Annotated in this window: 51 protein-coding genes and 2 tRNA genes (1 of these 53 cut by a window edge); 20 read left to right on the plus strand and 33 right to left on the minus strand. The window is 67.1% G+C overall.

Annotated features, from left to right (window positions below; translation table 11 throughout):
- Positions 1 to 115 precede the first annotated feature (115 nt).
- Together V3B46_RS06610 and V3B46_RS06615 are read right to left on the minus strand one after the other, a co-directional pair.
- Positions 116 to 2,137: an esterase/lipase family protein gene (locus tag V3B46_RS06610; RefSeq protein WP_329891446.1), complete on the minus strand. Its 2,022-nt coding sequence runs from the start codon at positions 2,135 to 2,137 to the stop codon at positions 116 to 118.
- On the minus strand, positions 2,137 to 3,111 hold the full coding sequence (locus tag V3B46_RS06615; RefSeq protein WP_262229111.1) for an Lnb N-terminal periplasmic domain-containing protein: 975 nt from the start codon (positions 3,109 to 3,111) through the stop codon (positions 2,137 to 2,139). The genes V3B46_RS06610 and V3B46_RS06615 overlap by 1 nt, the downstream gene beginning before the upstream one ends.
- 171 nt (positions 3,112 to 3,282) lie before the next feature.
- Here V3B46_RS06615 and V3B46_RS06620 point away from each other — a divergent pair, with 171 nt between their 5' ends.
- The gene (locus V3B46_RS06620) at positions 3,283 to 3,687 is read left to right on the plus strand and encodes a GFA family protein (protein WP_154262555.1); all 405 of its coding nucleotides are present in this window, start codon (positions 3,283 to 3,285) and stop codon (positions 3,685 to 3,687) included.
- 267 nt (positions 3,688 to 3,954) lie between these two features.
- Here the strand turns inward: V3B46_RS06620 and V3B46_RS06625 are convergent, their stop codons facing one another.
- The gene (locus V3B46_RS06625) at positions 3,955 to 7,056 is read right to left on the minus strand and encodes an efflux RND transporter permease subunit (protein ID WP_329891447.1); all 3,102 of its coding nucleotides are present in this window, start codon (positions 7,054 to 7,056) and stop codon (positions 3,955 to 3,957) included.
- Positions 7,057 to 7,060: 4 nt separating this feature from the next.
- Positions 7,061 to 8,239, minus strand: coding sequence for an efflux RND transporter periplasmic adaptor subunit (locus V3B46_RS06630; RefSeq protein WP_154262553.1), 1,179 nt, complete (start codon positions 8,237 to 8,239; stop codon positions 7,061 to 7,063).
- Between the two features lie 152 nt (positions 8,240 to 8,391).
- On the opposite strand from V3B46_RS06630, the gene V3B46_RS06635 reads away from it, so the two are divergent.
- The 3 genes from V3B46_RS06635 to V3B46_RS06645 all read left to right on the plus strand — a co-directional run bounded on the left by V3B46_RS06635 (position 8,392) and on the right by V3B46_RS06645 (position 12,628).
- Positions 8,392 to 9,075, plus strand: a complete 684-nt coding sequence (locus tag V3B46_RS06635) for a response regulator transcription factor (protein ID WP_329891448.1) — start codon at positions 8,392 to 8,394, stop codon at positions 9,073 to 9,075.
- A complete protein-coding gene (locus V3B46_RS06640; RefSeq protein WP_329891449.1) occupies positions 9,053 to 10,438 on the plus strand; it encodes a sensor histidine kinase in 1,386 nt (461 codons plus the stop codon). Before V3B46_RS06635 ends, V3B46_RS06640 begins: the two co-directional genes overlap by 23 nt.
- Positions 10,439 to 10,537: 99 nt before the next feature.
- A complete protein-coding gene (locus tag V3B46_RS06645; RefSeq protein ID WP_329891450.1) occupies positions 10,538 to 12,628 on the plus strand; it encodes a TonB-dependent siderophore receptor in 2,091 nt (696 codons plus the stop codon).
- Here V3B46_RS06645 and V3B46_RS06650 read toward each other — a convergent pair.
- A complete protein-coding gene (locus V3B46_RS06650) occupies positions 12,612 to 14,129 on the minus strand; it encodes an MFS transporter (RefSeq protein WP_154352059.1) in 1,518 nt (505 codons plus the stop codon). The two genes, V3B46_RS06645 and V3B46_RS06650, sit on opposite strands and share 17 nt — an antisense overlap.
- A 107-nt stretch (positions 14,130 to 14,236) precedes the next feature.
- Here V3B46_RS06650 and V3B46_RS06655 point away from each other — a divergent pair, with 107 nt between their 5' ends.
- Entirely contained in the window at positions 14,237 to 15,136 is a 900-nt protein-coding gene (locus V3B46_RS06655; RefSeq protein ID WP_329891451.1) for a LysR family transcriptional regulator, read from the plus strand.
- Positions 15,137 to 15,149: 13 nt separating this feature from the next.
- On the opposite strand, the gene V3B46_RS06660 is transcribed toward V3B46_RS06655, so the two are convergent.
- The 3 genes from V3B46_RS06660 to V3B46_RS06670 all read right to left on the minus strand — a co-directional run bounded on the left by V3B46_RS06660 (position 15,150) and on the right by V3B46_RS06670 (position 17,972).
- On the minus strand, positions 15,150 to 16,028 hold the full coding sequence (locus V3B46_RS06660) for a LysR family transcriptional regulator (protein ID WP_329891452.1): 879 nt from the start codon (positions 16,026 to 16,028) through the stop codon (positions 15,150 to 15,152).
- A 38-nt stretch (positions 16,029 to 16,066) separates the two neighbouring features.
- Positions 16,067 to 16,948: an SDR family oxidoreductase gene (locus V3B46_RS06665; protein ID WP_329891453.1), complete on the minus strand. Its 882-nt coding sequence runs from the start codon at positions 16,946 to 16,948 to the stop codon at positions 16,067 to 16,069.
- A gap of 160 nt (positions 16,949 to 17,108) precedes the next feature.
- A complete protein-coding gene (locus V3B46_RS06670; protein ID WP_329891454.1) occupies positions 17,109 to 17,972 on the minus strand; it encodes a DMT family transporter in 864 nt (287 codons plus the stop codon).
- Positions 17,973 to 18,105: 133 nt separating this feature from the next.
- On the opposite strand from V3B46_RS06670, the gene V3B46_RS06675 reads away from it, so the two are divergent.
- Positions 18,106 to 19,485: an aminotransferase-like domain-containing protein gene (locus V3B46_RS06675; protein ID WP_329891455.1), complete on the plus strand. Its 1,380-nt coding sequence runs from the start codon at positions 18,106 to 18,108 to the stop codon at positions 19,483 to 19,485.
- Here the strand turns inward: V3B46_RS06675 and V3B46_RS06680 are convergent.
- Positions 19,424 to 20,383, minus strand: a complete 960-nt coding sequence (locus V3B46_RS06680; RefSeq protein ID WP_329891456.1) for a LysR substrate-binding domain-containing protein — start codon at positions 20,381 to 20,383, stop codon at positions 19,424 to 19,426. The two genes, V3B46_RS06675 and V3B46_RS06680, sit on opposite strands and share 62 nt — an antisense overlap.
- A gap of 100 nt (positions 20,384 to 20,483) precedes the next feature.
- On the opposite strand from V3B46_RS06680, the gene V3B46_RS06685 reads away from it, so the two are divergent.
- Together V3B46_RS06685 and V3B46_RS06690 are read left to right on the plus strand one after the other, a co-directional pair.
- A complete protein-coding gene (locus V3B46_RS06685) occupies positions 20,484 to 21,182 on the plus strand; it encodes a glutathione S-transferase family protein (protein ID WP_329891457.1) in 699 nt (232 codons plus the stop codon).
- A gap of 87 nt (positions 21,183 to 21,269) precedes the next feature.
- Complete coding sequence (locus V3B46_RS06690; RefSeq protein WP_329891489.1) at positions 21,270 to 21,944, plus strand: class I SAM-dependent methyltransferase; 675 nt, start codon at positions 21,270 to 21,272, stop codon at positions 21,942 to 21,944.
- Positions 21,945 to 21,947: 3 nt separating this feature from the next.
- Here the strand turns inward: V3B46_RS06690 and smqnr are convergent, their stop codons facing one another.
- Positions 21,948 to 22,595, minus strand: a complete 648-nt coding sequence (smqnr, locus tag V3B46_RS06695; RefSeq protein ID WP_154262537.1) for a SmQnr family pentapeptide repeat protein — start codon at positions 22,593 to 22,595, stop codon at positions 21,948 to 21,950.
- A 159-nt stretch (positions 22,596 to 22,754) separates the two neighbouring features.
- Between smqnr and V3B46_RS06700 the strand changes: the two genes are divergently transcribed.
- Positions 22,755 to 23,531, plus strand: a complete 777-nt coding sequence (locus V3B46_RS06700; RefSeq protein WP_121504027.1) for a DeoR/GlpR family DNA-binding transcription regulator — start codon at positions 22,755 to 22,757, stop codon at positions 23,529 to 23,531.
- Between the two features lie 11 nt (positions 23,532 to 23,542).
- Positions 23,543 to 24,676 carry an MFS transporter gene (locus tag V3B46_RS06705; protein WP_329891458.1) on the plus strand — a complete coding sequence of 378 codons (1,134 nt, stop codon included), beginning with the start codon at positions 23,543 to 23,545 and terminating at the stop codon, positions 24,674 to 24,676.
- A gap of 9 nt (positions 24,677 to 24,685) precedes the next feature.
- Here the strand turns inward: V3B46_RS06705 and V3B46_RS06710 are convergent, their stop codons facing one another.
- The 4 genes from V3B46_RS06710 to V3B46_RS06725 form a co-directional block, all read right to left on the minus strand.
- Positions 24,686 to 26,191, minus strand: coding sequence for a PepSY domain-containing protein (locus V3B46_RS06710; RefSeq protein WP_329891459.1), 1,506 nt, complete (start codon positions 26,189 to 26,191; stop codon positions 24,686 to 24,688).
- A gap of 11 nt (positions 26,192 to 26,202) precedes the next feature.
- Positions 26,203 to 28,341 carry a TonB-dependent receptor gene (locus V3B46_RS06715; RefSeq protein ID WP_329891460.1) on the minus strand — a complete coding sequence of 713 codons (2,139 nt, stop codon included), beginning with the start codon at positions 28,339 to 28,341 and terminating at the stop codon, positions 26,203 to 26,205.
- Between the two features lie 129 nt (positions 28,342 to 28,470).
- Complete coding sequence (locus V3B46_RS06720; protein WP_154264910.1) at positions 28,471 to 28,866, minus strand: DUF2946 family protein; 396 nt, start codon at positions 28,864 to 28,866, stop codon at positions 28,471 to 28,473.
- A gap of 191 nt (positions 28,867 to 29,057) precedes the next feature.
- A complete protein-coding gene (locus tag V3B46_RS06725; RefSeq protein ID WP_154262533.1) occupies positions 29,058 to 29,438 on the minus strand; it encodes a tautomerase family protein in 381 nt (126 codons plus the stop codon).
- Between the two features lie 566 nt (positions 29,439 to 30,004).
- On the opposite strand from V3B46_RS06725, the gene V3B46_RS06730 reads away from it, so the two are divergent.
- Together V3B46_RS06730 and V3B46_RS06735 are read left to right on the plus strand one after the other, a co-directional pair.
- Complete coding sequence (locus V3B46_RS06730) at positions 30,005 to 30,412, plus strand: hypothetical protein (protein ID WP_329891461.1); 408 nt, start codon at positions 30,005 to 30,007, stop codon at positions 30,410 to 30,412.
- 52 nt (positions 30,413 to 30,464) lie between these two features.
- On the plus strand, positions 30,465 to 31,028 hold the full coding sequence (locus V3B46_RS06735) for a hypothetical protein (protein ID WP_154262531.1): 564 nt from the start codon (positions 30,465 to 30,467) through the stop codon (positions 31,026 to 31,028).
- Between the two features lie 84 nt (positions 31,029 to 31,112).
- Here V3B46_RS06735 and V3B46_RS06740 read toward each other — a convergent pair.
- The 14 genes from V3B46_RS06740 to V3B46_RS06805 all read right to left on the minus strand — a co-directional run bounded on the left by V3B46_RS06740 (position 31,113) and on the right by V3B46_RS06805 (position 42,508).
- Positions 31,113 to 31,187 (minus strand) — tRNA-Val (locus tag V3B46_RS06740).
- Between the two features lie 117 nt (positions 31,188 to 31,304).
- Positions 31,305 to 31,658 (minus strand): PilZ domain-containing protein, encoded by a 354-nt coding sequence (locus tag V3B46_RS06745; RefSeq protein ID WP_004146965.1) that lies wholly within the window; start codon positions 31,656 to 31,658, stop codon positions 31,305 to 31,307.
- Positions 31,655 to 32,611 (minus strand): DNA polymerase III subunit delta', encoded by a 957-nt coding sequence (locus V3B46_RS06750; RefSeq protein WP_054171118.1) that lies wholly within the window; start codon positions 32,609 to 32,611, stop codon positions 31,655 to 31,657. The genes V3B46_RS06745 and V3B46_RS06750 overlap by 4 nt, the downstream gene beginning before the upstream one ends.
- Positions 32,608 to 33,273, minus strand: a complete 666-nt coding sequence (gene tmk / locus V3B46_RS06755) for a dTMP kinase (RefSeq protein ID WP_049400648.1) — start codon at positions 33,271 to 33,273, stop codon at positions 32,608 to 32,610. The genes V3B46_RS06750 and tmk overlap by 4 nt, the downstream gene beginning before the upstream one ends.
- Positions 33,270 to 34,331 carry an endolytic transglycosylase MltG gene (gene mltG / locus V3B46_RS06760; protein WP_329891462.1) on the minus strand — a complete coding sequence of 354 codons (1,062 nt, stop codon included), beginning with the start codon at positions 34,329 to 34,331 and terminating at the stop codon, positions 33,270 to 33,272. Before mltG ends, tmk begins: the two co-directional genes overlap by 4 nt.
- 144 nt (positions 34,332 to 34,475) lie before the next feature.
- Complete coding sequence (locus V3B46_RS06765) at positions 34,476 to 35,840, minus strand: aminodeoxychorismate synthase component I (RefSeq protein ID WP_154262525.1); 1,365 nt, start codon at positions 35,838 to 35,840, stop codon at positions 34,476 to 34,478.
- Between the two features lie 191 nt (positions 35,841 to 36,031).
- Positions 36,032 to 37,294 (minus strand): beta-ketoacyl-ACP synthase II, encoded by a 1,263-nt coding sequence (gene fabF / locus V3B46_RS06770; RefSeq protein ID WP_329891463.1) that lies wholly within the window; start codon positions 37,292 to 37,294, stop codon positions 36,032 to 36,034.
- 143 nt (positions 37,295 to 37,437) lie between these two features.
- Positions 37,438 to 37,677, minus strand: coding sequence for an acyl carrier protein (gene acpP, locus V3B46_RS06775; protein WP_005415509.1), 240 nt, complete (start codon positions 37,675 to 37,677; stop codon positions 37,438 to 37,440).
- A 152-nt stretch (positions 37,678 to 37,829) separates the two neighbouring features.
- Entirely contained in the window at positions 37,830 to 38,573 is a 744-nt protein-coding gene (fabG, locus tag V3B46_RS06780) for a 3-oxoacyl-ACP reductase FabG (protein WP_004146899.1), read from the minus strand.
- Between the two features lie 82 nt (positions 38,574 to 38,655).
- A complete protein-coding gene (fabD, locus tag V3B46_RS06785; protein ID WP_329891464.1) occupies positions 38,656 to 39,600 on the minus strand; it encodes an ACP S-malonyltransferase in 945 nt (314 codons plus the stop codon).
- Positions 39,601 to 39,767: 167 nt separating this feature from the next.
- Positions 39,768 to 40,550, minus strand: coding sequence for a BUD32 family EKC/KEOPS complex subunit (locus V3B46_RS06790; protein WP_032127765.1), 783 nt, complete (start codon positions 40,548 to 40,550; stop codon positions 39,768 to 39,770).
- 77 nt (positions 40,551 to 40,627) lie between these two features.
- On the minus strand, positions 40,628 to 41,605 hold the full coding sequence (locus V3B46_RS06795; protein WP_329891465.1) for a beta-ketoacyl-ACP synthase III: 978 nt from the start codon (positions 41,603 to 41,605) through the stop codon (positions 40,628 to 40,630).
- Between the two features lie 91 nt (positions 41,606 to 41,696).
- Positions 41,697 to 41,891 carry a 50S ribosomal protein L32 gene (gene rpmF, locus V3B46_RS06800; protein WP_004154640.1) on the minus strand — a complete coding sequence of 65 codons (195 nt, stop codon included), beginning with the start codon at positions 41,889 to 41,891 and terminating at the stop codon, positions 41,697 to 41,699.
- A gap of 107 nt (positions 41,892 to 41,998) precedes the next feature.
- Positions 41,999 to 42,508: a YceD family protein gene (locus tag V3B46_RS06805; RefSeq protein WP_032127767.1), complete on the minus strand. Its 510-nt coding sequence runs from the start codon at positions 42,506 to 42,508 to the stop codon at positions 41,999 to 42,001.
- A gap of 113 nt (positions 42,509 to 42,621) precedes the next feature.
- On the opposite strand from V3B46_RS06805, the gene V3B46_RS06810 reads away from it, so the two are divergent.
- Entirely contained in the window at positions 42,622 to 43,191 is a 570-nt protein-coding gene (locus tag V3B46_RS06810) for a Maf family protein (protein ID WP_329891466.1), read from the plus strand.
- Positions 43,192 to 43,289: 98 nt separating this feature from the next.
- On the opposite strand, the gene V3B46_RS06815 is transcribed toward V3B46_RS06810, so the two are convergent.
- A complete protein-coding gene (locus tag V3B46_RS06815) occupies positions 43,290 to 45,125 on the minus strand; it encodes a glycosyltransferase family 39 protein (protein ID WP_329891467.1) in 1,836 nt (611 codons plus the stop codon).
- A 42-nt stretch (positions 45,126 to 45,167) separates the two neighbouring features.
- Between V3B46_RS06815 and V3B46_RS06820 the strand changes: the two genes are divergently transcribed.
- The 4 genes from V3B46_RS06820 to V3B46_RS06835 are packed head-to-tail and all read left to right on the plus strand — an operon-like array spanning position 45,168 to position 49,534.
- Entirely contained in the window at positions 45,168 to 46,121 is a 954-nt protein-coding gene (locus tag V3B46_RS06820; RefSeq protein ID WP_043398214.1) for an AAA family ATPase, read from the plus strand.
- 23 nt (positions 46,122 to 46,144) lie between these two features.
- A complete protein-coding gene (locus V3B46_RS06825) occupies positions 46,145 to 47,068 on the plus strand; it encodes a DUF58 domain-containing protein (protein WP_329891490.1) in 924 nt (307 codons plus the stop codon).
- Positions 47,061 to 49,010: a transglutaminase TgpA family protein gene (locus V3B46_RS06830; RefSeq protein WP_154262517.1), complete on the plus strand. Its 1,950-nt coding sequence runs from the start codon at positions 47,061 to 47,063 to the stop codon at positions 49,008 to 49,010. The genes V3B46_RS06825 and V3B46_RS06830 overlap by 8 nt, the downstream gene beginning before the upstream one ends.
- Positions 49,007 to 49,534, plus strand: coding sequence for a Slp family lipoprotein (locus V3B46_RS06835; RefSeq protein WP_005408301.1), 528 nt, complete (start codon positions 49,007 to 49,009; stop codon positions 49,532 to 49,534). The genes V3B46_RS06830 and V3B46_RS06835 overlap by 4 nt, the downstream gene beginning before the upstream one ends.
- 89 nt (positions 49,535 to 49,623) lie before the next feature.
- Here the strand turns inward: V3B46_RS06835 and V3B46_RS06840 are convergent, their stop codons facing one another.
- The 4 genes from V3B46_RS06840 to dnaX all read right to left on the minus strand — a co-directional run bounded on the left by V3B46_RS06840 (position 49,624) and on the right by dnaX (position 53,153).
- A complete protein-coding gene (locus tag V3B46_RS06840) occupies positions 49,624 to 49,983 on the minus strand; it encodes a histidine triad nucleotide-binding protein (protein ID WP_014036181.1) in 360 nt (119 codons plus the stop codon).
- A gap of 67 nt (positions 49,984 to 50,050) precedes the next feature.
- Complete coding sequence (gene recR / locus V3B46_RS06845) at positions 50,051 to 50,650, minus strand: recombination mediator RecR (RefSeq protein ID WP_154262515.1); 600 nt, start codon at positions 50,648 to 50,650, stop codon at positions 50,051 to 50,053.
- A gap of 121 nt (positions 50,651 to 50,771) precedes the next feature.
- A complete protein-coding gene (locus V3B46_RS06850) occupies positions 50,772 to 51,092 on the minus strand; it encodes a YbaB/EbfC family nucleoid-associated protein (RefSeq protein ID WP_010483846.1) in 321 nt (106 codons plus the stop codon).
- Positions 51,093 to 51,098: 6 nt separating this feature from the next.
- Entirely contained in the window at positions 51,099 to 53,153 is a 2,055-nt protein-coding gene (gene dnaX / locus V3B46_RS06855) for a DNA polymerase III subunit gamma/tau (protein WP_329891468.1), read from the minus strand.
- Positions 53,154 to 53,297: 144 nt separating this feature from the next.
- Here dnaX and V3B46_RS06860 point away from each other — a divergent pair.
- The 3 genes from V3B46_RS06860 to V3B46_RS06870 all read left to right on the plus strand — a co-directional run.
- A tRNA-Ser gene (locus tag V3B46_RS06860) sits at positions 53,298 to 53,390 on the plus strand.
- 83 nt (positions 53,391 to 53,473) lie between these two features.
- Positions 53,474 to 54,985, plus strand: coding sequence for a DUF6538 domain-containing protein (locus V3B46_RS06865; RefSeq protein WP_329891469.1), 1,512 nt, complete (start codon positions 53,474 to 53,476; stop codon positions 54,983 to 54,985).
- Between the two features lie 424 nt (positions 54,986 to 55,409).
- On the plus strand, positions 55,410 to 55,936 hold the 5' end (the start) of the coding sequence (locus V3B46_RS06870; RefSeq protein ID WP_329891470.1) for a hypothetical protein. It continues 694 nt past the right edge of the window; only the first 527 of its 1,221 coding nucleotides appear in the window; it begins with the start codon at positions 55,410 to 55,412; its stop codon lies beyond the right edge, outside the window.

Genomic DNA, 55,936 nt, shown 5'->3' on the forward strand with positions numbered 1-55,936 from the left:
GGCCACGGTGATCGCGCGGCGGGTGTAGCACCGCCGCATTGCGGTATTGCCGGCCGCTGGCCGGCAACCTCCGCGCACCCGGGAATCCCGTGATGATGCCGGCCAGCGGCCGGCACTACCGGCTGCCGGTCCCGATGTCATCGATATCCCGGTGCAGGATCCGCCTCACCTCCAGCACCGCCTGCGGGGTCTCCTGCACGCTGTGGCCGGAAATGATCACCTTCTCGGACAATGCACCCGGCAGGTGCGCGCTCCAGTACGGCACCAGCCCGTCATCGGACTTCTCCACCGGCAACTCCGGCTTGCGCTGGGCGATGATCGAGTGGTACTTCAGGGCCGCTTCGATCGGCAGCTGTGCGGCGGCCTTCACGAACGGATCGCTGGCCTTGAGGTTGTCGATGCTGTTCGGAATCTTCGGCTTGGCGGTGCCATCGACCTGCTGCTCGGCCTGCGCCAGTGCCATGAACACGTCCTCGAATTTGCCGAGGATGGTCAGCGGCAGGCGTACCAGGCGACCGATCAGGCGCCCGACCTTGTTGCCTGCGATATCGGTGCCCTGGTGCGGGGCAGCGATGAAGATCGCACGCTCCACGTTCGGCTGTGCCTTGAAATGCAGCAGCGGCCCCAGCTTGTTCTGCACCCGTTTCAGGCGCTCGCCCTTCAGATCGTAGTTGGCCAGCAGGTCGTTCCACAGTACATCGCCGGAATCGCTCACCAGCAGCCGGGCCAGTACGCCGCCCATGCTGTGGCCGATGTAGACCATGTCCTTCGATGCACGCGTGCTGCCGTTGGGGTCGAAATGCTTCAGCGTGTCGTTGAACGCATTGGCGATCTCGTAGCGGTTCAGCGCGATCGGTGCATTGGTCGGGTAGTAGACCTGCCACACCTGGAACTGCTGGCGCAGCTCGGGATCGCCCATGATCTCGTTGGCCAGGTTCACCCAGGCTTCCGGGCTGCTGGCCAGGCCGTGCAGCATGAAGATGATGCGGCGGTTGGGGTCCCACGGCTGCATCAGGTAGATGTGCGGCTCGCCGATGCCCTCGCTCATGCCGAACAGGGTGCGCAGGGACTGCCGGGCGAAGCCACTCTGTGCCAGCCACAGGCCGTAGGCGGCGGTGAAGTTGCCGGCCAGAGGCACCTGTTCGCCGTGCAGGGTGATGCGCTCGGTGGCTTCGGGCGAATAGGCATCCAGTTCGACCCGGCGCGTGCGCATCACGTCTTCCAGGCTGCTGCCTTCGAAACGCAGCAGTGCGGTGACGTTGATCGAGGACATCTCACTGAACTCGGGCACCGAATCGTCATGGCGATGACGGCGGCCGCGACGCTCGTCGTCCTCGTCGTCCTGCGCGGTTTCTGCCTTTGGACCGTCCGGCGCGATCACTGGCGCGACCAGTTTCGGCGGGTCCATCACCATCACCAGCTCGGCACCGAAGCCATCGCGGCGATAGGTGCTGCGCAGACCGACGAAGCTGACCGTTCCCGCCGGCACCAGCTGCGCCGGAATGCTCTTCAGGCCCAGCTGCTGGTAGTTGGAGGCCAGCGACCAGCTACCGACCGTGAGCGGCTTCGTGTAGTCCTCACCGGCCAGCGCAGCGGCACGTGCGCGCACGAACAGCACCACCGCCGCCTTTTCCGCCGCGTAGTTGTAGTAGTCGCGCACCTGCGTCTGCCGGTCCTCGAAGGCCCGGTCGGACGGTGAGCGGCCGCTGTAGAACAGGTAGGCATAGGCATAGCGTGCGGCCTCCAGCCACGCATCCAGCGCCGCATCGCTCATCGGCGGATCGCCTGCGGCGGTCTTCTTCGGCGTCATCGCCAATGCAGCCTTCACCCACAGCTCGGACAGCGCCGACAGCCGCTGCTCGACATTGAGGTCGTCGGTCATCAGCAACGTGCTGCGGCAGACCAGGAAGTCCTTCTCGCACTGCGATTCGTCCAGGCCCGCTGCGCTGAGCGTTTCACGCGCGGCGGGGCTGAGCTTGCCGGTGTTGAGCACATCGGCGCGCTTGTTGACCAGTGAATCACTGGATTTGACCTGCTTGACGGTGACCATCGCGCAGCCGCTGCTGCCCAGCAGCAGGAAGGCGGCGAACAACACCGGCAGCAGGCGCTGCCAGCGGGTCAGAAAGAGTTGGGTCATTACTGCGGGTCCTGCTCGGTGCCGGGCACGCCCTGGCGGATCACGGTGGAGAAATGCGCGCCATCACCCAGGTCCAATGCGCGCTGGGTGATGCGGCCCTTGTCATGCAGCTCGGCGTACGGCACGCCCGGCGTGAGCGCCCCCACCTCCTGCGCGTACTCGGCCAGATAGCCGGACAGCAGCAGGCGGTAGTCCAACGGCAGGCGCGGTGCGATGTGGCGGGCCAGGTCGAAGACGATGGTCGTGCAGTTGCTGGTCAACGTGTTGTAGAAGCCCGGCTTGGCATCCAGTTCACGCGCCTGTTCGATGTACGCGGCGAACAGTTCCTTCAGCTGCGCGCGGTCCATGCCGTGCAGGCGGTACAGGTAGACATCCTCGCCCCGCGCGTTGGTGCGGGTGCGGATGATGTCGGTCTCCTCCGAAGCCACCAGGGTCATCTCGAACTTGCGGAAGAAGCCGCCCAGCGCGGAGAACGACTCACCGCGCTCCTTGCGGATCTCCAGCGAGAACACCACGTGGCGACCGTCCTCGAAACCAAACGAGATCAGCGTGTGGGCGATCGCCGGGCCCATCCAGTACGACAGCACCAGGTCGGCCGAGCGCAGCTGGTCCAGGTCGTACTCGCGGCGCACCCAGTGTGCGTCGTAGTCGGTTTCGGTGCGCCAGCGGAAGTCGCGCACGTTGTCCAGCACCACGTGGCGCCCGTCGAAGGACACCACGTGCAGGCGCTGGGCCACGTCATCGGCCCACATGCGGTCCTGACGCGGGGTCAGCAGCAGCCACCACAGGCCGGCCAGCGCCAGCGCCGCACCGAAGGCCGTGGCCAGGCGGCGCGAGGCACGCCCGCGCGCGACCTGCCATGCCGCCCCCAGCGCAACCAGCAGCCACAGCACGGCCACGCCGTTGGCCAGCCAGCCCGGCCCCGGCAACTGATAGGTCAACAGCCCGGTCACCCACAGCGCCAGCAGCGCCATGGCACTTCCTGTCATCCATCGTCCTGCGGCTTTCACTGGCATCCTGTCGCGGTCTTGAAGCCGCATAGTTAGCCACAAGCGGGTTCACCGTGGCATCTACGGCCCGTTCAGGCAAGCCGGCGCACCGTCGGCGGCGGCCCGTGCGGCCAGGTTCACTTTACAGGAGCAACGATGGGCATCACTTCCGTGGCCGGCGTTCCGGTCCAACCCCGGCACCGAGCCACTTGCCACTGCGGCACGGTCGAACTGCTGCTGGACCTGCCGGACGGTATTGTCGAACCCCGCCGCTGCGACTGCTCGATGTGCCGCCGCCGCGGCGCCATTGCCGCCAGCGTCACCCGCCAGGGCCTGCAGGTTGTGCGCGGGCAGAACCACCTGCAGCGGTACCAGTTCAACACCCATGTGGCCGAGCACTATTTCTGTGGCGTGTGCGGCATCTACACCCATCACCGGCGCCGCTCCAACCCGGAACAGTACGGCTACAACGTGGCCTGCCTGGAGGGCATCGACCCGTTCGCGCTGGGTGTGATCCCGGTCAACGACGGGGTCAACCATCCCGCCGACCGCACCGGTTAGTGGCGCGTGCGTCGTGGCGGTGCGGCAACCTTCTGCCAGGGGGCCATGCCGCTGCGGCCGGCCCGCACCGGGCGCTTCAGCCAGGGCCGGCGGGGCGTCGCCTGCGGTTCGGTGGCGACCGGGGGAGGAACAGGTCTGCGGCCGGGCCAAAGATGATCGAGCAGCCACATGGCAGGTCTCCGTGGGGGACGGGGACGACCTACGCTAGCGACACCTGGGCAAAGAACGGGTGAGGGCGCTGCGGCAGCCAGATGACAGCCGCCCCCCTCAGTCCTGCGGACGTGACCGGCCCAGGCGGCGCACCAGCACGAAGAACAACGGCACCAGCACCACTGCCAGCACCGTGCCGGAGACCATGCCGCCGATCACGCTCATGCCGATTTCACGGCGGCTGACTGCGCCCGCGCCGGTGGCCAACGCCAACGGGATCACACCAGCCACGAAGGCCAACGATGTCATCACGATCGGGCGCAGGCGCAGGCGTGCGCCCTGCAGGGCCGCTTCCACCGCTGAAGTGCCGGCACGATAGCGGGCCTCGGCAAACTCCACGATCAGGATCGCGTTCTTGGCCGACAGGCCGATGGTGGTCAGCAGACCCACCTGGAAGTAGATGTCATTGACGAACCCAGCCGCGGTGGTCGCCAGCACGGTACCAATCACGCCCAATGGGATCACCAGCACCACTGCCACCGGCACCGTCCAGCTCTCATAGAGCGCTGCCAGGCACAGGAAGATGAAGGCAATGGAGGCGGTGTACAGCCACAACGTCTGGTTGCTGGCCAGTTGTTCCTGGTAGGACAGGCCACTCCACTGCAGGTCGAACCCGGGTTGATCGGCCACCAGCGCCTGCATGCGCTGCATCGCCTCGCCCGAGCTGCGGCCTTCGGCGGCGCTGCCCTGGATCTGCATCGCCGGCAGGCCGTTGAAGCGCTGCTGCAGTTGCGGCCCACGCGCCCAGTGGCTGCTGGCGAAACTGGCGAACGACGCCATCTGGCCGTTGCCACCGCGCACATACCACTGGCCGATGTCGTCGGGCACGCTGCGGTAGGGCTGGTCGCCCTGCATGTAGACCCGCTTGACCCGGCCACGGTCGAGGAAGTCGTTGATGTAGCTGCCGCCCCACGCCGCCGACAACGTTGAATTGATGTCGGCCTGGGCCAGGCCCAGTGCGCTGGCCTGGGCGTGGTCGATGTCCAGCCGCAGCTCGGCCTTGTCGCCCAGGCCGTTCAGGCGCACCGAGGTGAGCCCATCGTCTTCGCCGGCCGCACGCACCACCTGTTCCTGCGCCGCCTGCAGGGCCACGCGCCCGGCCGCGCTGGTGTCCTGCAGCCACAGTTCGAAGCCGCTGGACTGGCCCAGTCCACGCACCGCCGGCGGTGCCAGTACATTGACCTTGGCATCCGGCAAGCTGCGGAAGTAGGCATTGGCGCGTGTGATGATCGCTGCAGCGGTGTTGTCGCCCGTGCGCTCATCCCAGGGTTTCAGTGCAAGGAAGCCCTGCCCGGCGTTCTGGCCGGTGCCGGCATTGTTGCGGCCGACCACCACGAACACCACATCCAGGTTCTGCTTTTCGTGCTCCATGAAGTAGCGGCTGATCTGCTCGCCCAGCGCTTCGGTACGCGCCATCGGCGTGCCTTCCGGCGTGGAGAACTGGAAGGTCACCTGGCCCTGGTCCTCCACCGGCAGGAAGCCGGTGGGCATGCGCGCGTACAGCGCGACCATGGCGATCACCAGCAGCAGGTAGAACGCCATCCAGCGCCGCGGCCGGGAGACGACGCCACCGAGCTTTCCCTGATAAGCCAACTGGCTGCGCTCGACACCCCGGTTGAACGCCTGGAAGAAGCGGCCCTGTGGCTTCTGCGCCGAAGACGGCTTGAGCAGGGTCGCGCACAGCGCCGGGGTCAGCGTCAGCGCCACCAGCGCCGACAATGCCATGGCAGATGCAATCGTGATCGAGAACTGCCGGTAAATGATGCCGGTGGAACCACCGAACAGCGCCATCGGCAGGAACACTGCGCCCAGCACCACGGTAATGCCGATCAGCGCACCGGTGATCTCGCCCATCGATTTTTCGGTCGCTTCGTGCGGTGGCAGATGCTCGTCGTGGATGATGCGCTCCACGTTTTCCACCACCACGATCGCATCGTCGACCAGCAGGCCGATCGCCAGCACCATCGCGAACAGGGTCAGTGTGTTGATGGTGAATCCGGCAACGGCCAGCACGCCGAACGTGCCCAGCAGCACCACAGGCACCGTGATCGCCGGAATCAGCGTGGCGCGCAGGTTCTGCAGGAACAGGAACATCACCACCACTACCAGCACGATGGCTTCGATGAGGGTATGGATGACCCCCTCGATCGAGACCCGTACGAACGGTGTGCTGTCACGCGGGTAGGCCACCTGCAGCCCCGGCGGGAAGGTCGGTCGCAGCCGTTCGATCTCCGCGCGCACCGCGTCGGCGGTGGCCAATGCGTTGGCACCCGACGCCAGGGTCACCGAGAAGCCGGCCGCCGGATAGCCGTTGAGATAGCTGCTGGTCTGATAGTTCTCCGCGCCGATCTCGACCCGTGCGACGTCGCCCAGCAACACCGCCGCGCCATTGGGCAGCGTGCGCAGGATGATTGCGCGGAACTGTTCAGGGGTCTGCAGGCGCGACTGCGCGGTGACCGTGGCGTTGAGGCTCTGCGTCGGGCTGGAGGGCATCGCGCCGAGTTCGCCGGCGGTCACCTGGGTATTCTGCGCCTGGATCGCGGCGCGCACGTCCGACGGCATCAGGTCATAGGCGCGCAGCTTGTGCGGGTCCAGCCACACGCGCATCGCGTAGGCCGAGCCGAACACGTTGATCTCGCCGACACCGGGAATGCGGCTGATCGGATCCTGCACATTGCTGACAAGGAAATCGGAGACGTCCACGCGCTCCATGCGCCGGCTGGTGTCGTACAGCGAGACCACCATCAGCGAATCGCCCTGCGATTTGGCCACCGTCACGCCCTGCTGCTGCACTTCCTGCGGCAGCCGGTTGATGGCCTGGTTGACGCTGTTCTGCACCTGCACCTGAGCGATATCCGGGTTGGCGCTCTGGTCGAAGGTGACCGTGATGCGCGCCTGGCCCGACGACGAACTGGTGGACGAGAAATACAGCAGGTGGTCGATGCCCTTGATCTGCTGCTCGATCACCTGGGTGACGCTGTCCTCCACCGTCTGCGCCGAGGCGCCGGTGTAGTTGGCGGTGATGTTGACCTGCGGCGGTGCGATGTCCGGGTACTGCTCGACCGGCAGCTGGGTCACCGCGATGGTGCCGAAGGCCATGATGCAGATCGCCAGGACCCAGGCGAATACCGGGCGATGGATGAAGAAGCGCGGCAGCATCTGCTCAGTCCTTCCCGGCCGGTGCCGGCGCAGGCTTCACCCGTACCGTCATGCCATCGGCCAGGCCCTGCGCGCCGGCCACCACCACCTGCTCGCCGGCGGCCAGGCCATCGAGCACCAGCCACTGATCGCCCACCGCACGCGCGGTGCGGAACAGGCGCAGCCGCGCCTTGCCGTCCTTGTCCACCAGCCACGCCTGCGCTTCGCCCTTGGGGCTGCGATCGACCGCGGCCTGTGGCACCAGCAGCGCCTGCTGGCGGGTCCCCTGCCCCACCAATGCGCGCACATACATGCCCGGCAGCAGCTGCCCATCCGGGTTGGGGAAACGCGCACGCAGGGTGATGCTGCCGGTTTCCTGCTGGACGTCGACGTCGGCGAATTCCAGCGTGCCGGGCAGCGGGTAGTCGGTGCCATCGGACAGGCGCAGCCGCACCGGCGCAGTATCGGCCTGCACGCCTCCATCGGCGATGGCGCGACGCAGTGCCAGGTACTCATTGCTGGACTGGGTGATGTCCACGTTCATCGGGTCCATCTGCTGCACCCGTGCCAGTGGATCGGCCTGGCCGGAGGTGACCAGCGCCCCCGGCGTGAACAGCGCCCGGCCGATGCGGCCTGCGATCGGCGAGGTCACCGTGGCAAACCCCAGCCGTGTGCTGGCCGTGTCACGTGCGGCCAGTGCGGCCTGGGCCGCGGCGGCAGCCTGCTGGTCGCTGGCGATCGCATCGTCCACGTCCTGGCGCGCGGCCAGCTGGTCCTTGCCCAGCGCCTGCATGCGCTGCGCCCGCAGGCGCGCGGTCACCGCAGCGGCCTCGGCGGTCTTCAGGTTGGCCTGCGCCTCGTTCAGCGCCGCCTGGTACAGCGCGGGCTCGATCTGGAACAGTGGCTGCCCGGCCTTCACCCACTGGCCCTGCTCGAACAACCGCTTCACCAGCACGCCATCCACCTGCGGACGCACGTCCGATTCCTGCGAGGCAACGCTGCGCCCAGGCAGTTCCTGCTGCAGTGCCAGCGGCTGGCTGCGCAGGGTCAGCACCGTCACCTCAGGCGTCGTCGCGCGAGGCTTGGGCGCGTCCTTGCCGCAGGCGCTGAGCAGGCCGGCCAGGGCGAGCGCCAGCAGCGGCAGGCCCGCGGTTCGCGGCAGCCGCCAGGCACGGTACGGACGGGAAGGGTTCGGAAGGATCATCGGCTGCAGGTTCCACGCGTGGGGGAGCGTTCGGCGCCGAATATAGAAGACGTGGCGGCACGATCCTGCCAAATGGCGCATGAAACATTTTTCATTTGCAGTCGCTGCCCACGATTGCGAGGATGCCCCTGTCCCACTCTGCACACTGGCCCATGCCGCGCGTACTCACCATCGAGGACGATCTTGTCACCGCCGAGGAGATCGCCACCGAACTGCGCAGCCACGGCTTCGACGTGGACCTGGCCAGCGACGGTAGCAACGGCCTGGCGCTGGCACGTGCAGGCGACTACGCGGTGATCACCCTGGACCGCATGCTGCCCGGCATCGACGGGCTGGCCCTGGTCACCACGTTGCGCCGTGAAGGCATCACCACGCCGGTACTGATGATCAGTGCGCTGTCGGACGTGGATGAACGCGTGCGTGGCCTGCGCGCCGGTGGCGACGACTACCTGACCAAGCCCTTCGCCTCCGATGAGATGGCCGCACGCGTGGAAGTGCTGATCCGGCGCCAGGGCCCGACCGGCGCCATCGACAACGTGCTGCGCGCCGGTGACCTGGAACTGGACCTGATGACCCGTTCGGCGCGACGCGGCGGGCATGAAATCGCGCTGCTGCCGACCGAGTTCAAGCTGCTCGAATTCCTGGTCCGCAACGCCGGCCAGGTGGTCACCCGCAGCATGCTGTTCCAGGAAGTCTGGGGCTATCACTTCGATCCGGGTACCAACCTGATCGACGTGCATATCGGCCGCGTGCGCAAACGCATCGAACAACCCGGCCGACCGCAGCCGATCATAACCGTACGTGGAACCGGCTATGTCTTCGACGCGCAACCCTGACCACTGGCGCTCTTCCAGCAGCAGACTGCTGGGCCTGTATTGCATCCTGTTCGTGGCGTGGTCGAGCCTGCTGCTGGGCGTGATGTACTGGCGCATCTCGGATTACCTCAGTGACCTGACCGAATCGGGCCTGCAGCAGCGCGCCCACCTGTTCATGAGCTTCGACGGGCCGGCGCTGGATGAAGCGCTGCGTGACAGCCAGCGCTTCGATCTGCACCAGGTCTATACCTATGGGTTGTTCGACAAGGCGGGCATGCCGATGGCGGGCCCGTTGACGGCAATCCCCGCGGGACTGCCGCTGGATGGCAACTCGCATGCGGTGGACGGTTGGACGCTGGCCGATGGCCGCCACGACAACGGTGGCAGTGCGCTGGGCGTAGTAACCCGCGATGGCCGCACGCTGGTATTCGTGCGCCAGAATGGCAAGCTCATGGCGGTCAACAGCATCATCCTCGATGCACTGCTGTGGGGCGTGTCGCTGACCGTCATCCCCGGGCTGGTGGGTTGGCATATCCTGCGCCGGCGCCCGTTGAAGCGGATCCAGCAGATCGAAGCGGCCACCAATCGCATCATCGCCGGCGACCTCGGCCAGCGCCTGCCGGTCTCCAGCCGTCGCGACGAGATCGATCGGCTGTCGAGCATCGTCAATGCCATGCTGGAACGCATCGAACAGCTGATGACCGAGGTCAAAGGCGTGTGCGACAGCATCGCCCACGACCTGCGCACCCCGCTGACCCGCCTGCGCGCGCATCTGTACCGCATGCGCGTGGGCCTGGACGAACGGGACCCGCATGCCGATCCACTGGACAAGGCGCTGGCCGAGACTGACATGCTGATGGCGCGCTTCGCCGCGCTGCTGCGGGTGTCGGAACTGGAGAGCCACCAGCGACGTTCGGCCTTCGACGCGGTCGACGTCACCGAGCTGTTGCAGGAACTGCACCAGTTCTACCTGCCGCTGGCCGAAGAGAAGCAGCAGTTGCTGGAGCTGCAGGTGGACCCGAAGGTGGGCCCGCTGCGTGGAGACCGCGAGTTGCTGTTCGAAGCGCTGGCCAATCTGCTGTCCAACGCTCTGCAGTTCACCCCTGCGCACGGCCGCATCCTGCTGCGTGCGGTCGATGATCACGGCGCCCCGAGGATCGATGTGATCGACAACGGGCCGGGCATTCCGCCACAGGACCGCACGCTGATCTACCAGCGCTTCTTCCGTGGCAGCAGCAGCGCCGGCCAAGGGCCTGGATTCGGCCTGGGCCTGTCGATCGTGGCCGCCATTGCCGGCCTGCACGGCTTCCGTGTCCGCGCCGGGAGCGCCCCCGGTGGCGGCGCCTGGATGAGCATCCGCGGCGCGACGGACGGCCTGCCCTGAGGCCGGGCCTGGGCGCCTCAATCGCATTTGGGAATCATTTGTATTTAAGGGCGGGCATCCGGATAATCCGCCGTCACCGCCCTTCCCGGATCACTCCCGATGCCCGCTCTGCCGTCGCGTCCGCTGCTGTACACGCTCGCCCTGCCCACTCTGCTGGCCTCGGCCATCGCCCAGGCCCAGGACAACCCGGCGGCGCGCACCCTGGACAAGGTAACGGTGGTGGCCGAGCGGGCCAGCACCGCGACCAAGACCGACACTGCCCTGACCGAGACGCCGCAGGCGATCAGCGTGGTCACCCAGCAGCTGTTCACCGATCGCGGCGCGCACAACCTGCAGGAAGTGCTGCGCTACAGCGCCGGCGTCACCGCCGATGCCTGGGGCCTGGATACCCGCAACGATGCCACCTCGGTGCGCGGGCTGGACCCGGTGCAGTACCAGGATGGCCTGCGCCGCAGCTACGGTTTCAGTCCCCTCGCCCGCCCGGAGATCTACGGCCTGGAACGGGTGGAAGTGCTGCGCGGCCCGTCCTCGGTACTGTACGGTGCCGGCGCCACCGGCGGCATCATCAATGCGATGAGCAAGCGCCCGACCTTCGGCGCCCTCAACGGCGAGATCGGCGTGCAGATCGGCAGCTTCGACCGCAGGCAGCTGCAGGGTGACATCGGCGGCGCCTTGAACGATGCCGGCACACTCGCCGGCCGCTTCGTCGGCCTGGTGCGCGAATCGAACATGCAGACCGATGTTTTGAAGGACGACCGCGTCTACCTGGCGCCATCGATCAGCTGGCGTGGCGAACGCAGCAGCTTGACCCTGCTGGCCAGCTATCAGCATGACAAGACCGGCTCCAGCCAGCAGTTCCTGCCGCTGGCCGCGACCCTGCTGGCCCCGCCCGGACGCCGCCTCGACCCGTCCACCTTCATCGGCGATCCCGGCTTCGACCGCATCGACTCGCGTGTGTACAGCCTGACCGCGCTGTTCGACCACAGCTTCAATGATGTGCTCAGCCTGCGCTCGGCGGTGCGCTACATCGATGGCAGGACCACCCTGCAGCAGATGTACGTGGACAGCTACAGCAATCCGGCAGATCCCTTCATCGACGCCGAGCGGCGCGTGGTCAACCGCACGGCCTATGGCACCCGCCCCGACGTGCAGATCTTCAGCGCCGACAATGCGCTGCAGTTCGACTTCGCCACCGGTGTCTTCCAGCACCTGCTGCTGGCCGGCGTGGACTACAGCCAATACAAGGAGCAGCTGCAGCGGCTGGACGCCACCGGCACACCGATCGACATCTACACCCCGGTATCGGTCGCACCGATAGTACGTGGCTGGGATCGTCAGCCGGACCAGACCTCCACCCAGCTGGGTGTCTATGTGCAGGACCAGATCCGCTGGGCCGACCGTGTCTCGCTGGTACTGGGCGCGCGCCGCGACCATGCACGCTCGAAGACCGAAGGCCAGCCCAGCCAGACCGACCACGCCACCACCTACCGCGCCGGGCTGATCGGCGAAGTGGGTGCGGGCGTTTCGCCCTACCTGAGCTACAGCGAATCGTTCCTGCCGGTATCCGGCCAGGATCTGTTCGGCAGCGCCTTCAAGCCGATGCGCGGCCGCCAGTCCGAGGCCGGCATCAAGTGGCAACCCGCGCGCAACCTGCTGCTGACGCTGGCGGCGTACCGCATCACCGAAACCAACCGACAGACCAACGATCCGGACAACGTGCTGAACGTGGTGCAGACCGGGCAGATCCGCTCCAAGGGCGTGGAGCTGGAAGGCCAGTTCCAGTTCGCCAACGACCTGACGGTCACCGCTGCCGTTGCGCGCAACGAGGCTGAGGTCAGCCGCAGCAACTTCGCATTGGAAGTGGGCCAGCGCCTCAACGACACCCCGCAGGACCTGGCCTCGGCCTGGGTGTCGAAGGGCTTCCAGCTGGATGCCGCCGCACGCCTGCGCCTGGGCCTCGGCGTGCGCCACGTCGGCAATACCGTGTCGCTGGGCAATGGCGGGCGCATCATCACGCCCAGCTACACACTGGCCGATGCATTGCTGGAAGTGCAGGTGACCGACTGGACGATGGCATTGAACATCACCAACCTCACCGGCAAGCGCTACTACGCGCCGTGCCGCACCTTTGGCGACTGCTTCGCCGGCTACCCCCGCGTGGTGACCGGCACCATCAGCTACCGGTTCTGATCACAGTCAACGCTGGCCGCCGCAGCAGCAGGTGCAACAGCACAGCGCATGCGGCGGTCAGCAGCGCCAGCACACGCAGCAGTATCGCCAGCGCCTCGGCACTGGCCTGCTGCAGCTGTGCGCCGCTCATCGCCGGAAGCAGTGCCTGTGCCTGTGCCTGCGCACCCGTTGCCAGATAAGCACCGGCGCGCGCCAGCGATGCAGGCGATGCTCCCTGCAATTGGTGGCCGATCAGCAGCGCAAGCAAGGCCGTGACTGCGGCCAATGCGATGCCTTCACCGGCCACCCGCACGGTTCCGAAGATGCCGGCGGCCATGCCCGCACGCTGCACCGGCACCACGCTGACCGACAGCCCATCCATCAAGCCCCACGGCAAGGCCGTTCCTGCGCCGATCAGCATCAGCAACGGCACCCACTGCGAGGGCGACGGATGCGATGCGTGGCGCGACAACAGGTACAGACCAGAGGCACAGACCAGCAGGCCCAGCGCGCACAGCCGCGCACTTCCAACGCGCTCGGCCCAGCGCGCGGCCAGCATCGGTAGCACCAGCATCGGCGCGGACAGGGCCAGCATCTGCAGGCCCACCAGGGTCGCGCTCTGTGCGTGCACGCCCAGCAGCTGCAGGGGAAGTACCACCAGCAGCACCACGTAGCCGAAGCAGGTTGCGACCGGCAGCAGCTGGATACCGAGGAACGCCGGTTGCGAGAACAAGGAGAGGTCCAGCAACGGTGAGCGGTGCAGCCGTTCGATGCAGACGAACACCCCACCCAGCAGCAGCGTCGCCAACAGCGCCAGTTGCACGCGCATGGCATGCAGGCCGAATTCACCCAGCCACAGCAGGGCCAGGGTCAACGCCGCCAGCATCAGGCTGAAGCCCAGCATGCCGCCGACATCCAGCCGCCCGCGTTCGCCATGGCTTTCGGGCAACACGCGCGCGCCCACTGCGAAGGCCACCAGCGTCAGTACACCGCCCGCGGCGAACACACTGCGCCATCCCAATGCCTGCAACAGCAGACCCGCGAGCAGCGGCCCCAGCGCCAGCCCCGCACCGAACGTGGTGCCCAGCAGGGCGAACACACGGGCACGCACGGGGCCCTGCCAGGCATGCGCTAGCGCAGCGGTGCCGGACGCCAGCGCCGCTGCAGCGGCAACGCCCTGCAACCCACGCGCCAGATCCAGCCACAGCAGCGTAGGGGCCAGGCAAACGACAGCCGTGGCGATGCTGAAGCCCGCCGTACCCAGCAGGAACAATCGCCGCCGACCATAACGATCGGCCAGGCCACCGGCAGCCAGCAACAGGCTGCCGAAGGTGAGCATGAAGGCGTTGGTGACCCACGCCAGCGCAGTCGGCGACGACGCTGCGGAACGGGCCAGCGCCGGCACCGCGACGGCACCGGCTGAGAAGGACAACGGCAGCGCCAGCGCAGCCAGGCAGACGGCAAGCAGCGCCCAGCGCTGCTGCGTGTGGGAAGGTACGGGGAGCATCGAAACCGGGGCCATGCGGGCCTCCATCCATCAGGGACATTGATGATGGACAGGCCGCTATGCCCGAAAAACAGGCTCGATGGACGTTGATTGCAGCCCAACGTTCCGCAATCATGCCCCGCATGGATTCCATCTCTGCCCTGCTTGCCTTCGTCCGTACCGCCGAGGCGGGCAGCATCGTCGGCGCCGCCCGCGTGCTCGGCCTGTCCGCCTCGGCGGTCGGCAAGCGTATCGCCCGCCTTGAGCACGAACTCGGCACCCGCCTGTTCCATCGCACCACCCGCCGCGTGCACCTCACCGACGAAGGCGAACTGCTGCTGCAGCGCTGCCGCCGCGCACTGGACGAGCTTTCCGAAGCACAGGCGGACCTGGCGCAGCGACAGCACGCCCCGAGTGGACTGCTGCGCATCGGCCTGCCCACCATCGGCTACCGCTTCCTGTTGCCGGTACTGCCCGGCTTCCAGCAGCGCTACCCGCAGGTGCAGCTGGAACTGGACTTCAACGATCGCATCGTCGACGTGGTCAGCGAAGGCCTCGACGCGGTGATACGCAGCGGTGAACTGGCCGATTCCAGCCTGACCGCACGGCGGTTGGGCGGCTTCCGTTTCATCCTCTGTGCGGCACCGGGCTATCTGCAGGCGCATGGCACGCCCGGTGATGTGAGCGAGCTGCGCATGCATACCGCGCTGCGCTTTCGTTACCCCACCACCGGAAAGCTGCACCCGTGGCAGCTGCCGGGCATCGAAGGCGATGCTGGAGCGCGCCTTCCGACGGCGATGACCTGCAACAACATGGAGGCCGTGCTGGCCGCCGCGATCGGTTGCATGGGCCTGGCCTGGATGCCTGACTTCCTCGCAGCCGACGCGCTGGCCGATGGCCGCCTTCAACAGGTGCTGCCCGCGTTGCCCACGCACCAGGGGCAGTTCTCGTTGCTATGGCCCGGTGGGCGCCATCCCAGTGCACGCCTGCGGGTGTTCATCGACTATGCCATTGCCAACCTGTTCCGCGGCGACGAGGCGTAGCAGCTCCACAGAATCAGTTGGTGCCCGCCATCTGCAGGAAATTGCGCAGCACTGGCGACGGCTGTTCCGACCGCATGCAGAACGGCAGGTCGAAACGCGCTGCTTCGTCCTCCAGCACGCGATAGACGATCTCCTGCGGGCGGAAGCTGGCCATGCTGGCCGGGACTATCGCCACGCCGGCATCCACCGCCACCAGCGACAGGACCGCATGCATGCCCTGCGCTTCCTGCACGACGCGCGGGGTGAATCCCGCGGCAGTGCACAGGCCCAGCACCTGCGCATGGAAGCCGATGCCCTCACCCGCCGGCCACGACACGAACGACTCGTCAGCCAGCATCGCCACACTGATCTCCGGCGCGTCGGCCAGCGCATGAGCGCGCGGCAGCGCAATCGCCAGGCGGTCGTGGTCGAAGTCGTGCAGCAGCAGTTCGGCGGCGGGAATCGGTGGAATCAGCACGCCGACGTCGATGCGCTGCTCACGCAGCCACAACTGCTGCTGGCGTGATGTGGCTTCCTGCAGGTGCAGCTTCACCTGCGGGTACTGCTGACGGAAGCGGCGGATCAAACCTGGTAGCCGGCCATACAGCGCACTGCCGACATAGCCTACGCGCAGGCTGCCGGACTGCCCGGCAGCGGCTTCACGGGTGCGCTGCAGTGCCTGCTCGGCCTGCTGCAGTGTTGCCCGCGCCTCCACCAGCAGCGTCTGCCCGGCCACGGTCAGGCCCAGCGTGCGGTTGCCGCGCACGATCAGTTCACTTCCGAGTTCGTCTTCCAGCCGTCGTATTGCCGCCGTCAGCGGCGGCTGTGACATGTGCAGGCGGGCGGCGGCGCGGTGGAAATGCAGTTCTTCGGCCACGGCCACATACTGGCGAAGCAGGCGCAGGTCGATCATCTCGAAGCAGGCAGTGGGAACCCGCCTAGGGTACGCCCTCAGCCGCGCACGTCGACGCTGGCGCGGGCGATGGCCGGCCACTGCAGCGCCACCGACTCGATGCTGTCGGCACTGACCGCGCGCAGATCCCTTGGGTACGCCACATGCTCGGCCTCCTGCAGGCGCAGTGCGTGGAACTGGCCATTGCTTGCGCGCAGCACCCAGCCGCCGTCCTGGCAGCGCGTGGATGCCAGATAGGCCACACCTTGCGCAACAGCTTCCGGATGCAGCTCATCGGGCTCACCCTCGATGCCCCACATGCGCGTCTTTGCCACCGGCGAAACCGCATTGACCACGATGCCATGCTCGGCGCCCTCCAGCGCCAGCACATTGACCAGGCCCAGCGCCGCCAGCTTGCCCATCGCGTAAGCGGACAGCCCGCGCTGTGCGTACTGCGGATACAGCGCGCGATCGGACGTGGTGATGACGATGCGCCCACCGCCCTCCGCGCGCATCGCCGGCCATGCCGTCTGCGCCAACCACAAGGGCGTCTTCGCGGCCAGGCACAGCATCTGCTCCAGCGCATCGTCCTCGATCGCTTCCAGTGGCTGGTACCCGACCCAGCCCGCGTTGTGGATCAGGAAGTCGATGCGGCCATGCCGGTGCAGCAGCTCCTGTACCAGCGCATGGCAACCTGCGCGATGGTCAATCGGACTGTTCGCGGCCTGCACCGGCAAACCCTGCCGCTGCAGCGCTTCGACGCTGCGCAGGATGCGCTGCGGATCGGCGCCGCGGCCATCGGTACCGGCGCCGACGTCATGCATCAGCACCTGCGCACCGCGCTCGGCCAGCAGGCGACTGTAGGCCAGGCCCAACCCACCCGCTGCACCGGTCACCAGGCCCACCTGGCCCTCAAAGGAAATACGAGAAATTGGCTGCATCGGCACAGCTTCGGCCAAGCGCACCGCACTCGGCCAATACCGTTGACCACCGCGCACGATACGCCCGCGCTATCACCAGAAAAAGGGGACGGAGGGGATTAAGTCGCTTCCGGCACATAAGGGGCAGTGGCGACTTAATCCCCTCCGTCCCCTTTTTCGCTCAGCGGCTGAAGCGGCGGGCGCCTGCCACGCAGATCACCGCGACCACGGTCACCAGCACCATGCTGAGGCTGACCGATTCGTGCAGCAGCAGCGCAGCCAGAGCCAGGCCAAAGAACGGTTGCAGCAGCTGCAGTTGGCCGACGGCGGCGATACCGCCCTGAGCCAGACCGCGATACCAGAACAGGAAGCCGATCAGCATGCTGAACACCGCCACGTAGCCCAGCGCCCACCACGCCGACGCACCGACCGCGGTGAACGAGGCCGGGCGCATCAGCACTGTCAGCGGCAGCATCACCGGCAATGCCAGCAGCAGCGCCCAGCTGATCACCTGCCAGCCACCGAGATGGCGGGCGAGCCGACCTCCCTCGGCATAGCCCAGCCCGCACACCACGATCGCCGCCAGCATCAGCAGGTCAGCCTGCAGCGAGGCCTCGATGCCGTTGCGCACCGCATAGCCGACCACGCAGGCACTGCCCAGCAACGAAAACAGCCAGAAGGCCGGGCGCGGTCGATCGCCACCGCGCAGCACGCCGAACACCGCAGTGCTCAGTGGCAACAGGCCGAGGAACACGATGGTGTGTGCCGACGACGCATGCCGCAGCGCGAGCGCGGTCAACAGCGGAAAGCCGACCACCACCCCCAGGCTGACCACCGCCAGCCCCGGCAGGTCATTGCGCCGCGGCCTCGGCTGGCGCAGCAGAAGGAGCAGGCCAAGGCCGAGCACGCCGGCAATGGTCGCGCGTGCAGCAGTGACGAATCCGGCGTCCAGCTGCAGCACCGCCAAGCGGGTGGCCGGCAGGGAGCCAGCAAAGATCACTACACCGATGAAGCCATTGATCCAACCACTCGCCGACCGTTCCACACCTGTACTCCTGACGGTGCCGGACGATGCCCGGCTGGACCTGTATGGGAGCATCCAGCGCGGAACGACCCCAGCTACAATCCAGTACAGTCGCAGATAACTGTACTGCCCACACTTCCACTACGGTTCCGCCATGCCGCGTCCGCTCACCCGCATCGAATCGGTCATCCAGACCGTCCGCACCCGCATCGGTGCGCGGGTGGATGGCCCCGGCTCGCGCCTGCCTTCGGTACGTGCGCAGGCGGCGGCGATGGGGGTGTCGGTCTCGACCGTGGTCGAGGCCTACGAGCGCCTGGCGGCCGAAGGTCTGATCAGTGCTCGCGCAGGATCCGGCTTCTACGTCAGTGGGCCGGCCACACCGCTGGCGCTGGCTGAAATGGGGCCGCGGCTGGACCGAGCGGTGGATCCGCTGTGGGTGTCGCGGCAATCGCTTGAAACGCCGGCGGGCCACCTCAAGCCGGGCTGCGGCTGGATGCCCAGTGATTGGCTGTATCACGATGGCGTGCGCCGCGGCCTGCGTCGGCTGGCGCGTGCCGATGCATCACAGCTGGTCGACTACGCCGGCCCGCTCGGGCTGCCCGCATTACGCCAGCTGCTCCAACGGCGCAGCGCGGCGCTGGGCATCGATGCACCGATGGAGCAGATCCTGCTGACCGAATCCGGTACGCACGCGGTCGATCTGCTCTGCCGCTTCCTGCTCAAGCCTGGCGACTGCGTGCTGGTGGATGACCCGAGCTATTTCAACTACCACGCACTGCTGAAGGCACACCAGGTGCAGGCCATCGGCGTGCCGTACACGCACAGCGGCCCGGATCTGGAGGCGTTCGCGCAGGCGCTGCAGGCGCATTCGCCGCGGCTGTACATCACCAACTCCGGTCTGCACAACCCGACCGGCGCGGTGCTTTCCGCGAGCACCGCACACCGCCTGCTGGGCCTGGCCGAACGCAGCGAACTGATCATCGTCGAGGACGACATCTTCGCCGACTTCGAACTGCAGCCTGCACCGCGGCTGGCCGCGCTCGATGGGCTGTCGCGGGTGATCCACGTCGGCAGTTTCTCCAAGACGCTGTCGGCGGCTTCGCGCTGCGGCTACATCGCTGCGCGCCACGACTGGATCGAAGCATTGACCGACCTGAAGCTGGCGACCAGCTTCGGCGGCGGCCATCTGGCGATGCAGTTGATGCACATCGCGCTGACCGACAGCGGCTATCGCCGCCACATGCAATCGGTGCGTTCGCGCCTGGCCGATGCACGCCGGCACACGCTGCGGAAATTGCACACGCTGGACATCACTCCGTGGCTGCAACCGGAAGCCGGCCTGTTCCTGTGGTGCCGCCTGCCCGATGGCCGCGATGCCGCCGCACTGGCGCGGCAATGCCTGCGCGAGGGCATCGTGCTGGCGCCGGGCAACGCGTTCAGCCAATCGCAGCGCGCGGCTGACTATGTACGTTTCAACGTTTCGCAGTGCCAGGACCCGAGAATCTGGCAGGTACTGGCGCGCGCGCTGCGTTGAGCTGGTAATGCGCGACCAGCGCATCCACCACCACGCGCACGCCCGGCAACTGGCCGCGACGATGCGAAAGCAGCACGCTGGTGGTCACTTCGCCGGCATGCCACGCTGGCAGCACCTGCTGCAGGCGGCCGGCGGCAAGTGCCGCAGCGCACAGGCTGTGTGGCAACACGGTGATGCCAAGACCCGCTTCGGCCGCCGCGATCAGCAGCTGCGATTCATTGCCGACCAGCGCCACCTGCGGCTCCACCTGCACGGTGCGGGCGTCGGGGCCGTGCAGCGTCCAGCGCGTTGAATGGCGCGCGGTCAGCACGCCGGCATGCATACGTAGCTGCTCGGGCGTATCCACTGCCGGCGCGGCTGCCAGATAGCCAGGGGACGCCACCAGCACGATGCGCTCGCTACCCAGCGAGCGCTGCACCAACCCGGAATCCGGCAGCGGACCGAAGTGACTGCGCAGGGCGATGTCGATGCCCTCCTGAGCCAGATCGATGAAACGATCACTTGCTTCAACTTCGATGCGCAGCCGTGGATAGCGGCGGGCCAGTGCAGGCAGGCACGCGGTGAGCTCGCCCTGCACCACCGGAATCGAAGCGCTGATGCGTACGGTGCCGCTGGGTTCGGCCTGGCGGTCGCGGACGATGGCCTCGGCGGCCTCCACTTCAGACAGGGCTGTGCGTGCGCGTTCGAAGAACGCCTGGCCGACCTCGGTCAACGCGAAGCGGCGCGAACTGCGTTGCAGCAGCCGCACCTGGAGTTGTTCTTCCAGCAGCGCCACGCGCTTGCTCAAAGTCGAGCGCGGCAGGCCCAGATGGCGCCCGCCTGCGGCGAAACCGCCCTGCTCCACCGCAGTCACGAACAGGGCCAGATCGTTGAGGTTGAGCATGCGCAACGTCCACATATGTGGACTTCAGGATGCCATTCGGACGGCTTCCGGGGCAATGTCCACGCTGGCACGCTTTCCTCACCCGCCGCATCGCGGCTCGAACCGGAAACCTGCCATGACCCCGATCCTATTCTACGGCGTGCCCTCGGGCTGCTCGTTCGGCTCCATCATCGCGCTGGAGTGGCTGCGCCAGCCGTATCACCTGTGCCGCATCGACATGCCCGGCCAGGTGCAGGGCGAGGACTACCGCCGCCTCAATCCACTGGGCGAAACCCCGACCCTGCGAACCGCACAGGGCGAGCTGCTCGGCGAGAGCCTGGCCATCCTCAACCACCTGGCCACGAAGGGCATCGCACAGGGCCTGGGCTTCGCACAGGGCACCTCCGGCTTCGATCGCCTCAACCATCGGCTGGCCTATCTCAACACCAGTTTCTTCGGTGCCTACGCGCCGCTTTGGCACGCACTGGAGCATGCGGAAGGCGATGAAGGCGAGGCGCTGCGTGCCTATGGCACGACCAAGGTGCGCCACGCCCACCAGGCGCTGGAGCAGATGATCGGCACGGGCCCGTGGCTGCTGGGCGCACAGCGCAGCTTTGCCGACGCCTATTTCGCAGGCATCGCGCGCTGGAACGACTATCACCAGGTGGTCGATCGTCGCGAGTTCCCAAGGGTGCAGCAGCTGTTCGAGCGCCTGCAGGACGACGCCGGCGTGCAGTTCGCCCACGCCATCGAAGCGCAGCAGCCGGCAACCAGCGCCGGTGGATTCCTCGGCGAGGTGCGGCTGGAAGACGTGCTTGAGGCCACAGCGGCCTGAGCCCTGTCCTGCCCGTGCGGCAGCGGCGGGCAATGCCTCTTGCACGCCACGCTACAGTGGTATGTCCCCCGCTGCAGGAATCCGCGCCTGTCCACGTTCTCCGATCCGCAGGCGGTGGCGCGCTATGCCGAAGCGCCACTGCGCCAGGTGCCCGGTTTCCTCGCCCTGCAGCAGATGAGCCGTCTGCTGCTGGCCGAACGTGTCCCAGTGCAGGGCCGCGTGCTGGTACTCGGTGCCGGTGGCGGGCTGGAGCTGAAAGCCTTCGCCGAGGCCCAACCGGGTTGGCAGCTGCTGGGCGTGGACCCGGCCGCGCCGATGCTGGCACTGGCCGAGCAGACACTGGGTCCGCTGATGTCGCGCGTGCAGCTGCTGGAAGGCTATATCGACGATGCACCCGATGCGCGCTTCGACGGCGCCAGCTGCCTGCTGACCCTGCACTTCCTGGACCCCACGCAGCGCCTGCACACGCTGCGCGAGCTGCACCGGCGCCTGCAACCCGGCGCGCCGCTGGTGGTGGCGCACCACAGCGTGCCGCAGGACCCGGCCGGCAAGCTGAGCTGGTTGCAGCGCTACGCAGCGTTCGCCGAAGCCTCGGGGGTTGCCCACGCCGATGCGCAGCGCGCGATCGAAGCGATTGCCGAGCGGCTGCCGCTGCTGGCTCCCGAGCAGGAGGTCGCCCTGCTGCAGGAGGCCGGCTTCAACGACGTGGAGCTGTTCTATGCCGGCTTCAGCTTCAAGGGCTGGGTGGTGTACGCCGGGTGATGCCTACGGCACCACCGTGATGCCGATGCGCTGCATCAACAGCGCCACCTGCTGCACATCCAGCGTGGCGCCGCGCAGATTGGTGCTGCGCAGGTCCAGCTCGCCCAGCTCCGAGTTGGTCAGGTCGCAGTCGGTGAAGTTGGCGCTGTTCCAGTCGATCCCCTCGAACTGGCCCCCGGACAGATCCGATCCTGCGAAGCTGGCACCGCTCACATTCGCGCCATCCCAGCGGTTCTCCCACAGTTCGCACTTCTCCAATGTCACCCGCGAGAAATTGGCGTAGCGCAGGTTCGATTTCTTGATGAAGGCACTGCAGAACCCGCTGCGCGTGGTGATCTGGTTCATGAAGCTGGCGTTGCTGAAGTCCGCGCCCTGCGCACGGCACTCGCTGATCTCCAGGCCCAGCGCCTTGATGAAGTTGAAGTGGCACATGCTGAGGTCACAGCTGCGGAAGCTCGCCTCCTTCAGCGTAGCGCCATTGAAGCGGCAGCCGGCGCTGTTTTCAGCGTCATAGAAGCTGCAGTTGATGAACTCAGTGGCGGTGAGGTCAGCACCGGAAAAGTCGCATTCGTGGAACTGCTGGTCGACCACTTTCTGGCCGGTGTACTGGTCCACGCCGATGCGCAGCTTTCGGTGAACGGTGGGGGACATCGGGGATTCCATGCCGGGTGCCCCGCCATGATGCCGGGCCGCAAAGGTGATCCATAGACCCGGGCGCCGGCGGATTCACCGGCAGTCCAGCCGTTCTGTGTGCACTTCCGCCAAATGCACGTTGTTGCACGTTAATGCACGAACGTGCAGACTTGCGTCATGAGCTCCGATCCCAGCCCCCTCCCCGCCCAGCGCACCCTGCAGATCCTCGAAGAACTGCGCCAGCAGGGCCGCGTGGTCGCCGCCGAACTGGCGCGCCGCTATGCCGTCTCCGAAGATTCGATCCGCCGCGACCTGCGGGAGCTGGCCGCCCAAGGCCTGTGCCAGCGTGTCTACGGCGGCGCCGTGCTGCCGCCGCCCAAGGAACGGCCGCTGCGCGAGCGACTGACCCGCGACCGCGGCGACAAGGCCGAGCTGGCCGCCCGCGTCTGCGCGCTGCTGCAACCGGGCCAGGTCGTACTGCTCGATGCCGGCTCGACCAATCTGGCGATCGCCCAGCAGTTGCCGGCCGCGCTCGGCCTGACGGTGATCACCAATGCGCCGCAGATCGCCACCGCTGCCAGCATGCTTGAAGGCACTTCGGTGCAGCTGATCGGCGGCCGCCTGGCCAGCGGCGGCGGTGCAGTCGGCGCCGAGGCACTGGCCCAGGTGCAGCGCCTGCGTGCCGATGTGTACCTGCCCGGCCCATGCGCGGTGGACGGCGACACCGGCGTGTGGGCGATGGATTCGGAAGAAGCCACGCTCAAGCGCGCGATGGTGGCCTGCAGCAGCCGCGTCATCGTCGCTGCCACCACCGAAAAGCTCGGTGCGCGCGGCAACTGGCAGATCGCCAGCCTGGACGAGATCGACGACCTGGTGCTGACCACCACCGCACCGCCCGCACTGGCGGCGCGCTTCCGCGCCGCCGGTATCGCGGTGCACCCCACGCCTCCCTGACCGTACTGCCCATGTCCCTTGCCAACCGCGCGCGTGCCGAACAGCACGCGACCCGCGCTGCGTTCTTCATTCCCGGCTTCGCCACCGCGCTGTGGGCCACGCTGGTGCCGTTCGCCAAGGCGCGTACCGGCATCAACGACGCCACGCTGGGGCTGGTGCTGCTCTGCCTCGGTGCCGGCTCACTGCTGGCGATGCCCTTGTCCGGCGTGTTGGCCGCGCGCCTCGGTTGCCGCCGGGTGATGGTGGCCAGCAGCCTGCTGATCTGCCTGACCGTGCCCGGCCTGGCCCTCGCCGGTTCGGCCTGGTCACTCGGCCTGGTGCTGTTCGTGTTCGGTGCCGCCGTAGGCGCAATGGACTGCACGATGAACGTGCAGGCCGTCATCGTCGAGCGCGAAGCACGGCGCGTGATGATGTCCGGCTTCCATGCCTTCTTCAGCATCGGTGGTTTCCTCGGCGCGGCCACCATGACCGTGCTGCTGTCCGCACAGCTGCCGCCGCTGACATCGGTGCTGATCGGCGTGGGCGCCATGCTGCTGGTGATGCTGCTGTCGGCGGCGTACTGGCACAGCGAACGCATGCCGCACGACACACCGATGCTGGCCATTCCGCACGGCATCGTGCTGTTCATCGGCGTGCTGGCGTTCGTCGCTTTCCTCGGCGAAGGCGCGATGCTGGACTGGAGCGCGGTGTTCCTCAGCGATGTGCGCCGCGTCGATGCCAGCATTGCCGGTATCGGCTATGTGACCTTCACCCTGACCATGACCGCCGCGCGCCTGTTCGGCGATGCACTGGTAGCGCGTGTGGGCCGCGAGCGCGCGATTGTCTTCGGCGCTCTGCTTGCTGCGGCGGGCGTGCTGGTGTTGACCCTGGTCACGCCGTGGCAGGCGTCGCTGGCAGGCTATGTGCTGGTCGGCCTTGGCTGCGCCAACATCGCCCCGGCCCTGTTCTCGCTGGCTGGGCACCAGACGCGCATGCCGGGTGCGCTGGCGATTACTGCCGTGTCCACGCTGGGCTTTGCCGGCATCCTTGCTGGCCCGGCCTTGATCGGTTTTGCTGCCAACCACTTCGGCCTGATCACTGCGTTCATCGGCGTGGCCACGGCCTTGTTGCTGGTGGCCGTGTCCACACGTTGGCTGCGGACGTAGCCCAGGGCATCAGCGCCGCCTGTACCGCAGCTTCATCCGCAATCGCCGATAGCCGATCACCGTCGCGGTGGCACACAGCGCGGTGCCAGCAGCGCTCAGCAGCAGCAACACAGCCAGCCGGGTGGCGTCCTGACGCAGCATCGCCGGCAGGTCCCAGCTGTGCAGGAAGTAGAACAGCCAGCGCCCCACCCGTTCCCGATGCCCCATCGTCAGCAACGGATCGCCGGTGGCCAGGTCGAGATAGACGCGCGTCGCCTCGGCATCGCCGAAGTCCACCACTGCTACCGGGAAGTGGCGTACCGCTGCACCATTCATGGCCTCGGGCGCACGCGGATAGAAGTAGGCATCCGCTGTCTGCTGCACCACGAAGCCCTGCATCGGCGCAGCGGACAGCGCACGCACCTTCTGCTGCAGCCACGCGGCCGGCAGCAACCGCGCAACCTGCAGATGCCCATCGTTGCCGGACACGATGCGGGTATCGCCCTGACCGTCCAGCAGCACCGCGAACAGCTCGCCTCCGACGCGGCGCCACTGGATGTCCACCGGCCGGAAGCGCTCGGCACCGGCTGCGGCCAGAAGTGTCGCCGGCTCACCCAACGCGCCATCCACCGTTACCGCGTTGCCACGATAGCGTCCAACATCGATCGCCTCGCGCGTGCTGCTGAAGACCCCCAATGGATTCATCGACATCAGCCCGCTGAAGATCCAGGTGAACACGAAGGCCGCAGCCATCAGTCCGATCAGATGGTGCCAGCGCATCCACGGTTCGACGTACGGCGTCTTTGCACCGGAGCGGTAGCGCCCGCGGAAACGCCAGCGCCACACACCCACCACGATGCCGCTGACCGCCGCCGCCGTGCACAGCGCGGACAGCACGATCACCACCCACGTCCACACCGGATCCACCGACTGCATGCGCAGGAAATACAGCCAGTGCAGCCAGGCCCCCACATAGTTCCAGCGCTGCTGCACATGCGGTGCGTCCAGCACCACTTCACCGGTGCGCGAGGATACATACAGGTCACCGGGCTGTGCGCCCCCCACCTCTACCCGGTACAGCGGCCGGTGCGCGTCCAGCGCGCGCGAATGCGTCCAGCGGTCCTCCTCCACGCGCATTGCACCGACAAAGGCCGGGCCACCAGCAAACTGTGCAGCGGATGCTTCGGCGCGCTGTGCCGACACTGGCAGCAGGGCCTGGCCGGTGACGGCTGACCACGCCCCAACGTTGCTTCCCGTGCGCACCACATACGCAGGCTCGCCACGCAGCGTGGTCAGCGCCACCGCCTCCGGCTCGGCCTGCACGGCGGCAGGCAGTACCGACAACCCCTGCAGGTTGCGGGCCTCACCCAGCATCGGCAACGCCGCCAGCCGCTCACCTGGCGTCAGCTTCGGGTAGCCGATGAACAGCATCACCATGCCGCTGACGAACCACAACAGCATCAGCAGGCATCCGCCGATGCCGAGCCAACGGTGCACCAGGTAGGTCCAGCGCTTGGCAGTGGATCGCAGCGACATGGTGCGCGTCCTCAGAAGCGATGGTCGACGGTGAACTCGACGCGACGATCCGCGCCCAGCAGCCACTGCGTGCTGGTGTAGTAAGCGGTGGCGTAGTACGCCTTGTCGAACACGTTGAACAGGCGCGCGGACAATCGCGTGCGCGGTGCTGCCTGCCAGGTCAGGGCGAGGTCAGTGGTGCTGTAGGCAGGCAACTCCAGCGTGTTGGCATTGTCGGCGTAGCGCTTGCCGACATAGCGAACGCCACCCGCCGCGCTCCAGTCCGGTGCGAACTGCCAGCTCAACCACACGTTGGCCAGGCGTTCGGCCACGTTCGGCGGCACGTTGCCATCACGTGACACCAGTACCTGCGGCGAGCCGGTCGTCTCCAGGAAGTCCTCGAACTCGGCCTTCAGCACCGTGGCGTTGGCATCCAGCGTCCAGTTCGGCGCGACGTTCCAGTTCAGCGACGCCTCGATACCACGCGAGGTCTGCGCGCCCACCTGCACGCGGCGGTCCGGCACCAGCGGATCGCGGCTGAGCAGCCCGGTCTTGCGGATGCGATACGCCGCCAGCGTCCACTCGCCGCCATCGAAGGCCTGCTTCAGGCCCACTTCGATCTGCCGCCCCTTGGCCAGGTCGAACGCGCCGTTGGCCGGGCTGATCATCAGCAGTCCGCTGACAGGGTCTGCCGCCTGCGAGTACTGCGCATACAGGCTCAGCGTCGGCTGCAACGCGAACACCGTACCTGCGCGCCAGCCAGTGCTGCTGTAGGTCTTGGAGAACGCGTTCAGGCCGCTGATCAGATCGGTACGGTCGATGCGCGCGCGGTCGTGGCGCAACCCACCCAGTACCGACCAGCGTTCGCTCAACGCCAAGCGGTCTTCCACGAACAGTGCGTACTGCTCGGCGGCGTTACGGTAGCGCGGCAGGTTCGGTGCGTCGCTGGCGAACTGGCCCGGTACCGGCTGGAACGGATCGACCGGGCCCGAGCTGCCGGCATAGGTGTTGTTGGTGTGCTTGAAGTGCGCGCGGTTGGCGTCCAGGCCCACCGCGAAGCTGTTCTGCAGGCCACCTGCGGTTCCCTGCACACGCAGCGTCGAGGTCAACCCGGTCTGGTCCTGGTTGTGGGTGATCTCGGTATTGCCCGAACGATCGATCAAGCCGGTTGCGCGGTTGTAGACATAGGCCTCGGCATTGCGCCAATCGCGCTGGCTGTCGATCTGGTAGAGGCGCGTGCGCCATTCCACGTTCGCGTTCGGCGTCCACAGCGCATCGAGCTGGGTCCAGCGGTCACGGTAGCGGATCTCGCTGTCAGCCACGTTGTAGTTACGGTGGCGCAGCGCCTCCAGCTGGCGGCCCTCGACCAGCGGCGTGCCGAAGTAACGCATCGGTTGCTGGTAGCCCTGCGCATGGGTGAGGGTCAGCTGCAGGTTCGCGCGCGGCTGCCACAGCAACGCACCTGAGAATGTCGCGTCACTGTTGCGCCCACGATCGACCCAACCACCGCCGTAGTTTCCACTCACGTCCAGCCGGTAGGCCAGCTCGGGCGTCAGCGCGCCACCGCTGCCGAAGCCCAGCCGCGCGGTGTCCTCGCTGCCCACGGTTACGCTGATCTCGTTCTCGATCGCACCACGCGAGGGCTTCTTCGGCACGATGTTGATCACGCCGCCGATCGAGCCATCCCCGTGGATCACCGACGCCGGCCCGCGCAGCACTTCGATGCGCTCGATCGACCAGGTATCGAACGGGAAGGTGATACCCACGCCGCCGTACTGGCGCAGCCCGTCGTACAGGCGCATCACCGAGGCGCCATCGGTGAAGCCGCGGCTGGACAGCGCGCTCAGGCCGTTGCCGGGGTGCGGCATCGCACTGATCGCGCCCGCCCGGCTGATCGCATCGTTGAGGTTGCTGTCGCCGCGCTGCTCCAGTTGTTCGCGCGAAATCACCGTCAGGCTGGCCGGTGTCTGCAGCACGCTCAGGCCCAATGCGGAGCCGGCGCTGGCGGTGGATGACAGCTCGCCGCTGCGGGTATCGACCACCCGCACGGTATCCAGCGTGGTCGGGGGTGCCACATCGGCGGCAAGTAGGGGCGCGGCGTGCAGGAGCAATGCGCACAGGACAGGCAGCGTCGCCCGGCGCAGGTGCGCGGAGTTGGGGTTCGTTTTCATTTGTTCACGGCATGCAAGGCCACCCCGCAATGGCAGGGCAGCAATCAGAAAGGGACAAGCACGCGCGTGCGGGCACCAGCCGTGGCCGGCAACCTCATGGAAAGATGTTCAATGCAACGCGCGTGCGGCTCAGGCGGCCATCGTGGCTGGCGGCCCACGCGCTCCCAATGTGCCGCTGATCCGTTGCGGCAACGCCCGCACCGCACCGCGCAGCGCGCGGCACACCGGTGCCATCGGCGCCAACAGCAGCACTGCCGCCACCAGCAGGGTGATCAGCCGTGCAGCGATCAGGCAGTAATCGCAGTCCACGCCCATCTCATGATCGGCATGTGGATCGGCGGCCGGTTTCTTTGCGGCGTCGCCGTGCGGCATCGCCATCGCGTGATGGTCGTGGTGCCCGTCCATCGCGTGCTGCGCATGCTCTGCGTGCATCGCGTAATCAAGGGCTGCCACCGGTGCGGCGGCCGCGACGTGGCCATGCGCCAGCCAGCGGCTAACCAGCGGGGCGAGCAGCACCAGCAGCATGGCAAGCCATGCCAGGGCCTGGAACCGGCGGTGGAGAGCAGAACGGCGCACGCCGCCATTCTACGGGGCCATGGCCAACCTTGGACCCCGTTCAGGGTTTGCCCCCTGCGACACGGTGACGCAGGCGTGCCCTCCCTCGCGCACGCCCTCCATTCAGTAGATCCACGCCATGCGTGGATGCTTTTCGCGCATCAACTCACGTACTGGGCCACACCATTACCGAACGACCAATTTTCCCGCTTCACTTCCACCAGATTTATGAACACATCCTCGCGGCGGATACCCACCGCCGCGTGCAGTCCATCGGCGATGCCGGCGTACAGCGCCTTCTTCTGCTCCAACGTGCGCCCCTCGTTCCAGGTGATCTGGATGCAGATGAAGTCGTCGGTGCGGTCCACGCCCAGGTAGCCGGGGTCGTAGATCAGCGTGCCCGGCGCGCGTTCCTGGAAGATCTGGAAACGGTCGTTTTCCGGCACGCCCACCGCGCGCATGGCCTGGTAGATGGTTTCGCCGACGCGTTGCAGGTAGTCGGCGGATTTACCTTTGCGAAGATCGATGCGGGCGAGCGGCATGGTGGCACTCCAGAGTGGATGGGCACGGCAACGAGCTGAGACTACGCCTGCCCGGGGTGGCGGGACAGCACAGGGATGGAACCCTCTGGCTCCATGCGTGGCATGGTCCCGCCTCCGCCGCGCGGGGTGACGCGATTGCCGTGGCGGCATCCCTCCGGAGTCGCCATGTGCACGGTCGGCAGGGGCGGCGATGTGCGCCATCGGTGATGGGCCGCACTACTCGCGCGTGTCGAACGGCACACATCGGAAAACGTCTGGCCTGCCTGGGGAAAGTTGAGAACTTTCCTTACAGACCGATGTGATTGCCCGGCTTGATGATCGCCGCGCCGAGGCAAGGCGCCTTGGCCGGGATTGGCGTCTCGAATAAACGAACAGGCTTCAAGGGCTGCGAGAGAAATCGCAGCTGAGAGAATGCATCGACTGCCCTCAATGGCGGGCGGTGCGTGGGGATCGCAAGATCCGCCAGGCGTTCTTCTCCCTTGAAGCTTGTTTGCCTTGGCACGCCAACCCGCACCGTCCGCCACCTTCACTCCGGAAGGTGGCCCTACGCCAGTGAGGGTTTCGCCATGACCAGCCGCACCGCCATCCATCCCCGCCTGCACGCGCTTATCGGCGGCGTAGCCGCCGAAGTGCCCGATGACCTCGCACGCGAGATCGAGTCCGCCCTGAACGAACAGAATCTGCCCCTGCAATCGCCTGCCTTCTTCGCCTGCCTCAATGCCATCAGTCGCGCCGACGGCGATGACGGACAGCCGTGCAACAGCCTCACCCTCGGTGCCAGCAACCACGCCTCGCTTCGCCGTTCGATGTCTGGGCTCAGCGCAGTGCTCGATCTGCTGCAGGCCGCCGACCGCTCGCGTAACGAAGGCGCCCCGGACGAACAGTTGGGCGCTTTCCACACCGACGGGCTGATCGTGGCCGCACGACAACTGGTGCGCGAGGCACATCATTGCCTCTCCAGCGGTGACGCCTGACCGGCCCGGATACGCTCCCGCTACAATCGCGCAGGGAGCGCAGGAGACCGCAATGGACGCCGAACACCTGGAGTACTTCAAGGCCGCACTGGAAGGCCGCGCAAGCGTGGGCTGGAACGTCTGGTTCGCCGCCAACCAGCACGCGCTGGCACAACAACTGAGCCGCCCTGCACTGCTGCGCTTGAAGTTCAGCAAACTGGATGAAGCCGAACGCCTGCTGGCCGAGGCCGGCATCGCGCCCAGCAGCACGGCGGGCAAGCGCTACGAGATGTACTGCGCGCAGTTCTCGGCGGACGTGGTGGATGCGAACGGTCGCCCGCTGCCGGCCATCTGGCGCGCGGCGCACGGCGGTGCCATCGGCCTGCTTGCCGATGGGGCGCAGGAGGCCGGCCAGGCGAAGTTGCTCGCGGAGTTCCGCCGTGTCCGCAAGCGCGGGCTGCAGCAAGCCCACGAATGGTTGTCCGATCTGTGCTTTGAAGGCGAGATGGAGCTGACCAGCGGCAATGCCGAGGTGGGCCGTAGCCTGCTGGCGGTTGTGGTGCGGGCCGGCAGCAGTCACGACCTGCTGGGTGCAACGGCGATGATCGCGCGCGAGCTGCTGGAGGACCTCGGCTGAAACGGTGATCGCTTCGGCGGGCACTACGGAATCACCGGCAACAAAAAAGCCCCCATTGCTGGAGGCTTCTTTCGTTCTGCAACATGGTGGGCGGTACAGGGATCGAACCTGTGACCCTTGCCGTGTGAAGGCAATGCTCTACCGCTGAGCTAACCGCCCGGTGTGTTGCTGAGCCGCTCATTATAGGGGCTTTTCAGAGGCCGTCAACAGTTTTTCACATTCGTGTTCACGGGTGTTTCGGGGCATGCAGCCAAGCATGGCCCGGCGCCACCGGGATCACATCGTATGGGTCGGCTTGTCCGAACTGGTCAGGCCGGCCAGCAGGGTCTCGATCTTGTGGCGCACGCCCTCGCCTTCGGCACCGTCTGCCAGCTGCACGCCGATGCCGGCGGTGCGGTTACCCTGCGCGCCGGCCGGGGTCACCCAGATCACCTTGCCGGCCACCGGCAGGCGCTCGCTGGAATCGGGCAGGGTCAGCAGCAGGAACACTTCGTCACCCAGGAAGTAGCGCTTGGGCGTGGGCACGAAGATGCCGCCGTTCTTCACGAATGGCATGTACGCGCTGTACAGCGCGGCTTTGTCCTTCACGGCCAGGGACAGGATGCCCTGGCGGGCGTTGCTGGCACTCATCGATTTCCCCTTGCGGCAGGCCGCTCGTTCACCTTGTTCCAGGCCAGCAGCAACTCGACCACGGCAAGGTCTGCACGCACCGTGGTGCGCAGCAGGTCGCGGGTGCGGTTGGCCGCATCGAACCAGGCTGCAAGCTTGTGCAATCGCTCCGGCGTGGTCAAGGCATCGGTGCTGGCCTGGGCCAGCGCCAGGTCGGCCGCGAAGCGCAGGCGCAGCGCTGCGTTGTCATCACCGCACCACTTCTGCGCCAGCTCCACCGCGCCGGTCTTGCCGGCGGCCAGCTGTTCCAGTTCGCGGCCCACTTCGCGGCGCAGGCTCAGGCCATCTTCGCGCAGCCAGTTGTCAGCCTGGCCGGGGTGGCCGCGCGCCGCGTCCAGCGCTTCGCGCGCCGATGCTTCGCTATGGCCCTGCTGCTGCAGCCAAGCCAGCGCTTCGTGCTGCGGCGGCAACTTGAATTCCAGGCGCTGGCAACGGCTGCGGATGGTCTGCGGCAGGCGCGCCGGGTCGCTGCTGATCAGCCACAGGTAGCGGCCGGGCTGCGGCTCTTCCAGCGTCTTCAGCAGCGCGTTGGCCGCCGAGCGGTTGATCGCATCGGCGGGGTCGACGATCACCACCTGCGCCACGCCATACTGCGGGGTCAGCGCCAGCTTGTCGGTGATCTCGCGCACCTGCTCGATGACGATCTCGGTGCGCAGCTTGTCGCCGCTCTTGTTCGGAATGAAGCTGACCAGCTGCAGGTCAGGATGGGTGCCGGCGGCGATCAGCTGGCGCGTGCGCGTGGCATGCGCGGCATCACCGCGAGCCAGCACGTGGTCGGCCAATGCCAACGCCACTTCGCGCTTGCCCAGCCCGGCCGGGCCGCAGATCAACAGGCCATGGCCGAGCCGGTCGGCATCGAGCGCGGCCACGGTCTGATCGAACGCGCGCTGCTGCCACGGCGAGAACGTACTCATGCGCCCTCCCCATCCTGCAGCCAGCGCTCGACCTGCGCGACCACATCGGCCGCTACACGCGCCTGCACCTGGCCGGCGTCGATCAGCGCGAAGCGCTGCGGGTCCTGCTGTGCGCGGCTGCGGAACACTTCGCGCACGCGCTGGAAGAAATCATCCTGTTCGCTCTCGATGCGGTCCGGCCACAGGTCACGGCCATTGGCGCGTGCGCGGCCTACTGCCACGTCCACGTCCAGCAGCAGGGTCAGGCCCGGCAGCAGGCCCACCGCGCGACGTTCCAGATCGGCAATCCACTGCGGGTCGAGGCCACGGCCACCGCCCTGGTAGGCATAGCTGGAATCGGTGAAGCGATCACTCAGCACATAGGCGCCGCGCTGCAGTGCCGGCTGTATCACCTGGCGCACATGCTGCGCGCGTGCGGCGAACACCAGCAGCAGCTCGGCTTCGGCGCTGAGCGGTTCGGCGGCGATCTCGGCATCGGGTTTCAGCACCAGGCCACGGATGCGCTCGGCCAGCGGCGTACCGCCCGGCTCGCGGGTCAGTACCACCTCATGACCGTGGCTGCGCAGGCAGTCACGGATGGCATTGATGGCGGTGGTCTTGCCCGCGCCCTCGCCGCCTTCCAGGCTGACGAAACGCGGGTGGCGAAGCAGCGCGGGACTCATTGCGCCGGGGTCTCCTGGGTACGTTGCTGGCGCAGCTGCTGCAGGTAGCGGGCCACTGCGGCGTTGTGCTGGTCCAGGCTGGGCGAGAACACGTGCGCGCCACTGCCATCGCCCACGGCGACGAAGTACAGCGCGTCGCCCGGTGCCGGCTGTGCAGCCGCCATCAGCGCATCGCGGCTGGGCATGGCGATCGGGGTCGGTGTCAGGCCGGCACGGGTATAGGTGTTGTAGGGCGTATCGGTGGTCAGGTCGCGGCGGCGGATGTTGCCGTCATACGCAGCGCCGATGCCGTAGATGACAGTGGGATCGGTCTGCAGGCGCATGCCGATCTTCAGGCGGCGCATGAACACGCCGGCAATCTGCGGGCGCTCGCTGGCCAACGCGGTTTCCTTCTCGATGATCGATGCCATCGTCAGCAGTTCGTAGGGCGTGTTGATCGGCAGGTCCGGCGCACGACTTTCCCAGGCTTCATCCAGCGCCTTTTCCATCGCGCCATGGGCACGCTTGAGCACGTCCAGGTCGCTGTCACCGCGCTGGTAAACGTAGGTCTCCGGCAGGAAGCGGCCTTCCGGATGCTGGCCACCGAAACCGAGACGCTGCATCAGCGCGGCGTCATCGAGGTTGTCGGTGGTGTGCAGCAGCGGCTCGGCGCGCTTGAGCGCGGCACGCAGCTGGCGGATGTTCCAGCCTTCGATGATGGTGACGCGGTGCTGCAGCACCTTGCCGGCGCGCATGCGCAGCAGCAGCTCGCGCGGGGTCAGGTCGCCGCTGAGCGCGTACTCACCCACCTTCAGCTTGCCGGCGGCATCAAGCTGGCGCGCCAACAGCTGCCACTGGGTGTCCTGGCCCTCGTCCACGCCGGCGTCGCGCAGCTTGCGCAGCACGCTGTTCATGCCATCGCCACTGGCGATGACCATGCTCTCGGCGGACGGGGTGATGGGGGCGTCGGCGAACCGGGTCTGCTGGTAGAAGAACCACGCGCCCGCGCCGGCCACGACGGCGGCCAGCACCACCACCAGCGTTACCACGAACAGACACCCGCGCTTGGCTCCCGCCATGGACTACCTCAGAACTCGATTCCGTCGTGCAGGATACCGTGCCGGTGGATTGGGGTCATGACCGGGGTGGCAGACATCCGCATCCGTGCCGACCAAGGTCGGCACCCACCGTGGGGGAATGGGGTTGCCGGCCAGCGGCCTGCACTACCCCTGCTGGCCCAGCGCGCGCAGCAGGCCGCGGGCCTTGGCGCGGGTCTCGTCCAGTTCCTTGTCCGGATCCGAGTCGACCACGATGCCGGCGCCGGTGCGGAAGCTCACCTCGTGGCCATCCACTTCAGCGGTGCGGATCAGAATGTTCAGGTCCAGGTCGCCGTCGCGGTTCAGCCAGCCGAACGCACCGGTATAGGCACCACGCGGTACCTGCTCCAGCTCGCTGATGATCTGCATGCAGCGCACCTTGGGGCAGCCGGTGATGGTGCCGCCGGGGAAGGTGGCGGCGATCACCTCGCCGGGAGTGACCTCCGGCCGCAGGTGGCCGCTGACGTTGCTGACGATGTGGTGCACATGCGCGTAGCTCTCCACGGTCATCAACTCATCGACCACCACGGTGCCGGGCAGGCAGATGCGGCCCAGGTCGTTGCGTTCCAGGTCGATCAGCATCACGTGCTCGGCACGCTCCTTGGGATGGCCGACCAGCTCCTGGATGCGCGCGGCATCGTCATCGCCTTCAAACCGCGGACGCGTGCCGGCAATCGGCCGGGTCTGCGCATGGCCGGCATGCACCGACACCAGCCGCTCTGGCGAGGAACTGACCACATGGCGGCCGTGCGCGCTGAACAGGCCGGCGAACGGTGCCGGGTTGGCGCGGCGCAGCTGTGCGTACAGCGCCTGCGGACTGACCGGCGCGGCGAACTGCGCGCTCCAGCGCCGTGACAGGTTCACCTGGAACACATCGCCGGCACGCAGGTACTCGATCACCCGGCGCACGCCGTCGGTGAAGCGCTGCGGTGCATCCTCGCCCACCGACTGCGGCGGCTGCCAGCCCTGCCCGGCTTCGGGCAGCGCGGCCGAGGCCAGTGCCACCAGCGCATCCAGCAACGCCTGCTCGCCAGCTTCGGCAATGACGAAGCTGGCCTCGTTTTGATGGTCGTGCAGCACCGCGGCCGGGCAGCGCAGTGCCAGCGCGGTCGGGCGGCCGTCCGCGCGTGCGCGCGCCGGCAGCACTGGTTCGATCTGGCTGGCCACTTCGTAATCCAGCATCAACGCCCAGCCACCGCGGAACGGCAGGCTGTGGCTGCCATCATGCGGCAGGCGTTCGCGCTGCCAGGCACGGTCCAGCACCTGCAGGAAGCTGCCGGCCTGCACCGCAGCATGCTGGTCGCGCACCTGGCCATCGGCATCCAGCCGCAGGCTATCGCCCTGCGCGGCCAGCAGCAGGCTCCAGCGGCCCTGGGCGGTGCCCGAGGCGGTGGATTCCATCAGCAGCGGGAAGCGCGACGGGTCGTGCTGCTGCAGGGCCAGCAGATCGATCGGGTGCGGCAGCGGGTGGATCAGAGGTGCGTGGGTCATGGCGGCCAGTTCGGGGATTCAGATGCACGGAAGCCGCCTTGCGGCGGCTCCGTGGTGCACGGCGTTGATCCGATTTTCCGGACGCCGAACGGTAGAGTCGACTGTTAGTCGACTATCGCGCGCAGCGCGGGAATTTGGCTTCCCGCGAAGAGCAGTCGACCAACAGTCGACTCTACAACCTACCGCACCGGTCAGACGCGCTTGAAGACCAGCGTGCCGTTGGTGCCGCCGAAGCCGAAGCCATTGGACATCACCACGTCGACCTTGGCCTGGCGCGCCTCGTTGGGCACGTAGTCCAGGTCGCAGCCTTCGCCCGGCTGCTGCAGGTTGATGGTCGGCGGGATGACGTTGTCCTGCAGCGCCATCACCGAGAAGATCGCCTCCACGCCGCCGGCAGCGCCGAGCAGGTGGCCGGTCATCGACTTGGTGGAGCTGACCATCATCTTGTAGGCGTGGTCGCCGAAGGCGGTCTTCATCGCCATGGTCTCGCCCAGGTCGCCCAGCGGCGTGGAGGTGCCGTGCGCGTTGAGGTAGCCCACCTGTTCCGGGGTCACGCCGGCGTCCTTCATGGCCATGACCATGCAGCGGGCGGCGCCTTCGCCGTTCTCGCTCGGTGCGGTCATGTGGTACGCGTCGGAGCTGGCGCCGAAGCCGGCCAGTTCGCAGTAGATCTTCGCGCCACGTGCCTTGGCGTGCTCGTACTCTTCCAGGATCAGGATGCCGGCGCCGTCGCCCAGCACGAAGCCGTCACGGTCCTTGTCCCACGGGCGCGAGGCCTGTTCCGGGGCATCGTTGCGGGTGCTCATGGCCTTCATCGCGCAGAAGCCGCCCAGTGCGGTCGGCGACGAGCCACGCTCGGCACCACCGACCACCATCACGTCGGCATCGCCGTACTGGATCATGCGCATGGCGGTGCCGATCGAATGGTTCGAGGTCGCGCACGCAGACACCGCCGAGAACGACGGGCCCTTCAGGCCGGTGATGATGCTCAGCTGGCCCGGCAGCATGTTGATGATGGTCTTGGGCACGTAGAAGGGCGAGATCTTCTTGCCCTCGTGGAACTCGATGGTCTGCTCTTCGATGCCGAGCAGGCCGCCGATGCCGGCGCCGACGATGGCGCCGATGCGCTCGGCATTGGCGTCGGTGATCTCCAGGCCCGAGTCGTGCAGGGCCATGAACGAGGCACCGAGGCCGTAATGGATGAACGGGTCCATCTTCTTGGCATCCTTGCCGCTGACCCGGAACTTGCCGAACAGTTCATTGTCGGCGGTGATGTCGAATCCCTTGACCTCACCTGCAATCTTGGTAGTGAACCGATCCAGATAGGCATCAGAAACGTTGGTCAGCGGACCGATGCCCGAACGACCCTGGGTGATGCCTTCCCAGCTGCTGGCCAGATCATTGCCCAACGGCGAGACGATACCCAGGCCGGTTACGACGACGCGACGCTTCATTGCTGATTCTCCTGGCCCGGATGATTTCAACGGGCAACTCGGTTTGCTTCGGTGTGATGCTCAAACACACGGGGCCGCAACAGCGGCCCCATGGGGTGCGGTGCGCGGCGAGCGTGAGCCCGCACGCGCACTGCCGTCTGGCATCAGGCCTTGACGTGGGCCTTGATGTAGTCGATGGCGGCCTGCACGGTGCTGATCTTCTCGGCTTCTTCGTCCGGGATCTCGCACTCGAATTCTTCTTCCAGGGCCATCACCAGCTCGACGGTGTCCAGCGAGTCAGCGCCCAGGTCATCGACGAACGATGCGCTGTTGGTGACTTCTTCTTCCTTGACGCCAAGCTGTTCGACGACGATTTTCTTGACGCGTTCTTCGATGGTGCTCATGGGATCTCGCTCCAGATGGAGTTGTGGTTCAAAAGTGGTCGCCATCAAAGGCGATGGCCGTGGGATAGTGTAGTGGAAACCGGCGCGGCCTTGCATTGCAGCAAAAACCTTCGCAGATCAACCACTTGCGGCGCAATCCCTGCGCCCCTTGCTTACGGCATGTACATGCCACCGTTCACATGGAGGGTTTCGCCGGTGATGTAACCGGCAGCCGGGCCGGCCAGGAAGGCCACCGCATGGGCGATGTCCTCCGGCGAACCCAGGCGTTCGAGGGCGATGTCGTTGATCAGCGCGGTACGCGCTTCTTCCGGCAACGCCTTGGTCATGTCGGTGTCGATGAAGCCGGGTGCGACAACATTGACGGTGACACCGCGCGAACCGATTTCCTTGGCCAGCGACTTGCTGAAGCCGATGATGCCGGCCTTGGCCGCGGCATAGTTGGCCTGGCCGGCATTGCCGGTCACGCCCACCACCGATGCGATGTTGATGATGCGGCCCTTGCGCGCCTTCATCATGCCGCGCATGACCGCCTTGCTGGTGCGGAACACGCTGGTCAGGTTGGTGTCGATGATCGACGCCCAGTCCTCGTCCTTCATGCGCATCAGCAGGTTGTCGCGGGTGATGCCGGCATTGTTGACCAGGATCGAGATCGGACCGAATTCCTTGGCGATGCCATCGAGCACGCTGTCCAGCGCGGCGGCGTCGGTGACGTTCAGCGCGCGGCCGTGGCCACCGTGGGCGGCCAGGCGCTCACCGATCGCGGCAGCGCCGGATTCGGTGGTGGCGGTGCCGATGACGGTGGCGCCCTGGGCGGCCAGCAGATCGGCGATGGCGGCACCAATGCCACGGCTGGCGCCGGTGACCAGTGCGATTTCACCCTGCAGGGGCTTGCTCATGATGTTTTCCTCAGGCTGGGACGGCCGCCGTACCCGTACCGCTTGCAGCGGCCACCGGTACGGTCGGCAGGAACAAGGGGGATCAGGCCGACCATGCCTCGCGGGCGGCTTCGAAGTCGCCTGGCGTGGCCAGCGAACGGCCGTCGATGGCCTTGTCGATGCGCTTGACCAGGCCGGTCAGCACCTTGCCCGGGCCGCACTCGGCGATCCGGGTGACGCCACCGCCAGCCAGCGCCTGCACGCACCCGGTCCACTGCACCGGCTGATACAGCTGCTGGACCAGCGCGGTACGGATCGCGTCAATGCCGTCATGCACCTTGGCGTCGACGTTCTGCACCACCGGCAGCTGCGGCGCCTGCCAGGCCAGGCCGGCCATCACTTCGGCCAGGCGGTTGGCGGCTTCGCGCATCAACGGGGTGTGCGAGGGCACGCTCACGGCCAGCTTGACCGCCTTGCGCACGCCCTTCTCGGCCAGCAGCGCCAGCGCACGGTCGACCGCGTCGGCGTCGCCACCGATCACGATCTGGCCCGGCGAATTGAAGTTGGCCGGCACCACCACCTGGCTGCCTGCGGCTTCGGCACAGACGTCCAGCACCAGCTGGTCCTCGGCGCCGAGCACGGCGGCCATGGCACCGACGCCGGCCGGTGCGGCTTCCTGCATCAGCTGGCCGCGCAGGCGCACCAGGTGCGCACCGTCATGCAGGCTCAGCGCGCCAGCGGCGACCAGGGCGGTGTACTCGCCCAGGCTGTGACCGGCCAGCACCGATGGGCGCGGACCGCCCACGGCGTTCCAGGCGCGCCACACGCCGATGCTTGCGGCCAGCAGGGCCGGCTGGGTGTATTCGGTGCGGTTGAGCATTTCCTCCGGGCCACCCTGGGACAGCGCCCACAGGTCGACGCCGGCACCATCGGATGCCTCGGTGAAGGCTTCACGCACCTGCGGGTGCAGTTCAGCCAGCTCGGCCACCATGCCCACAGACTGCGAGCCCTGGCCGGGGAAGACAAAAGCGAGGGTGGATACGGTCACGCGGTCATCCGCTTGTTGCAATCGAAGCGGGCCATGATAAGGGGGAACATGCCGTGTCGTCTGTACGTGCGCGTATGCACGCGTATGGTGAATGGCGGTCGCAACGCGCTGGAGATCCGGAGCCAGATCCCTCTCCATGGGAAAAGGGATTTGACTCCGGCCACTGATCAGCAGAAGAGCTGCAGGACGTCCAGATCGCCGTCGGCGAGGAAATCCACGCACAGGCCCACCAGCATCAGCACGCCAGCGGTGCTGGCGCCATGGGCGATGAAGATGGAGTGGGCCAGCGCGCGCGCCGAGCGGCCCAGCTTCATGCAGACCCGGGCCAGGCTGCGCAGGCGGCCAGTGACCGCGTGCACGTGCTCTCGCACCGGCGCCTGCGCATCGCCCATCGCCTCGGCCATCATCGCCTGCAGGTGCTCGGGGCGGTCGGCGTAGTACTTGGCCACGCCATAGCCGAACATCAGCCAGTCGCGGGCCTGCGCTTCGGACAGATCCATCACTTCCAGCGGATCTTCCTCGAAGTCGATGAAACCGACCTTCTCGCCATCCCAGGTGAGATTGCGCGGCAACGGCTGACCGAAATAGGCGCCGCGCGCATGCGCTGCGGCAATGGCCAGCATGGCCGCCATCACCAGGCGGTCGCGACCGGCCTCGTCGGCTTCGCGCAGGCAGGTATTGAACGAACTGCCGTTGTCGCCGATCACCAGCGCAGCATGGCCGGTGCCCAGCACATCGGGCACGTTCACGCCCTGCGCCTGCAGTTCTGCAAGGCGACGGGCTTCGGTTTCGCGTGCGGCGTCACCACCACGGTGCGGCGGCGGGCGCAGGGCATCCAGATGAAAACGACGGGCAACAAAATTGAGCAGGCCAAGGGCCAGCGCGCGGCTTCCCTTGCCGTACTGCTTCAGCCAGGCACGTTGCCCTTCGATGACGATGGGCTCAACCATGACAGGTCCTCCTTAAACGCGTTACGGCCCCAGAGGGGCCGCAACGACAAAGCTTCACGTTGTCGTAACTTGCACTATCAATAGCGCAGCAGAGCCGAACCCCACGTGAAGCCGCCGCCGAAGGCTTCCAGCAGCAGCAGCTGGCCACGTTCGACCTTGCCCGAGCGCACGGCGGCGTCCAGCGCCAGCGGTACCGAGCCGGACGAGGTGTTGCCGTGCTTGTCGACGGTGACCACGACCTGGTCCATCGACATGTCCAGGCGCTTGGCGGTGGCTTCGATGATGCGCAGGTTGGCCTGGTGCGGAATCAGCCAATCCAGGTCGGACTTGTCCAGACCGTTGGCAGCCAGAGTCTCGTCCACGACCGAGTCCAGCGCCTTGACGGCGTACTTGAACACGTCGTTGCCCTTCATGTTGATGGTGCCGCCGCCATTGGCGCCGTCCTTGAAGCCGGTCGAAACGCCAACCGGGTTCCACAGCAGCTCCTTCTTGCTGCCATCGGCATGCAGGTGGGTGCTGAGGATGCCGGTGTCTTCGTCGGCCTTGAGCACGACAGCGCCAGCGCCATCGCCGAACAGCACGCAGGTGGTGCGATCGTTCCAGTCGACCATGCGGGTCAGCGTTTCGGTGCCGATCACCAGCACGTGCCTGCAGTCGCCGGAGCGGATGAACTTGTCGGCCACGCCCAACGCGAACACGAAGCCCGAACAGGCGGCGTTGACGTCGAAGGCGGGGCACCCGGCCACACCGAGCTTTGCCTGGATCAGGCACGCGGTGGACGGGAAAATGAGATCAGGGGTGGTCGTGCCGACCACGATCATGTCGAGCTGCGAGGCGTCGATGCCTGCGGCTTCCAGCGCGCGCAGGGCGGCGCTGTAGCCAAGGTCGCTGGTGGTTTCGCCTTCGGCCGCGATGTGCCGCTCACGAATGCCGGTGCGCGACTGGATCCACTCATCCGAGGTTTCGACCATTTTTTCCAGGTCGGCGTTGGTCAGGACTTTTTCCGGCAAATAGCTACCGGTGCCCGCGATCCTCGAGTAGATCCGCTTGCTCATCATGTTTCCTGTTGCGCGGGCCGCCGATCACCGGCACACCCGGGAAAGAAGGCAAAGGCCGCTGCCCGGAGGCAGCGGCCTTCCCGGCACATCAATCTTCTTCGACGGCCGAGGTCTTGGTCTGGATGACCTTCTTGCCGCGGTAGAAACCATCGGCAGTGATGTGGTGACGCAGGTGCACTTCGCCGGTGGTCGGGTCGGTCGACAGCTGCTTGGCGCTCAGGGCGTCATGCGCACGACGCATGCCGCGGCGGGACGGGGTGACACGGGATTTCTGCACAGCCATGGGATTGCTCCAAACTCGGTTCGTTTTGCTTCGTCGTATCGTCGCGCAGGACGCCAGCGCCCAGCACACTTTCGCTTTCGCCGCAGCCGCCGACGACAATCCGGCTGCTATTGTTTCTTCAGTGCCGCCAACGCCGCGAACGGGTTGGCCTGCTTTGTTTCTTCTTCGCTCGGCGCCCAGTCCTTGTCGACTGCTTCACCGTCGGGCGACAGCGGCACCACAGGCACCGCCAGCACCAGCTCGTCCTCGACCAGGTCCAGCGGACGCAGCTGGCCGTCTTCCGGCACCAGCAACGCCTCGTACTCCTCCGGCAGGGACGATTCCTCGTCCTCGTCGCGGATCAGGCCAAGCCTCTGGGTCATCTTCACCGGCAACAGGAATCGCTGCATGCTGCGCTGACAGGTCAGCGGCAACGCGGTGTCGATGGTCAATTCCACATAGGATACCCGCAAGACGTCGTCGCGACCGAATTCAAGCGAGTAATTGCACTCACCGTCGGTATCTGCGACCAACCCCTGCAGGCGGGTCAATTCAGCCAGGGACACCTGACCGTCGAAGCGCCTTCGCGCTACAACCATCCGCCAGGCATCCAGCGTTTCGGGCACGTTCGCGGACATAAGCCGCTGAATACTAAGGATCGGGGCGGCGGCTGTCAAATGCCCGCCATACAGGACTTGCCGCTGGCGCTGCGGACACGCCAGACTGCCGCGCCCTGCCCCGGTATTCTCGCATGTCACTGGTCCTGGCCTCCACCTCCCGCTACCGCCGCGAACTGCTGCAGCGATTGGGCCTTGCCTTCGACTGCGCGCGCCCGGAGGTGGATGAAACCCCGTTGAATGGCGAAGCGCCGCGGGCTCTGGCCACGCGCCTGGCTGCGGCCAAGGCCGCCGAGGTGGCTGCCCTCCATCCGGGCGCCTGGGTGATCGGCTCGGACCAGGTCGCGGACCTGAACGGCCAACCGCTGGGCAAACCCGGTACGGCCGAGGCCGCCTGCGCGCAGCTGGCAGCGATGTCCGGGCAGACCGTGCGCTTCCACACCGCCGTCTGTCTCACCCGTGATGGAGAATCATTCACGGCCGTCGATCTGACCAACGTCTGCTTCCGCGCACTGGAACCGGACGAGATCGCCCGCTACGTGACCAACGAGCAGCCACTGGACTGCGCCGGCAGCTTCAAATGCGAGGGCCTGGGCATCAGCCTGTTCGACGCCATCGACAACCGCGACCCGACCGCGCTGGTCGGCCTGCCATTGATTGCGCTGTGCGGCCTGCTGCGCCAGGCGGGGTTCGAGGTGCCCTGAACTGTAGCGTCGAGCCATGCTCGCCTGCTTCTGCTGTAGATGGCAGGCGACCCGGAAAAAGCAGTCGAGCATGGCTCGACTCTACAAAAGCAGAGGCCTCAACGGACCTCGAACGGCTGCTCCTGCCATTGCTCCACGCTGCCATCGCGGCCATACAGGCGCAGGCCCAGCCAATGCCTGCCCGGCGCCAGCGTGGTGGTATCCAGCGATGCGTCGAAGCCCACCGCCGGGTGCTGCGGATCGGTGCTGTCCGGCCAGGTGTGGCGCACGTCGAACACACGCCCATAGCGGGCGTCACCGATGGAACGGCCATCGACCAGCACTTCGACGCGTGCCAGGCCGACGCCATCCTTGAACGCCCAGCCCTTGATCGCGAACGTGCCGGACACCTTCTCGCCATTGGACGGCGCATCCAGCCACGCCATCGCCGGCGTCACGCACGGCCCTTGCGCGCGCTGCACCGGCAGGCGGAACAACAGGAAGCGCTGGAACCCGTGATCACTGCTGACCACGCGTGGCGCAGGCATCGACCCCACCTGATCGCAGATGGCGTGATAGCGCTCCAGCAGTTCGCGATAGCGCTGGTCGCTGGGTGACAGCACCAGCAGCATCGGCGCCGTGCGCTCGCCCTCATGCAGCAGGCCCCACTGTGCCAGCTGCGCGGTGCGGCCATGCTTGTCATTGAGCGGATGCGGCAGCACCTCGATGTTGCCATTGCCCAGCTGGAAGCCCAGCTCGGCGCCAACCTTGAAGTTGCCGGCCAGCACGCGCGTCCCTTCCGGCATCTGCCGCAGCTCTTCATGGACCGCTACGGCCAGTGGTTGCCAGCCGGCGAAATTGCGCGGGTAGTACTTGCTGCCGGCCATCTGCTCGCGCAGTGCCGGGGTGGATGCCATAAGGTAGTAGCCGAACGCCAGCACCATGCCCGCGCCTGCCAGCCACCAGCCGGTGCGGCGCAGCCAGCGCGGCCAGCCGTTGAGCACTACCGGCACCGCCACCAGCAGTGCGAGGTAGCCCGGCAGCGGCCAATGGAAACTGATCCGCTCGACGTCAGTGAAGAAGCCAAGCACGAAAATGCCCAGCGTGGACACGCCGCCCACCAGGCCGAAATAGCGCCACTGCACGCGCGCACCGCCACCGCTGCGGGTTCCTGCCAGCGCCACCTTCCACATCGCCATGCACAGGATCGGCGTCACCAGCATCGGCTGGATCACCAGGAACCACAGCCCGCCCCATTCAAAGGCCCAGGGATGGCGCTCGACCACCTGGAATTTCAGACCGGCATCGTGGTTGTCCGCATTCCACGCCAGCAGTGGCAGCCATGCCAGCACGCCCACCGCCAGTGCCACCCACACGCGCGGATCGGCCAGCATGCGCCGCCCCTGCGGCAATGCCAGCAGCGCGATGAAACCGACGCCGATGACACCGATGAAACGGTAGTGGCTGAGTGCACCGATCAGCAGGCCCAGCGCCAGCTTCATCGCCGAGGAGGCATCCACGTTGTGCAGCAGGCGCGCACCGGCGTGCAGGCAGATCACCGCCGCCAGCGCCATCGGCACGTCGGGTACCGCCAGCAGGCCCAGCGTCGCCGACAACGGCATCAACAGCGTGAGGCTGCCCGCCTGCCAACCAGCCACATTCCCGAACCAGCGCGTGGCCGTGCGCACCACCAGCAGCGGCAACAGCGCACCGATGGCCAGGAACGGCAGGCGCAGCGCAAGCACGTGATGACCGCCGATCTCCACGCCCAGGCGGGCCAGCCAGGCGGTCAACCCGGGCAGATCAGAATAGGCCGCGGCCAGATGCTGGCCTTCCTGCCAATAGAACGCTTCGTCGACGAACAGCGGCAAGCGCGCGGCAACGATTAGCTTGGCCGCTGTGACCAGCGTCCATAACCAGAGAAATATCGTCCGTGCGCGCTGTTCGCCTTGCATTGCTCTATGGATAATCGAGTGGATTCCAGATCTGAGACGATCATGCCAGCTTCGTCCCCCAACCCCAGCATGCTAACCGATCAATTGCGTCAGGCCCTGCGGGAGGCACAGGATCAGGTGAACGCACTGGTACTGGGCAAGGTGCCGGAAGTCAGGCTGGCGTTCGTCGCATTGCTGTCCGGCGGTCACCTGCTGATCGAAGATCTGCCCGGCCTGGGCAAGACCACGCTGGCGCATGCGCTGGCCAGCAGCCTCGGCCTCAGCTTCCAGCGCGTGCAGTTCACCTCCGATCTGTTGCCCGCCGATGTGCTGGGCGTGTCGGTGTATGAAGCCGGCAGCCGGCAGTTCCAGTTCCATCCCGGCCCGGTGTTCACCCACGTACTGCTGGCCGACGAGATCAACCGCGCACCACCGCGCACGCAGAGCGCGTTGCTGGAAGCGATGGCCGAGCAACAGGTCACGCTGGACGGACAGACGCATCCGCTGCCCGACCCGTTCTTCGTGATCGCTACGCAGAATCCGGTGGACCTGTCCGGCACCTTCCCGCTTCCGGATTCGCAGCTGGACCGCTTCCTGCTGCGTCTGGCGATGGGCTACCCCAGTGCCCAGGCCGAACGCGAACTGCTGCGTGGCAGCGACCGCCGCGACCTGATCGCGCGTGCCGTACCGAAACTGGATGACACCCAGGTGCGCGCGCTGCGCGACGCAGTGAACCAGGTGCATGCCAGCGACGCGCTGATCGACTATGTGCAGGCCCTGCTGACCCGCAGCCGCCAGCACGCCGGCGTGCGCGTCGGCCTGTCACCGCGTGCAGGCCTGGCCCTGCTGCGTGCGGCCAGGGCACATGCCCTGCTGCTGGGTCGCGGGCATGTCGTGCCCGAAGACGTGCAGACCCTGTTCGTGGCGGTGGCCGGTCACCGACTGGTGGCGGAAGCCGAATCCAGTTCGGGTCCGGCACTGGCGCGCGCGATCCTGCAGACCGTCGCGGTGGACTGAGCGTGGCCACACGCTGGGCACGCATGCAGCTGCTGGCTCGGCCACGCAGGCCCGAAACCTTGCCGAGGCGGCTGGACCGCCATCGCATCTATGTGCTGCCCACCCGCTTCGGCCTGTTCGTTGCCACCCTGCTGGCGGCCATGCTGCTGGGCGCACTGAACTACAACAACAACCCGGCGCTGCTGCTGGCCCTGCTGCTCGCGGCAGCAGCAATCGCCAGTGCCATTGCCGCGCATCTCCAGTTGTCCGGCGTGCAGATCGATGCGATCTCCGCCGAGCCGGTAGCGGCCGGGCAACCGTTGCGTCTGCGCGTGGACCTCTCACTGCGTGACCCGCGTGCGCGGCACGGCCTTCATCTGCAGCTGGGTGACAGCAACGCCTGGACCTCGCTGCCTGCGCACGGCCGTGGCGAAGTGGAACTGGACGTTCCCAGCGAACGCCGTGGCTGGCTGGAACTGCCGCGCATCCGACTGTCCACCACCCAGCCGCTGGGCCTGGTGCGGGCGTGGTCGTGGGTGTGGCCGGAACAGCCGCTGCTGGTCTACCCGCTGGCTGAAGCCGTGGCGCCTGCCCTGCCGGAGAGCGGCAGCGATCCGCTGCACACCCGCGCCCATGCCAGCGGCGAGGAACTGCATCAGCTACGCCCCTACCGGGCAGGCGATGCGCCGCGCAGCATTTCCTGGAAGCACTCGGCTCGCCGCGACAGCCTGCTGGTGCGCGAGTACGAAAAGCCGGTCGGCATCGAAGTGATCCTCGACTGGCGCGCATTGGCGCCGCTGGGCCATGAAGCACGCATTGCTCGATTGGCGCGCTGGGTGGATGTGGCCGAGCGCGAAGGCCGCCGCTACACCCTGCTGCTGCCTGCACACCAGCCGTTCGGACCCGGTCAGGGCGCCAGCCACCATCACCTGTGCCTGCGCGCGCTGGCGTTGATGCCGCATGACTGAGACCCCGGCCCTGCTCGACCGCAATGCCCGCAACTGGACCCTGGCCAGCGCGGCGCTGGCCTTGTTGCCGTTGCTGCTGCAGCTGCCATCACTGCTGGCTGGTGTGATCGCGCTGGCGGCGATCATCACCGCCGCCCTGTCGTGGCGGACAGTGTTGCCAATGCCGGTACGCCTGCTGCTGGTGCTGGGCATGCTCGGCGCCATCGTCTGGCAGATGGGCATGGTGCGCCCCGGGCGCGATACCGGTTGCGCACTGCTGGCCGCGATGCTGGCGATCAAGTCCAGCGAGCTGCGCAGCCTGCGTGATGCCCGCAGCCTGCTCGGCTTCGCGCTGTTTTCGCCCTTTGCAGCATTCCTGCTCGACCAAGGGCCGCTGACAACCGCACTGGCCGCGCTGGCCGGGGGCAGCGCACTGATCGCGCTGCAACGCCTGGCCCAGGATGAAGGTCATGCTGGCCGCCTGCCGCTGCGCGGGCAGCTGCATGGTGTCGGCCGCCTGTTGGCGATCGGCCTGCCGCTGGCATTGGCCTGCTTCTGGCTGTTCCCGCGCCTGGCCACGCCACTGTGGGGTGTTCCCGAGCGCGCCGTGGGTACGCCGGGGTTGTCTGACAGCATGGAGCCCGGCCAGTGGTTGGACCTGATGGCCGACGACAGCCCGGCGCTGCGCGTGCAGTTCTTCGGCACTCCACCCGAGCCGGCGCAGCGTTACTGGCGCGGCCCTGTACTGACTGCCTTTGATGGACGGCGCTGGACACGCGACCGCGCCAGCGCGCGACGGCCTGCTGCGGTGGTTGAAGCAAGTACACAGGGCTGGGATTACCAGATCGACTACGAGCCCACCGACCGCCGCCAGCTGGTGGCGCTGGACCTGCCCAGCCGCGCGCCTGCAGGCAGCATGCTGGATGCGGACATGAGCCTGAGCAGCGAACGCCCGCTGGCCTCGCTCAGCCGGTGGCGGTTGCATTCGGCCCCTCCACTGCGCTTCGACAGCACGCTGTCGCCCTATCTGCGCCGCGTGACGCTGCAGCTGCCGACCGGCTTCAACCCGCGCACCGCCACGTTGGCGCAGCAATGGCGACAGGAGGCTGGCAGCGATGACGAGGCCATCGTGCGCCGCGCGCTGCAGTGGATCACCACCGACTTCTCGTACACGCTGGACACCCCTGCGGCGGGACGCGACCCGATCGACGAGTTCCTGTTCGGCTACAAGGCCGGCTTCTGTGAACACTTCAGCTCGGCCTTCGTGGTGCTGATGCGCAACGCCGGCATCCCGGCGCGGGTGGTGACCGGTTTCGCCGGCGGCACCCGCAACCGCATCGGCGACTACTGGGTAGTGCGGCGAATGGATGCCCACGCATGGGCCGAGGTGTGGCTGCCGCAGCGCGGCTGGGTCCGGGTCGACCCGACCGCAGCCGTGGCACCGGAACGCATCCTGGACACACTGGATGACCGCCTGCAGGCCGGCACGGACACGCCACTGCAGCAGCGTTGGCTGCAGCTGGGCCAGATGGGCGACTGGCTGCGCCGCGGCTGGAACGACCTGGTGCTGTCTTTCGATGCGCGTCGCCAGCAACAGCTGCTCAAGCCGTTCGGGCTGGACGATCTGGGCCCCGGGCAGCTGGTCGCTGGCTTCGTGGTGGCCGCACTGCTGGCGCTGGCGTGGATGGCCTGGCTGCTGGCCCGTGGCGAGCGCGAACGCGACCCGCTGCTGCGCGCCTGGCACCGGCTCGGACGGCGCTTCGCCCGCCTCGGCCTGGCCCGTGAACCGCACGAAACCGCCCAGGACTGGGCACAGCGCGTACACCGGCAGCGTCCTGACCCGGCCCTGCTCGCGCTCAGCCAGCGTTTCGCTGATGCGCGTTACGCTGGAACTTGCACCGACCTCGCTTCATTATTGCGGGACCTGCGCAGGCATCGCCCGACTTCCGGAGCCTCCCCATGAACACCAAGTTCCTTCTCACCGCTGTGGCCACGCTGGCCCTGTCGGCCTGCGCCACGGCCCCCAAGCCGCTGCAGGGACAGTTCAGCCTGGTCTCCCCTCGCGATTCGGTCGCTACCCAGCAGGTCGGCACGCCGGTCCGTTGGGGCGGTCGCATCATCGAAACCAAGCCCGGCCAGGGCGAGACCTGCTTCCAGATCATCTCGCGCCCGCTCAATGGCAGTGGCCGCCCGAACACCACCTCGTCCGATGCCAGCGACGGTCGTTTCATCGCCTGCCGTGCCGGCTTCTACGACCCGGCGGTGTTCGAAGCCGGTCGTGACGTGACCTTCATCGGCAAGATCGACGGCTACCAGAACACCCGCATCGGCGAATACGACTACCGCCTGCCGAAGCTGTCGGCCGATGTGATCTACCTGTGGCCGGAACAGCGTCAGGTCGACGTGGTGCCCTATCCCTATGGTCCGTGGGGCCCGGGTCCGTACGGCCCGTACTGGGGCGGCTACGGCCGTTGGGGCTGGTGGTGATCGTCGCCGCACAGGCATGACGGAAAAGGCCGCCCTCGGGCGGCCTTTTTTTGTTCAATGGAACCACACCATGGGTGGATGCCCGGCGCTCAACGCCCCGGGGTACCGAAATGCCCCAGCGGCGCACCGGCCAGCAGGTGCATGTGGATATGGAACACGGTCTGACCGGCATGCTCGCGGCAGTTCATCACGATGCGGTAGCCATCCTGAGCGAAGCCCTCGCGGCGCGCGTACTCGGCGGCAGCCAGCGCCAGCTTGCCGATCAGGTGCGCCTGCGACGGCTGCAGGTCATCCAGGGTCGGAATGATCTCGTTCTTCGGAATGAACAGCACGTGCACCGGCGCCTGCGGTGCGATGTCCTTGAAGCCCAGCACCTCGTCATCCTCGTAGACGATGGTGGCCGGGATCTCGCGACGGATGATCTTGCTGAAGAGGGTTTCGTTGCTCATGGTCGGCCTCGGCGGGAATGTCGCCCGCATTGTAGGCCGCCCGCGCCAGGCCATACCCGGCCTTCGCTCAATCGCGGAATTCGCTGCGGGTCCCGAACGCGTGCGACAGCGTGCCGCGGTCAACGTATTCGAGCTCGCCGCCGAGCGGCAGGCCCTGCGCCAGCCGGCTGGGCTGCACCTTGCGCGCGCGCGCCAGCTGCGCCAGGTAGTGCGCGGTGGCTTCGCCTTCGACGGTGGCACTGGTGGCGATGATCAGCTCCTGCACCTCACCTTCGGCCAGGCGCTGCTCCAGTTGCTCCAGGCCCAGTTCACGCGGGCCGATGCCATCGAGCGGCGACAGCCGCCCCTGCAGCACGAAGTAGACACCGCGGAAGCCGGTGGCGTTCTCGATGGCCAGGCGGTCGGCCGGCGATTCGACCACGCACAGCTGGCTGCGTTCGCGGCTGCTGTTGGCACAGGTCGGGCACAACTCGGTTTCGCTGAAATCGCGGCATTGCGCACAGTGGCCGATGCGCTCCACCGCCAGCGCCAGGGTTTCGGCCAGGCGCTGGCCACCTTCGCGCTCGCGCTCGAGCAGGTGGTAGGCCATGCGCTGCGCCGTCTTCTGGCCCACGCCAGGCAGCACCCGCAGTGCGTCGATCAATTGTTCAAGCAGGGGTGCGGACACGGCAGGGCGCTTCGATCGTGCCGGGCATGCCCGACGGGTATGAGTAGAGTCGAGCTTGCTCGACTGAAGGACCCGGTAAAGTCGAGCAAGCTCGACTCTACGACAGGCGCCCCACCGAACATCAGAACGGCAGCTTCATGCCCGGCGGCAGCTGCATGCCGGCGGTGGCCGAACCCATCTTCGACTTCGACTCGGCATCGATCTTGTTCGAGGCATCGTTGAAGGCGGCGGCGATCAGGTCTTCCAGCATCTCCGGGTCGCTGGCCAGCGACGGGTCGATGCGCACCTTGCGGCATTCCTTGGCGCCGGTCAGGGTCACGCTGACCATGCCGCCACCGGCGCTGCCGGTCACTTCGATCCTGGCGATTTCTTCCTGGGCCTTCTGCAGGTTTTCCTGCATCTTCTGGGCCTGCTGCATCAGTTGGGCGATGTTGCCGCGCATAGTGTCTTACTCGTCAAAAGAACGGATGGAATCGGAAACAACCCGGGCGCCGTGCTGTTGGATCAGCACCTGCACTTCCGGATCGTCCATGAAAACAGCCTCTGCCACCTGCTGCCGCTCGCCACGCTGGCGATCGGCACGCTGGTGCAGGGTCTCGGCCGGAACGTGTTCGGTTTCCACGGTCTCGACCACGATCTTCGGCGCCTGGCCGAGGGCCTTCTCCAGCATCTCGCCCAGGGCGGCCAGCGCGCGCTCCGAGCGCAGATATTCAAATCCGGGCGAAAGGCCCAGTTTCAAGGTCCCGTGCTGGCAACTGATGAAGGCTGCGTTGGCCGCCAGCTGCCGCGACGGGCCGCTCAAGCCGCTGTTGGCGACCAGATCCAGCCAATCCTCGGCGCTGGCCAGGTCGCTGACACCTTCCTGTGGCACGGCATCACGTGCCGGGACCGGCTCGGCCGGCGCGATGGCAATGCCTTCAGTGCGGAACGGACGCTCGGGCGGCGCAGGCTCGCTGGGAACCGCGACGGGAGCCGGCGGCTCATGCCAGGGCGCCACCATGGCGGCGTCCGGCCCAGCCATCTCGGCCGCCAGCGCCTCGTCACGCGCCTCGGCTTCGTCTGTGGTCCACGGCGGCAGGTCGTCGCCCGCTTCGGCTTCAACGGATGCCGGCGCCGCTACTTCGGCCTTCACCGGCAGCGGCGACACGGGCTCTTCCACCGGAACCGGCTCGGGCTCCGGGGTCGGGTCCGGTTCGGGTCGTGGGGCCGGCTCAGGTTCGGGTTCAGGTTCGCGCGGCGCGGCCTGGGACGGCGCGGCCACCTGCGTCGCCGGGGCCGGGCTTGCCGAAGTGGCGGCAGCCGCCGGCGTCGCTTCGTGGGTACCCGTACCGCTGCCACCACCGGTAGCATTGCCACCCGGCGCATTGCCTGCACCTTCCATCGACTTCGGCACCGGCGGGACCGACGCGGCCGGGCGGAACGCCAGCATGCGCAGCACGGCCATTTCAAAGCCCGCGCGCGGGCTAGGCGCCAGCGGCAGGTCACGACGGCCATTCAGGGCCATCTGGTACCAGAGCTGCACCACTTCCGGACGCAGGCGTTCGGCGAACCCTGTCGCGTCCAGGCCTTCGGCAGCCGCTGCAGCACCCGGTACCAGCTGCTGCACCTGGATGCGATGCAGGCCTTCGGCCAGCGCTTCCAGCACGCCGCTCCAATCCGGCGAGAATTCGGCCAGCGCAGCCACCACCTGCAACAGGCGCGGGCCATCGCCCTCGGCCAGCGCATCGAGCATCGCTGCCACCTGGGTGCGGTCGACCGTGCCCAGCATGGTGCGCACTACGTCCTCGCGCAGCGCGCCACCGGCATAGGCGATCGCCTGATCCAGCAGCGACAGGCCGTCACGCAGGCTGCCATCAGCGGCCTTGGCCAGCTGCACGATGGCGCTGCCGTCAGCCTCGATCTCTTCGGCGGCAAGGATACGGGTCATCTGGCCCTGGATCTGATCCTCGTCCAGTCGCTTGAGGTTGAACTGCAGGCAGCGGCTGAGCACGGTGACCGGCAGCTTCTGCGGGTCGGTGGTGGCCAGCAGGAACTTCACGTGCTCCGGCGGCTCCTCCAGCGTCTTCAGCAGCGCGTTGAACGCCGCCTTGGACAGCATGTGCACTTCGTCGATCAGGTAGACCTTGTACTTGCCACGCGAGGGCATGTACTGCGCGTTCTCGATCACCTCGCGCACGTCATCCACGCCGGTGTTGGACGCGGCGTCGATTTCCAGCAGGTCGATGTAGCGGCCGGCGTCGATGTCCAGGCAGGCCGCGCACTGGCCGCACGGGTCGGCGCTGGTGCCCTGCTCGCAGTTCAGCGACTTGGCGAAGATGCGCGCGATGGTGGTCTTGCCCACGCCGCGGGTACCGGTGAACAGGAACGCATGGTGGACCCGGCCGCTGTCCAGCGCGTTGCTGAGCGCACGGACCACGTGTTCCTGGCCCACCAGCTCGGCAAAACGCTTCGGACGCCACTTGCGGGCAAGGACGAGATAGGACATCAGGCCACCGTTTTCCATCGGATGTTCCATTGTGCCATGCCTGTCCAGCCCCCTCGCCTCCGGCACGTCCTTCGCAGGTTCCTGGCTGGGGTGCTTGTGAAGTGCCGCGCAGCCCGCTAGAATCTGCGCCCCTGCTGAGGCGTTTGCCGATGGCAGGGATCCGGAGAGGTGTCCGAGTGGTTGAAGGAGCACGCCTGGAAAGTGTGTAAGCGTCTAAACCGCGCTTCGGGGGTTCGAATCCCCCTCTCTCCGCCAAGCATACGCAAACCCCTGATTTTTCAGGGGTTTTTTCTTGGCAGAGAAATCGCGGGCAGGGCACAAATCGGGGCACAACTCCGATGGCCTTTCCGCACTACCTCACCCGCACCGCGTCGGGTCGTTTCGTGTTTCGCATGCGCGTCCCTGCTGACCTGCGGCGCACCGTCGGGCGCGCCTTCATCAAGCGCAGCCTAGGCCATGACCTGCTGACCGCAAGGCTTGCCGCGCTCGACTTGTCGGCTCGCTATGCTGACGCCTTCAGCGCACTACGGGGGCATGGCATGGAGAAGAAAATCACGGTCGATGAAGTCTTGCGCAGCGTGGCCGAGAACGGCGCGAAGCGCTACGAAATCACCATGCCCAGCGGGGTGCGGATACAGGCCCAGGACGCCGCCGACCACGCCCGCGCCCTGGAGGCGCTGGAAGCCATCGGACGCATGGACTACGCACCACGCGCCGCCGTTGCCGAAGCGCCAACCCCGCCCCCCGTCGCCGAAACCATCGCGCTAGCCAAGGCCCGCGACGCTTGGCTAAAAAGCATCGAGGCCACAACCGCGGCAAAGACGCTGACCATCAAGCGCGCGGCCATTGCCGCACTGGTGGACTACCTCGGCGCGAGCAAGCCGGTCCACGCCATCGCCCGGCCCGACCTCGCCCGCTTCTACCAGCACCTGCGCGACGGTGGCGCGGCTACGCCGACCATCTTCAATAAGCAATCCTATCTCGGTGGCGCCGGCGGCTTCTTTGCTTGGGCGATGGCCTCCGGCTACTACCCAGTCGGCGACAACCCGGCCAAGGGCCATATCCGCTACACGACTAAAGAAAAGCGCCAGCGCAAGAAACATGGCTTCAAGGCGTTCGACCTCGAACAGGTGCGCACGCTCTACGCCCCGGAGAACTTTGCGCGGCTGTCGCCGGGAGCACGCTGGGCGGCGCTCTTGGGGCTTTACACGGGCGCCCGCGCCTCGGAAGTGGGGCAACTGTTGACCGTGGACGTGGCAGCGGTAGACGGGGTGCCGGCCATCCGTATCACCGACGACGGCGAGGACCAGAAACTCAAAACGGAAGCCTCTAACCGCGTGGTGCCCATCCATGCCGACCTGCAGGCGCTCGGTTTCCTCGACTATGTGGACGGCCTGCGCGGCCGTGGCGATTGGCGGATTTTCCCGCAAGCGTCCGCAACCGCTAAAAACGGCGCGGGCAACTGGATAAGCAAGGCGTTCGGCTACTACCTCGGCACGACCGGCAAGGACTGGCCAGAAGCCAAGCGTGGATTTCATTCGTTGCGCAAGACCGTCATTCAGGAACTACAAGGCGCCGGGGTGTCCTCGGAACTGCGAGCGCAGTTAGTCGGGCACGAGTTGGAAGACGAACACCACGCGACCTACTCGCGCGCCTTCACGGCTGCCGAGAAACTCAACGGCGCGGGGAAGTCGCCGGGGCTGTCGGTGCTGGCCTACGGTTTGGACTTGGACGCGCTGCGGCCATTGCTTACGGCCGCCGTAAGCAGGCGGCGGGCCAGCACACCGGGCCGCAAGCCTGCGGCTTCCGCAGCCGCGCGGAAGCGTGCGCCGACTTCAAGAGGCAAATAGACCTCAAGGCGATCGTTGCTTGCCCGCATGCGGCGCATGCCTCGGGCGCGTGCTTCTTGCTTGCTCATATCCGGAAACTAAAACACCGGAAAGAAAACGCAAGCGCTGCCCCTTGCGGTCCACCGGAGAAATGGCACCCTGAAGGTATAGCCATTTCACGCGAGCCGCCCCGGTGTTTTTTAGTCGCAGCAAAGCCAAGAACAGCCCTTCCCCATTGTCGGACGCGAAAGCGTCCGACAATGGGGGGAGTGGTCGCAGGCTGGAGCGGGAGCGGAAGCCGAAAAGCGGCCACGGGGGCGCAGCCCCCACGCCCCGGAGCGGGAGCGCAGGGGCGGCGGAGCGTGCCAGGGCGCCAGCCCTAGCACGCGGAGCGGAGCACGGCGGGAGCCGTGCGACCCGTGCGGCGAAGCCCACACCGGCGGCCGTGGCCGACGGTTGGGCGAAGGCGCACGGCGCGGCACTCGGCGAGCGTGAGCGGCGGGCACGGCTGGCAGCGCAACGCAGCGGCAAGCCGTGGACGCTTCACGCCGACGAGCAGACGCGCGCGGTGCTGGCCGACTGCCCCAAGCGCGAAGTCGGGGCGGCCACGGCGGCGAAGTATCGGCGCGCCTACGACAACCTGCGGGCGACCGGCCAAACGCCACTGGAAGCCGCCACGACCCGCGCGCACTGGGACTTCCTGCGCACCGCCACCCGCTACTGCGTGGAGCAGGACGTGCGGGCATGGCGGGCGTCGAGCGAGCGGGCACGCGAGCGCGGCGACATTGCCAGCGCCCAGCGCCGCACGGAGCGGGCTTTCAGGCTGGCGGCCGTGCTGGATGAAATGTTTCTCCAGTCGCACCGCCAGACGTGGACGCACAAGGCGGCCGAGATGAAGGCCGCTGGCACGCGCCCGGTGTCGAAGTCGAAGCGCAGCACGGGGGCGCCAGCGCCGGACTTGGCCATCGGTGT

It is taken from the genome of Stenotrophomonas sp. SMYL11 (assembly GCF_036320005.1).
GTDB classification, from domain to species: Bacteria; Pseudomonadota; Gammaproteobacteria; order Xanthomonadales; family Xanthomonadaceae; genus Stenotrophomonas; species Stenotrophomonas maltophilia_A.

Excerpts from the sequence above, each read along its gene's own strand:
- V3B46_RS06810 (WP_329891466.1), top strand. The coding sequence starts at position 42,622 with ATGTCACTGGTCCTGGCCTCCACCTCCCGCTACCGCCGCGAACTGCTG.
- rpmF (WP_004154640.1), bottom strand. The coding sequence starts at position 41,891 with ATGGCTGTGCAGAAATCCCGTGTCACCCCGTCCCGCCGCGGCATGCGT.
- V3B46_RS06685 (WP_329891457.1), top strand. The coding sequence starts at position 20,484 with ATGACCCCGATCCTATTCTACGGCGTGCCCTCGGGCTGCTCGTTCGGC.
- V3B46_RS06635 (WP_329891448.1), top strand. The coding sequence starts at position 8,392 with ATGCCGCGCGTACTCACCATCGAGGACGATCTTGTCACCGCCGAGGAG.
- V3B46_RS06640 (WP_329891449.1), top strand. The coding sequence starts at position 9,053 with ATGTCTTCGACGCGCAACCCTGACCACTGGCGCTCTTCCAGCAGCAGA.
- V3B46_RS06815 (WP_329891467.1), bottom strand. The coding sequence starts at position 45,125 with ATGCAAGGCGAACAGCGCGCACGGACGATATTTCTCTGGTTATGGACG.
- fabG (WP_004146899.1), bottom strand. The coding sequence starts at position 38,573 with ATGAGCAAGCCCCTGCAGGGTGAAATCGCACTGGTCACCGGCGCCAGC.
- V3B46_RS06725 (WP_154262533.1), bottom strand. The coding sequence starts at position 29,438 with ATGCCGCTCGCCCGCATCGATCTTCGCAAAGGTAAATCCGCCGACTAC.
- V3B46_RS06650 (WP_154352059.1), bottom strand. The coding sequence starts at position 14,129 with ATGGCCCCGGTTTCGATGCTCCCCGTACCTTCCCACACGCAGCAGCGC.
- V3B46_RS06610 (WP_329891446.1), bottom strand. The coding sequence starts at position 2,137 with ATGACCCAACTCTTTCTGACCCGCTGGCAGCGCCTGCTGCCGGTGTTG.
- V3B46_RS06655 (WP_329891451.1), top strand. The coding sequence starts at position 14,237 with ATGGATTCCATCTCTGCCCTGCTTGCCTTCGTCCGTACCGCCGAGGCG.
- V3B46_RS06660 (WP_329891452.1), bottom strand. The coding sequence starts at position 16,028 with ATGATCGACCTGCGCCTGCTTCGCCAGTATGTGGCCGTGGCCGAAGAA.
- V3B46_RS06745 (WP_004146965.1), bottom strand. The coding sequence starts at position 31,658 with ATGAGTGCCAGCAACGCCCGCCAGGGCATCCTGTCCCTGGCCGTGAAG.
- V3B46_RS06680 (WP_329891456.1), bottom strand. The coding sequence starts at position 20,383 with ATGTGGACGTTGCGCATGCTCAACCTCAACGATCTGGCCCTGTTCGTG.
- V3B46_RS06735 (WP_154262531.1), top strand. The coding sequence starts at position 30,465 with ATGGACGCCGAACACCTGGAGTACTTCAAGGCCGCACTGGAAGGCCGC.
- V3B46_RS06730 (WP_329891461.1), top strand. The coding sequence starts at position 30,005 with ATGACCAGCCGCACCGCCATCCATCCCCGCCTGCACGCGCTTATCGGC.
- V3B46_RS06865 (WP_329891469.1), top strand. The coding sequence starts at position 53,474 with ATGGCCTTTCCGCACTACCTCACCCGCACCGCGTCGGGTCGTTTCGTG.
- V3B46_RS06795 (WP_329891465.1), bottom strand. The coding sequence starts at position 41,605 with ATGAGCAAGCGGATCTACTCGAGGATCGCGGGCACCGGTAGCTATTTG.
- V3B46_RS06675 (WP_329891455.1), top strand. The coding sequence starts at position 18,106 with ATGCCGCGTCCGCTCACCCGCATCGAATCGGTCATCCAGACCGTCCGC.
- V3B46_RS06830 (WP_154262517.1), top strand. The coding sequence starts at position 47,061 with ATGACTGAGACCCCGGCCCTGCTCGACCGCAATGCCCGCAACTGGACC.
- V3B46_RS06625 (WP_329891447.1), bottom strand. The coding sequence starts at position 7,056 with ATGCTGCCGCGCTTCTTCATCCATCGCCCGGTATTCGCCTGGGTCCTG.
- dnaX (WP_329891468.1), bottom strand. The coding sequence starts at position 53,153 with ATGGAAAACGGTGGCCTGATGTCCTATCTCGTCCTTGCCCGCAAGTGG.
- V3B46_RS06710 (WP_329891459.1), bottom strand. The coding sequence starts at position 26,191 with ATGTCGCTGCGATCCACTGCCAAGCGCTGGACCTACCTGGTGCACCGT.
- V3B46_RS06715 (WP_329891460.1), bottom strand. The coding sequence starts at position 28,341 with ATGAAAACGAACCCCAACTCCGCGCACCTGCGCCGGGCGACGCTGCCT.
- V3B46_RS06665 (WP_329891453.1), bottom strand. The coding sequence starts at position 16,948 with ATGCAGCCAATTTCTCGTATTTCCTTTGAGGGCCAGGTGGGCCTGGTG.
- V3B46_RS06765 (WP_154262525.1), bottom strand. The coding sequence starts at position 35,840 with ATGACCCACGCACCTCTGATCCACCCGCTGCCGCACCCGATCGATCTG.
- V3B46_RS06750 (WP_054171118.1), bottom strand. The coding sequence starts at position 32,611 with ATGAGTACGTTCTCGCCGTGGCAGCAGCGCGCGTTCGATCAGACCGTG.
- V3B46_RS06805 (WP_032127767.1), bottom strand. The coding sequence starts at position 42,508 with ATGTCCGCGAACGTGCCCGAAACGCTGGATGCCTGGCGGATGGTTGTA.
- V3B46_RS06645 (WP_329891450.1), top strand. The coding sequence starts at position 10,538 with ATGCCCGCTCTGCCGTCGCGTCCGCTGCTGTACACGCTCGCCCTGCCC.
- fabF (WP_329891463.1), bottom strand. The coding sequence starts at position 37,294 with ATGAAGCGTCGCGTCGTCGTAACCGGCCTGGGTATCGTCTCGCCGTTG.
- smqnr (WP_154262537.1), bottom strand. The coding sequence starts at position 22,595 with ATGTCCCCCACCGTTCACCGAAAGCTGCGCATCGGCGTGGACCAGTAC.
- V3B46_RS06630 (WP_154262553.1), bottom strand. The coding sequence starts at position 8,239 with ATGATCCTTCCGAACCCTTCCCGTCCGTACCGTGCCTGGCGGCTGCCG.
- V3B46_RS06720 (WP_154264910.1), bottom strand. The coding sequence starts at position 28,866 with ATGCTGCTGGTGCTGCTCGCCCCGCTGGTTAGCCGCTGGCTGGCGCAT.
- V3B46_RS06700 (WP_121504027.1), top strand. The coding sequence starts at position 22,755 with ATGAGCTCCGATCCCAGCCCCCTCCCCGCCCAGCGCACCCTGCAGATC.
- V3B46_RS06620 (WP_154262555.1), top strand. The coding sequence starts at position 3,283 with ATGGGCATCACTTCCGTGGCCGGCGTTCCGGTCCAACCCCGGCACCGA.
- mltG (WP_329891462.1), bottom strand. The coding sequence starts at position 34,331 with ATGGCGGGAGCCAAGCGCGGGTGTCTGTTCGTGGTAACGCTGGTGGTG.
- V3B46_RS06790 (WP_032127765.1), bottom strand. The coding sequence starts at position 40,550 with ATGGTTGAGCCCATCGTCATCGAAGGGCAACGTGCCTGGCTGAAGCAG.
- V3B46_RS06850 (WP_010483846.1), bottom strand. The coding sequence starts at position 51,092 with ATGCGCGGCAACATCGCCCAACTGATGCAGCAGGCCCAGAAGATGCAG.
- V3B46_RS06615 (WP_262229111.1), bottom strand. The coding sequence starts at position 3,111 with ATGGCGCTGCTGGCGCTGTGGGTGACCGGGCTGTTGACCTATCAGTTG.
- acpP (WP_005415509.1), bottom strand. The coding sequence starts at position 37,677 with ATGAGCACCATCGAAGAACGCGTCAAGAAAATCGTCGTCGAACAGCTT.
- V3B46_RS06705 (WP_329891458.1), top strand. The coding sequence starts at position 23,543 with ATGTCCCTTGCCAACCGCGCGCGTGCCGAACAGCACGCGACCCGCGCT.
- V3B46_RS06820 (WP_043398214.1), top strand. The coding sequence starts at position 45,168 with ATGCCAGCTTCGTCCCCCAACCCCAGCATGCTAACCGATCAATTGCGT.
- V3B46_RS06835 (WP_005408301.1), top strand. The coding sequence starts at position 49,007 with ATGAACACCAAGTTCCTTCTCACCGCTGTGGCCACGCTGGCCCTGTCG.
- V3B46_RS06840 (WP_014036181.1), bottom strand. The coding sequence starts at position 49,983 with ATGAGCAACGAAACCCTCTTCAGCAAGATCATCCGTCGCGAGATCCCG.
- V3B46_RS06825 (WP_329891490.1), top strand. The coding sequence starts at position 46,145 with ATGCAGCTGCTGGCTCGGCCACGCAGGCCCGAAACCTTGCCGAGGCGG.
- tmk (WP_049400648.1), bottom strand. The coding sequence starts at position 33,273 with ATGAGTCCCGCGCTGCTTCGCCACCCGCGTTTCGTCAGCCTGGAAGGC.